Origin of the sequence: Almyronema sp., assembly GCF_052168255.1 — a bacterium.
Taxonomy (GTDB): Bacteria; Cyanobacteriota; Cyanobacteriia; order Phormidesmidales; family Phormidesmidaceae; genus Sphaerothrix; species Sphaerothrix epifaneia.
In genome coordinates this window covers 1-57,671 of the sequence record NZ_JBQLZL010000104.1, presented here as the reverse complement: position 1 = coordinate 57,671, position 57,671 = coordinate 1, and the positions used below count along the sequence as shown (strand labels likewise).

General features: G+C 50.8%; 45 protein-coding genes, 1 tRNA gene and 1 pseudogene. 23 read left to right on the top strand and 24 right to left on the bottom strand.

The genetic code is table 11. The features are described 5' to 3' along the window. The first annotated feature begins 4 nt into the window (after nt 1-4). The 8 genes from purC to ACTS3T_RS21830 all read left to right on the top strand — a co-directional run bounded on the left by purC (nt 5) and on the right by ACTS3T_RS21830 (nt 8,364). On the top strand, nt 5-739 hold the full coding sequence (purC, locus tag ACTS3T_RS21865; RefSeq protein ID WP_377962011.1) for a phosphoribosylaminoimidazolesuccinocarboxamide synthase: 735 nt from the start codon (nt 5-7) through the stop codon (nt 737-739). 134 nt (nt 740-873) lie between these two features. Further along, entirely contained in the window at nt 874-3,201 is a 2,328-nt protein-coding gene (locus tag ACTS3T_RS21860) for a BamA/TamA family outer membrane protein (protein ID WP_462935735.1), read from the top strand. Beyond that, nucleotides 3,201-4,106 carry a UDP-3-O-acyl-N-acetylglucosamine deacetylase gene (gene lpxC / locus ACTS3T_RS21855; RefSeq protein ID WP_377962006.1) on the top strand — a complete coding sequence of 302 codons (906 nt, stop codon included), beginning with the start codon at nt 3,201-3,203 and terminating at the stop codon, nt 4,104-4,106. The genes ACTS3T_RS21860 and lpxC overlap by 1 nt, the downstream gene beginning before the upstream one ends. A 50-nt stretch (nt 4,107-4,156) precedes the next feature. Next, complete coding sequence (gene fabZ / locus ACTS3T_RS21850) at nt 4,157-4,669, top strand: 3-hydroxyacyl-ACP dehydratase FabZ (protein WP_377962003.1); 513 nt, start codon at nt 4,157-4,159, stop codon at nt 4,667-4,669. Nucleotides 4,670-4,738: 69 nt separating this feature from the next. Beyond that, on the top strand, nt 4,739-5,545 hold the full coding sequence (lpxA, locus tag ACTS3T_RS21845; RefSeq protein WP_377962000.1) for an acyl-ACP--UDP-N-acetylglucosamine O-acyltransferase: 807 nt from the start codon (nt 4,739-4,741) through the stop codon (nt 5,543-5,545). 35 nt (nt 5,546-5,580) lie between these two features. Further along, a complete protein-coding gene (gene lpxB, locus ACTS3T_RS21840) occupies nt 5,581-6,801 on the top strand; it encodes a lipid-A-disaccharide synthase (RefSeq protein WP_462935734.1) in 1,221 nt (406 codons plus the stop codon). Between the two features lie 138 nt (nt 6,802-6,939). Continuing rightward, nucleotides 6,940-7,674: a MotA/TolQ/ExbB proton channel family protein gene (locus ACTS3T_RS21835; RefSeq protein WP_377961995.1), complete on the top strand. Its 735-nt coding sequence runs from the start codon at nt 6,940-6,942 to the stop codon at nt 7,672-7,674. A gap of 33 nt (nt 7,675-7,707) precedes the next feature. Next, complete coding sequence (locus ACTS3T_RS21830; protein ID WP_377961992.1) at nt 7,708-8,364, top strand: ExbD/TolR family protein; 657 nt, start codon at nt 7,708-7,710, stop codon at nt 8,362-8,364. Nucleotides 8,365-8,449: 85 nt separating this feature from the next. On the opposite strand, the gene ACTS3T_RS21825 is transcribed toward ACTS3T_RS21830, so the two are convergent. The 6 genes from ACTS3T_RS21825 to ACTS3T_RS21800 all read right to left on the bottom strand — a co-directional run bounded on the left by ACTS3T_RS21825 (nt 8,450) and on the right by ACTS3T_RS21800 (nt 19,176). Further along, complete coding sequence (locus ACTS3T_RS21825; protein ID WP_377962058.1) at nt 8,450-9,592, bottom strand: glycosyltransferase; 1,143 nt, start codon at nt 9,590-9,592, stop codon at nt 8,450-8,452. A gap of 11 nt (nt 9,593-9,603) precedes the next feature. Beyond that, nucleotides 9,604-11,004: a glycosyltransferase family 4 protein gene (locus tag ACTS3T_RS21820; RefSeq protein ID WP_377961989.1), complete on the bottom strand. Its 1,401-nt coding sequence runs from the start codon at nt 11,002-11,004 to the stop codon at nt 9,604-9,606. Nucleotides 11,005-11,016: 12 nt separating this feature from the next. Further along, the gene (locus tag ACTS3T_RS21815; protein ID WP_377961986.1) at nt 11,017-12,150 is read right to left on the bottom strand and encodes a glycosyltransferase family 4 protein; all 1,134 of its coding nucleotides are present in this window, start codon (nt 12,148-12,150) and stop codon (nt 11,017-11,019) included. Between the two features lie 190 nt (nt 12,151-12,340). Next, nucleotides 12,341-15,013 carry a hybrid sensor histidine kinase/response regulator gene (locus ACTS3T_RS21810; protein WP_377961983.1) on the bottom strand — a complete coding sequence of 891 codons (2,673 nt, stop codon included), beginning with the start codon at nt 15,011-15,013 and terminating at the stop codon, nt 12,341-12,343. Nucleotides 15,014-15,255: 242 nt separating this feature from the next. Then, nucleotides 15,256-18,138 carry an isoleucine--tRNA ligase gene (ileS, locus tag ACTS3T_RS21805; protein WP_377961980.1) on the bottom strand — a complete coding sequence of 961 codons (2,883 nt, stop codon included), beginning with the start codon at nt 18,136-18,138 and terminating at the stop codon, nt 15,256-15,258. A 198-nt stretch (nt 18,139-18,336) separates the two neighbouring features. Continuing rightward, on the bottom strand, nt 18,337-19,176 hold the full coding sequence (locus ACTS3T_RS21800) for a Ycf66 family protein (protein WP_377961977.1): 840 nt from the start codon (nt 19,174-19,176) through the stop codon (nt 18,337-18,339). Between the two features lie 85 nt (nt 19,177-19,261). On the opposite strand from ACTS3T_RS21800, the gene ACTS3T_RS21795 reads away from it, so the two are divergent. Next, nucleotides 19,262-19,867 (top strand): glutathione S-transferase family protein, encoded by a 606-nt coding sequence (locus tag ACTS3T_RS21795; RefSeq protein ID WP_377961975.1) that lies wholly within the window; start codon nt 19,262-19,264, stop codon nt 19,865-19,867. A 160-nt stretch (nt 19,868-20,027) separates the two neighbouring features. Here the strand turns inward: ACTS3T_RS21795 and ACTS3T_RS21790 are convergent, their stop codons facing one another. Beyond that, complete coding sequence (locus tag ACTS3T_RS21790; protein ID WP_377961972.1) at nt 20,028-21,212, bottom strand: RtcB family protein; 1,185 nt, start codon at nt 21,210-21,212, stop codon at nt 20,028-20,030. 5 nt (nt 21,213-21,217) lie between these two features. Beyond that, a complete protein-coding gene (locus ACTS3T_RS21785; RefSeq protein WP_377961969.1) occupies nt 21,218-21,496 on the bottom strand; it encodes an HNH endonuclease in 279 nt (92 codons plus the stop codon). A gap of 270 nt (nt 21,497-21,766) precedes the next feature. On the opposite strand from ACTS3T_RS21785, the gene ACTS3T_RS21780 reads away from it, so the two are divergent. Next, the gene (locus ACTS3T_RS21780) at nt 21,767-22,162 is read left to right on the top strand and encodes a hypothetical protein (RefSeq protein WP_377961966.1); all 396 of its coding nucleotides are present in this window, start codon (nt 21,767-21,769) and stop codon (nt 22,160-22,162) included. Nucleotides 22,163-22,301: 139 nt separating this feature from the next. Here the strand turns inward: ACTS3T_RS21780 and ACTS3T_RS21775 are convergent, their stop codons facing one another. Both ACTS3T_RS21775 and topA read right to left on the bottom strand, forming a co-directional pair. Then, nucleotides 22,302-22,967, bottom strand: a complete 666-nt coding sequence (locus ACTS3T_RS21775) for a glutathione S-transferase family protein (protein WP_377961963.1) — start codon at nt 22,965-22,967, stop codon at nt 22,302-22,304. A 12-nt stretch (nt 22,968-22,979) separates the two neighbouring features. After that, nucleotides 22,980-25,694, bottom strand: a complete 2,715-nt coding sequence (topA, locus tag ACTS3T_RS21770; RefSeq protein ID WP_377961960.1) for a type I DNA topoisomerase — start codon at nt 25,692-25,694, stop codon at nt 22,980-22,982. Nucleotides 25,695-26,310: 616 nt separating this feature from the next. On the opposite strand from topA, the gene ACTS3T_RS21765 reads away from it, so the two are divergent. Together ACTS3T_RS21765 and ACTS3T_RS21760 are read left to right on the top strand one after the other, a co-directional pair. Then, nucleotides 26,311-27,912 carry an NAD(P)H-quinone oxidoreductase subunit N gene (locus tag ACTS3T_RS21765; protein WP_377961957.1) on the top strand — a complete coding sequence of 534 codons (1,602 nt, stop codon included), beginning with the start codon at nt 26,311-26,313 and terminating at the stop codon, nt 27,910-27,912. Between the two features lie 70 nt (nt 27,913-27,982). Beyond that, nucleotides 27,983-29,329: a cobyrinate a,c-diamide synthase gene (locus tag ACTS3T_RS21760; protein ID WP_377961954.1), complete on the top strand. Its 1,347-nt coding sequence runs from the start codon at nt 27,983-27,985 to the stop codon at nt 29,327-29,329. Between the two features lie 19 nt (nt 29,330-29,348). On the opposite strand, the gene ACTS3T_RS21755 is transcribed toward ACTS3T_RS21760, so the two are convergent. The 5 genes from ACTS3T_RS21755 to ACTS3T_RS21735 all read right to left on the bottom strand — a co-directional run bounded on the left by ACTS3T_RS21755 (nt 29,349) and on the right by ACTS3T_RS21735 (nt 38,314). Then, entirely contained in the window at nt 29,349-29,948 is a 600-nt protein-coding gene (locus ACTS3T_RS21755; RefSeq protein ID WP_377962055.1) for a Crp/Fnr family transcriptional regulator, read from the bottom strand. Nucleotides 29,949-30,292: 344 nt separating this feature from the next. Beyond that, entirely contained in the window at nt 30,293-33,985 is a 3,693-nt protein-coding gene (locus ACTS3T_RS21750; RefSeq protein WP_377961951.1) for a CAAX protease, read from the bottom strand. A gap of 67 nt (nt 33,986-34,052) precedes the next feature. Next, entirely contained in the window at nt 34,053-35,567 is a 1,515-nt protein-coding gene (gene glpK / locus ACTS3T_RS21745) for a glycerol kinase GlpK (protein WP_377961948.1), read from the bottom strand. Nucleotides 35,568-35,736: 169 nt separating this feature from the next. Continuing rightward, nucleotides 35,737-37,197 (bottom strand): lipopolysaccharide biosynthesis protein, encoded by a 1,461-nt coding sequence (locus ACTS3T_RS21740; protein WP_377961945.1) that lies wholly within the window; start codon nt 37,195-37,197, stop codon nt 35,737-35,739. A gap of 247 nt (nt 37,198-37,444) precedes the next feature. Beyond that, nucleotides 37,445-38,314, bottom strand: a complete 870-nt coding sequence (locus tag ACTS3T_RS21735; protein ID WP_462935733.1) for a hypothetical protein — start codon at nt 38,312-38,314, stop codon at nt 37,445-37,447. 264 nt (nt 38,315-38,578) lie between these two features. Here ACTS3T_RS21735 and ACTS3T_RS21730 point away from each other — a divergent pair, with 264 nt between their 5' ends. The 5 genes from ACTS3T_RS21730 to ACTS3T_RS21710 all read left to right on the top strand — a co-directional run bounded on the left by ACTS3T_RS21730 (nt 38,579) and on the right by ACTS3T_RS21710 (nt 44,131). After that, nucleotides 38,579-39,892 carry a GGDEF domain-containing protein gene (locus ACTS3T_RS21730; protein ID WP_377961940.1) on the top strand — a complete coding sequence of 438 codons (1,314 nt, stop codon included), beginning with the start codon at nt 38,579-38,581 and terminating at the stop codon, nt 39,890-39,892. 71 nt (nt 39,893-39,963) lie between these two features. After that, on the top strand, nt 39,964-40,263 hold the full coding sequence (locus ACTS3T_RS21725; protein WP_377961937.1) for a glutathione S-transferase: 300 nt from the start codon (nt 39,964-39,966) through the stop codon (nt 40,261-40,263). A 248-nt stretch (nt 40,264-40,511) separates the two neighbouring features. Next, entirely contained in the window at nt 40,512-42,806 is a 2,295-nt protein-coding gene (gene glgB, locus ACTS3T_RS21720) for a 1,4-alpha-glucan branching enzyme (protein WP_377961934.1), read from the top strand. An 875-nt stretch (nt 42,807-43,681) separates the two neighbouring features. Next, complete coding sequence (locus ACTS3T_RS21715) at nt 43,682-43,846, top strand: hypothetical protein (protein ID WP_462935732.1); 165 nt, start codon at nt 43,682-43,684, stop codon at nt 43,844-43,846. Between the two features lie 108 nt (nt 43,847-43,954). Then, nucleotides 43,955-44,131, top strand: coding sequence for a hypothetical protein (locus ACTS3T_RS21710; RefSeq protein WP_462935731.1), 177 nt, complete (start codon nt 43,955-43,957; stop codon nt 44,129-44,131). On the opposite strand, the gene ACTS3T_RS21705 is transcribed toward ACTS3T_RS21710, so the two are convergent. Beyond that, on the bottom strand, nt 44,128-45,144 hold the full coding sequence (locus ACTS3T_RS21705; protein ID WP_462935730.1) for a hypothetical protein: 1,017 nt from the start codon (nt 45,142-45,144) through the stop codon (nt 44,128-44,130). The two genes, ACTS3T_RS21710 and ACTS3T_RS21705, sit on opposite strands and share 4 nt — an antisense overlap. A 606-nt stretch (nt 45,145-45,750) precedes the next feature. Here ACTS3T_RS21705 and ACTS3T_RS21700 point away from each other — a divergent pair. Both ACTS3T_RS21700 and ACTS3T_RS21695 read left to right on the top strand, forming a co-directional pair. Beyond that, nucleotides 45,751-46,215 (top strand): MgtC/SapB family protein, encoded by a 465-nt coding sequence (locus ACTS3T_RS21700; RefSeq protein WP_377962312.1) that lies wholly within the window; start codon nt 45,751-45,753, stop codon nt 46,213-46,215. A gap of 148 nt (nt 46,216-46,363) precedes the next feature. After that, nucleotides 46,364-47,485 (top strand): TRAP transporter substrate-binding protein, encoded by a 1,122-nt coding sequence (locus ACTS3T_RS21695; protein WP_377962314.1) that lies wholly within the window; start codon nt 46,364-46,366, stop codon nt 47,483-47,485. A gap of 94 nt (nt 47,486-47,579) precedes the next feature. On the opposite strand, the gene ACTS3T_RS21690 is transcribed toward ACTS3T_RS21695, so the two are convergent. Together ACTS3T_RS21690 and ACTS3T_RS21685 are read right to left on the bottom strand one after the other, a co-directional pair. After that, a complete protein-coding gene (locus tag ACTS3T_RS21690) occupies nt 47,580-48,281 on the bottom strand; it encodes an aspartate/glutamate racemase family protein (protein ID WP_377962317.1) in 702 nt (233 codons plus the stop codon). Nucleotides 48,282-48,338: 57 nt separating this feature from the next. Then, nucleotides 48,339-48,412: transfer RNA gene (locus tag ACTS3T_RS21685), tRNA-Pro, on the bottom strand. Nucleotides 48,413-48,583: 171 nt separating this feature from the next. Between ACTS3T_RS21685 and ACTS3T_RS21680 the strand changes: the two genes are divergently transcribed. Both ACTS3T_RS21680 and ACTS3T_RS21675 read left to right on the top strand, forming a co-directional pair. Next, the gene (locus ACTS3T_RS21680) at nt 48,584-49,114 is read left to right on the top strand and encodes a hypothetical protein (RefSeq protein ID WP_377962320.1); all 531 of its coding nucleotides are present in this window, start codon (nt 48,584-48,586) and stop codon (nt 49,112-49,114) included. Nucleotides 49,115-49,264: 150 nt separating this feature from the next. After that, complete coding sequence (locus ACTS3T_RS21675) at nt 49,265-50,731, top strand: phosphoglucomutase/phosphomannomutase family protein (RefSeq protein WP_377962323.1); 1,467 nt, start codon at nt 49,265-49,267, stop codon at nt 50,729-50,731. Nucleotides 50,732-50,851: 120 nt separating this feature from the next. Here ACTS3T_RS21675 and ACTS3T_RS21670 read toward each other — a convergent pair whose 3' ends face one another. The 4 genes from ACTS3T_RS21670 to ACTS3T_RS21655 all read right to left on the bottom strand — a co-directional run bounded on the left by ACTS3T_RS21670 (nt 50,852) and on the right by ACTS3T_RS21655 (nt 54,205). Continuing rightward, a complete protein-coding gene (locus ACTS3T_RS21670; RefSeq protein WP_377962326.1) occupies nt 50,852-51,478 on the bottom strand; it encodes an HPF/RaiA family ribosome-associated protein in 627 nt (208 codons plus the stop codon). Nucleotides 51,479-51,536: 58 nt separating this feature from the next. Beyond that, nucleotides 51,537-52,622 (bottom strand): DJ-1/PfpI/YhbO family deglycase/protease, encoded by a 1,086-nt coding sequence (locus ACTS3T_RS21665; RefSeq protein ID WP_377962329.1) that lies wholly within the window; start codon nt 52,620-52,622, stop codon nt 51,537-51,539. Between the two features lie 676 nt (nt 52,623-53,298). After that, on the bottom strand, nt 53,299-53,826 hold the full coding sequence (locus tag ACTS3T_RS21660) for an orange carotenoid protein N-terminal domain-containing protein (RefSeq protein ID WP_377962332.1): 528 nt from the start codon (nt 53,824-53,826) through the stop codon (nt 53,299-53,301). 124 nt (nt 53,827-53,950) lie between these two features. Beyond that, the gene (locus tag ACTS3T_RS21655) at nt 53,951-54,205 is read right to left on the bottom strand and encodes a hypothetical protein (RefSeq protein WP_377962335.1); all 255 of its coding nucleotides are present in this window, start codon (nt 54,203-54,205) and stop codon (nt 53,951-53,953) included. 311 nt (nt 54,206-54,516) lie between these two features. Between ACTS3T_RS21655 and ACTS3T_RS21650 the strand changes: the two genes are divergently transcribed. Then, the gene (locus tag ACTS3T_RS21650) at nt 54,517-55,917 is read left to right on the top strand and encodes a hypothetical protein (RefSeq protein WP_462935729.1); all 1,401 of its coding nucleotides are present in this window, start codon (nt 54,517-54,519) and stop codon (nt 55,915-55,917) included. A 45-nt stretch (nt 55,918-55,962) separates the two neighbouring features. Continuing rightward, nucleotides 55,963-56,336: pseudogene (locus ACTS3T_RS21645) on the top strand (Uma2 family endonuclease); the annotation flags it as partial. 4 nt (nt 56,337-56,340) lie between these two features. On the opposite strand, the gene ACTS3T_RS21640 reads toward ACTS3T_RS21645, so the two are convergent. Both ACTS3T_RS21640 and ACTS3T_RS21635 read right to left on the bottom strand, forming a co-directional pair. Continuing rightward, nucleotides 56,341-56,820 (bottom strand): DUF29 domain-containing protein, encoded by a 480-nt coding sequence (locus ACTS3T_RS21640; protein WP_462935728.1) that lies wholly within the window; start codon nt 56,818-56,820, stop codon nt 56,341-56,343. A 54-nt stretch (nt 56,821-56,874) separates the two neighbouring features. Next, nucleotides 56,875-57,671 (bottom strand): hypothetical protein (locus ACTS3T_RS21635; RefSeq protein WP_462935727.1); only part of this gene is annotated, 797 nt, incomplete at its 5' end.

Genomic DNA, 57,671 nt, shown 5'->3' with positions numbered 1-57,671 from the left:
CGCTATGAAAACGACTCAAAAGCTCTATGAGGGCAAAGCCAAAATCCTCTACGCCACTGAGGATCCTCAAGTGCTAATTGCTCACTTCAAAGACGATGCCACTGCCTTTAATGCCCAAAAGCGAGGCACTATTGTCGATAAAGGTCGCATCAACTGTGCGATTTCAACCCATCTCTTTCAGCTCTTAGAAGCCAACGGCCTTGCGACTCACTGGATTGATACCCCTAGCGATCGCGAAATGCAGGTTAAGGCTGTAAAGATTTTGCCGCTAGAAGTGGTCGTCAGGAACATTGCGGCTGGCAGTCTCTGTCGAGAAACCGGTATTGCTTTGGGTACCCCTCTACAGCCCCCGCTGGTGGAGTTCTATTACAAAAATGACGACCTCGGCGATCCGCTATTGACCCCCGATCGCCTGCGGTTGCTCAACGTTGCTACTCCAGAGCAGATTCATCAGCTAACGCAGTTAGCCCAGCAGGTGAACCACATCTTGCAAGATTTCTTTGAGCAATGTGATATTACCCTGGTGGATTTCAAGCTGGAGTTTGGTCTTGATCAACAGCAAACCTTGTTGCTAGCGGACGAAATCAGCCCTGATACCTGTCGTCTCTGGAATCAAGCAGAGGCAGACACCAGTCGCCGCATCCTTGATAAGGATCGCTTTCGCAAAGACTTAGGCGAGGTTGAAACGGCTTATCAGACAGTGCTAGCCAGAGTAGTGGCACAGTCATCTAAGTTTTAGCTTCAGAGAGTAGGGTAAAATTTGTCCGATTGCTGAGTTTTTTTTAGTTACGTCAAGATTGGTGTTGCTCTCCCCTCTTTGCCCTCAAACGGGAGAGTCGCGGTGTGTGGAGTTTTTTGAGTCGAGTAATTGAAATGCGCCTATCTCCAGCCCTTTTAGCGGTTTTCACGGTTTCAACAGCGGTTGGTTTGAGCGATCGCGTTCAAGCTCAAGTGCTGCAGCAGCCGAATACTAAGCTCTCACCCGCAGAGCTTGTTGCAGCCGATTTTGCTTCGCCTGCGGTTTCCCAGCCTGCAGTTTTAGGTCAGCCTGCGTTAGCGCCTCGCTTCAGTCAGCCAAAGTCGGCGATCGCTCAGGCTCCAGCCGACCCGCCCGCCGATGAATCGCCTGTCAACATTGAAGATTTAGCTGAGCCTGACTCGCCTGAACTAGACCCAGGCAGCCCTGAGGAACCTTCCCCTGAGATAGACTCACCCGCGATCGAAAACGACGTCACTGACGAACTGCCAGCCGATGCCGTTCCGGCTCAAACCGATACGCCTGACTTACCCGATACTGAGGAAACCACCGACGAGCTACCGCCTGAAACCGATCTGCCGATCCCGCCTGAAACCAATCAACCTGCCCCACCCCCTAGCGAAGAGCAAGCCGCCCCGGAACCGCGCGTGCTCGTAGCTGAGGTTGCCGTTGAAGGCGAAGATCCCCGCGGAACTCAGGTAGCACTCGATCAGCCGCTGGCAGATGGTGAAACGCTGACAGACAAAGTTTATAACGTCGTGCAGACTCGCGCGGGTCAAACGACCACTCGCACCCAGCTACAGCGCGATATCAACAATATTTTCGCCACAGGCTACTTTGCCGATGTCCAAGCCGTACCAGAAGACACGCCTTTGGGTGTCCGGGTCACCTTTTTAGTACAGCCTAACCCGGTACTCCAAGATGTTCAGGTACGCAACAACCAGGTCTTGCCCGAAACGGTTATTGATGACATCTTTCAAGCGCAGTACGGTCGCATCATCAACCTGCTGGACTTTCAAGACGGCATTCTGCAGCTCAATGAGTGGTATCAGGAAAATGGCTACGTTCTGGCTCAGGTGACAGCCGCCCCTCAAGTTTCACAAGATGGCGTTGTTACCCTGATTGTGGCAGAAGGGGTAATTGAAAATATCGAGGTACGCTTCCTGACGTCTGAAGGCGACACCGTTGACGAAGAAGGCAACCCCATTGACGGCTATACGCGCGACTTTATTATCACCCGTGAATTTCAGACTGAACCGGGTGAGGTCTTTCAGCAGCAAGCGATCCAGCAAGACTTAGAGCGAGTTTTTCGCTTGGGCATTTTTGAAGATGTGCGGTTGTCTCTTGAACCAGGTGATCAAGATCCGCGTCAGGTTGACGTTGTGGTTAACGTCACTGAGCGAAGTACCGGATCGATTGCTGCTGGTTTAGGGTTTAACTTTACCGGGGATCTCTTCGGTACCGTCAGCTACCGTCAAGATAATTTCGGGGGCAACAATCAAAAGCTAGCTGCCGAAGCACAGCTAAGTTTCCGTGACCTGCTTTTTGACATCAGCTTTACCGACCCCTGGATCGCGGGCGATCCCTTCCGGACTTCTTATACAGTCAATGCTTTTGCCCGTCGTGCCACATCTTTGGTCTTTGACAACGGCGAAACCGATGTGGATTTACCCAATGGCGACAACGTCCGCGTAGGTCGCTTAGGCGGTGGTGTTAGCTTTAGCCGACCGCTCAGCAACGGCTGGCGGGCTTCGCTGGGTACTCAGTATCAAAGGGTAACGACTCAAGATGCTGATGGGGATACCGAAGCTTTTGATGCTCTGGGCAATCCGCTGACTATCAGTGACGATGGTAGTGACGATTTGTGGACCGTACAGTTTGGCGTTGTCCGCGATCGCCGTAATGATGCCTTTAACCCCACAGGAGGATCGTTGCTCAGATTAGGTACTGAGCAGTCCATTCCGTTAGGATCCGGCAGCATTTTCTTAAATCGGGTGCGAGCCAGCTACAGCCAATACATTCCTGTTAACTTTTTGCGGTTCAACGAAGGCCCACAAGCGCTGGCCCTTAATATTCAAGGGGGGCATGTTCTGGGCGATTTACCCCCTTACGAAGCCTTTGCCCTGGGTGGCACTAACTCAGTGCGCGGTTATGATGAAGGAGAAGTCGCCAGTGGCCGTAGCTACATTCAAGCCTCAGCCGAGTACCGATTCCCGCTCTTTTCCTTTTTGGGGGGCGCATTGTTTTTGGACTATGCCAGCGATTTAGGCAGTGGAGATGCGGTTCCGGGAGCACCAGGGCCAGTGCGGGATAAGCCAGGGGATGGCTTTGGTTATGGCGCGGGTGTACGAATTCAGACCCCCTTTGGCCCTATCCGCGTAGACTACGGTTTCAATGACCAAGGAGATAGCCGCTTGCACTTTGGCATTGGAGAACGTTTCTAATGAACCTACCGACAAGTCAGCAAGTATCTACCCCACCAACTTTAAGTCACTGCCAACATACTTTGGCAACTGCCTTTGAGAAAGCGGGGGTAGGGCTGCATTCTGGGCAATTAACGCAGGTACGGGTAATGCCCGCGCCGCCCCAAACAGGTCGTTATTTTGTCCGGACGGATTTGTCTGAGGTTAAAATTCCGGCAGTCGTAGCGGCGGTTTGTCAAACCACCCTGTCTACCGAACTGGCTCAAGCGGCTGCCACAGTGCGCACAGTAGAGCATTTGCTAGCCGCCTTAGCTGGCATGGGAATTGACAACGCCCGCATTGAAGTCGATGGCCCAGAATTGCCGCTGCTAGATGGCTCTGCCCAAGAGTGGGTAACGGCGATCGCCGCCGCCGGGATCGCGGCTCAAGCTGAGCCTAGCCTGCCGCGATCGCTGCTGACCCCCGTACAGGTGCAGCAAGGGGATGCGTTTGTGAGTGCGCTGCCAGCCCCGGTACCGCGCTTCACCTATGGCATTGACTTTGAACTCAGCGCAATTGGCAATCAGTGGCATAGCTGGTCACCGACTACCGATGATTTTGCTGAAGCGATCGCCCCCGCCCGCACCTTTGGCTTAGCTCACCAAATTGAATATCTCCGTACCCAGGGTTTGATCAAAGGCGGTAGTCTGGAAAATGCCTTAGTGTGCGATCGCTCAGGTTGGCTTAACCCACCCCTGCGCTTTGAAAACGAACCCGTCCGGCACAAATTGCTTGACTTGCTCGGCGATCTCAGTTTGCTAGGTTTCTGGCCAAATGCTCACATAGTTGCCTACAAAGCCAGCCACCAACTGCACGTACAGCTAGCCGCAAAACTTTCATCTCAATGTGTGACTAGCAAGGATGCCGCTCAAATGGGAGAATCTTAAAAGTTCTTAGGGAACTTTGTCCCCATATTTTGCTCTGTTGAAGTCAACCAATGTCTATCTTGACTAACGCAAACGCTACGAACCACGCGACCTCAACTGAAGTACCTGCGACTGTTGAGGAAGCCGCTGCTCAAAAGACTTTTATGTTGGAGGAGATTCAAAAACTGCTCCCCCATCGCTATCCTTTTGCCTTAGTCGATCGCATTATTGACTATGTTCCGGGTAAGCGTGCCATCGGTATCAAAAACGTTACCTTCAACGAACCCCACTTCCAGGGCCACTTTCCCGGTCGCCCCATTATGCCAGGGGTTTTAATTGTTGAAGCTATGGCGCAAGTTGGGGGAATTGTTCTAACCCAAATGCCAGGGGTAACGGGTTTGTGCATGTTTGCAGGCATTGATAAGGTGCGCTTTCGGCGTCCGGTTGTGCCGGGTGATCAGCTGGTTATGACGGTAGAGCTACTGTCGGTTAAGCGTATGCGCTTCGGCAAGATGCAGGCTAAAGCAGAAGTAGACGGACAGCTTGTTGCCGGAGGAGAACTGATGTTTTCCGTGGTGGATTAGTGACATGTTTGGCTGTCATCAATCGATCTCACAGGTGCATCTGATGCTCTGGCTGCCGGAGGCGTTCCTTTGACTACATTAATTCATCCTACTGCTGTCATTCATCCCGGCGCTCAGATCCATCCCAGCGTCAAGGTTGGCCCCTATGCTGTGATTGGCGAAAAAGTCTCAGTTGGCCCAGAAACTGTGATTGGTTCCCATGTGATTTTGGCAGGGCACACCGAGGTGGGGGCCCGTAATCAAATTTTTCCCGGTGCGGCCATTGGCCTAGAACCTCAAGATCTGAAATATGACGGCTCATTGAGCCTGGTCAAAATTGGTGACAATAACTCGATTCGAGAATATGTCACGATTAACCGCCCCACCCGCTTCGGTGAAGAAACCCGCCTCGGCAACAACAATCTGCTGATGGCCTATGCCCACGTCGCTCACAACTGCTGGATTGAAGATCAGGTAATTATTGCCAATTCGGTAGCGCTTGCAGGTCATATTCATATTGAATCCAATGCTCGTTTGAGTGGACTGGTAGGGGTTCACCAGTTTGTGCATATCGGTCAGCATTCGATGATTGGTGGCATGAGCCGGATCGATCGCGACGTTCCCCCCTTTACGATTGTTGAAGGCAATCCGTCACGGGTGCGGGCACTCAATCAGATTGGCCTTCAGCGAGCCGGACTGGCTCAAATCGATCAAGGCCAGCGCTACCGGGAACTTAAACAGGCGTTTCGTCTGATTTATCGCTCCAGGCTACCGTTAAACGAAGCGTTAGATCAGCTAGACGACCTCAGCCACAATGACTATGTGCGGCATTTACAGCAGTTTTTACGCGACTCTCAACAGCCTGAGCGGCGAGGCCCCATTCCAGGGAACAAGTAGGGCCGTCGCTATTTTCTGTTAGCGTTAACGAGGTGATGAGGGTGAAAACGCCAACCCAGCCGCTGTCGGCCTTGGAGCAGCCACTAAAGCTGAGAATTTTTATCAGTACGGGGGAAGTCTCAGGAGATTTGCAAGGAGCTTTGCTGATCCACGCTTTGCAGCGTCAGGCTGCTAGCCGGGGCTACGCCCTAGAGATTGTTGCTACCGGGGGCGATCGCATGGCTCAAGCAGGCGCAACGCTGTTGGGGAACACCAGTGCTATTGGTGCGGTTGGCATTTTAGAATCGCTGCCCTATTTGGTGCCGACCTTGCGGTTACAGGGACGGGTCAAGCAATATTTGCGCAACCACCCCCCTGATTTGGCTGTTCTAATTGACTACATGGGGCCAAATCTGGCTATTGGTAGCTACCTGAGGCAAACTTTTTCGCGGCTACCGCTGGTTTATTATATTGCGCCCCAGCAGTGGGTTTGGGGTGCTTTTTTAGAACGTGACACCCGCCGAATTTTAGACGTAAGCGATCGCCTCCTGGCCATTTTTCCGGAAGAAGCTAAGTTTTATCAGCGCTACGGCGGAGCCGTGACCTGGGTTGGCCATCCCCTCATCGATCGCATTCCCCATCCGCCCGATCGGCAACAGGCAAGAGCCAAACTAGGCTTAGCCGCAGACGCAACCGTTGTTACGCTCTTACCCGCTTCGCGGCAGCAAGAACTGCGCTACCTGCTCCCTGTGATATTAAAGGCGGCTCAGCAAATTCAGGCTCAGCTCCCGGCTGTGCAGTTTTTAATTCCAGCTTCTTTGCCGCAGTTTCAACAAACAATTCAACAAGCGATCGCCCACTATCAGCTATCTAACGCTAGCTTAACGGCTGATAGCCAAACGGCGATCGCAGCGGCTGATCTAGCAATTACAAAATCGGGAACTGTCAATTTAGAAATTGCGTTAATGAACGTACCGCAGGTAGTGTGCTATCGGCTCAATCCGGTGACGGCCTGGGTAGCCCAGCATCTATTAAATTTTTCCGCTCCCTTTATTTCTCCGGTTAATTTGGTAGAAATGCGCTCCGTCGTGCCGGAATTTCTCCAGTGGCAGGCCACCCCCGCCGCCCTAGCCACAGCGGCGCTGACTCTGTTGCTCAATGAAGATAAACAGCAGCAGATGCTGGCAAACTACCAGAGTATTCGCCAGACTCTAGGAGAACCTGGTGTTTGCGATCGCGCCGCCGCCGCTATTTTTGAGGTTCTTTTGGCAGCTTAGAGGCGATCGCGACAAACTAAGCGATACCATGAATGCGCAACGTTTTTAGAATTGCCATACTTTGTCTTACGCAGGGTGAATAGATTAAGTGACGTCATCTATGCCTATACTGAGGCGATATGGTGTTAGGAGGCCATTGTGAATATCGCTGAGATTTTTGCTCAGGGCGGCATTGCTATGTGGCCGCTGCTGTTTCTGTCAATTTTGGCTCTAGGCACAATCATTGAGCGAATTTGGTTTTGGTCAAAGATTTTAACCCGCGAACGCGAGGTCGCAGGTCGAGTGCTAGAAGCCGCCCGCCGCGAATGGGCGGCAGCCACCCATATTGCCCAACGGGCGGGTAATTTGCCGATGGGGCGCTTTCTTTATGCCGCTCTCAAGCTGCTCAACCCCGATCCAGAAGTTTTTCGGCTAGCGCTAGAAACTTCAGCTAACGAAGAGTTAGCGGTAATGCGGCGAGGCGAAAAGGTTTTAGAAGCGGTCATTGCCCTAGCTCCCCTTTTGGGCTTGCTCGGTACTGTTGTCGGTTTGATTAATTCGTTAGGCTCAATTCGCCTGAGCGACTTAGGCGGAGATGCAACGGCAGAAACCGCTTTAGGCATTGGGCAAGCGCTGATCAGCACAGCCGCAGGTCTGATTATCGCCATTGTTAGTCTGGCTTTCTTTCGGCTGTTTCAGGGCTTTGTGCTGGGTCAGGCAAAAGTTTTCCGCCAATCAGGCAGTGAACTAGAACTGCTTTATCGCCAAGCATACGCTGCCACAGACGGTAAACCCAATTCTCTCAGTCCGCCCCTTAATACTGAACTACCGCCCCCACCTCCGCCCGCTAAACCGCCTAAAGCGGAAAAACGCCCCCCCGCTGACAACTTTTAAGCCCCATCTAAACGCGACCCCAAGCGGTGACCTATGAAGCTTGACCTTGACACGGCGAACAACGAAGAAGTTCGGATTGAAATTATTCCGCTGATTGATGTCATTTTTTGTATTTTGACGTTCTTTATTTTGGCGGCAGTTGGTCTAACCCGGCAGCAGGCCATCAGCCTAGACTTGCCAGCCGCTCAAACCGGGACACCGCTGCCAGCCCAAGGACTCAGTGCAGATGATCTAGAACGGCTTTATGTCAGCGTTGATGGTAACGGCCAGGTTTATGTAGATCAGCAACCTGTTAGCCTCAATCTGCTTTATGACATTTTGGTGCAGCATCAAGCAGCGTCTCCGCAGGGGCTGATTGTGCTATACGCGGCTCGAAGTGCCCGCTATGCAGATGTGATCCAGGTGCTTGATCTGCTGCGCTCTGTCGGAGGCGATCGCGTCGCTTTAGCCACGCTGCCTGCCGGACTGGATCAGCTTCAGCCAGAGCCTAACGATTTGAATAATCTAGACGATTTGCTTAACAACGGTAATTTAGATGACTTGCTCAATAACAATGGCACTCCCCAGGCACCTTTAGAACCGCTGCCCACACCTGGGTTTAATACTCCTTCGCAAGTACCCACAACGCCCCTACCGACCGAACCCCTACCGCAAACGCCTGACGGTGGGACAGGTGAAGAAACACCCTAAAGCGCTCATGCTGGGAGAGTGGCAGGTAGTTATAACCATTGGCTAGTCGGCCAAAAGCCGCTGCCCAAAAGCTTTCCTTCTGCCCTCAGCCTGTTGCCTTTAGCGATCGCTCTGATTTCTGCGCTAATACAGCTTCATAGATTTGTTCTAAGGCACGCGTTTGGCGATAACGGTTGAAGTTGTTTTCCATATGCGATCGCCCTTGCTGGCTGAAATGCTGCCACAGGTCTTGCGCTTGCAGAAGCTTAAGCAGATAGTCAGCTAGCCCTTGCCAGTCATGCTCTTTGACTAAAAAGCCTGTCTCGCCATGAATGACTGCTTCTGGAATACCCGCATGGTAAGTGCTGACGACGGGTAACTGCATGGCCTGCGCTTCTAGCACCACGTTAGGCAAACCCTCAGAATCGCCCGCAGGCGTTGTAACGCTGGGGGCTGCCAAAACCTGTGCCCGGTTCATCCATTCCCGCACGACGGGCTGAGGCTGAACGCCTAAAAAGCGATAACGCTGTAGGTGTTGGCTTGCCAAGTTTTCTAGCGAAGCTCTCAGCGGCCCGTCACCAATGAGAACTAGCTCAGCGTCAGCTTTGGTTGCCTGGACTTTTGCCATCGCCCGAATCAAATCGTCACAACCTTTTTTGGCAGCTAGTCGGCCAACAAACAGCACGACCGCTTCTCGCGGTCGGCTAGCGTCTGGGTTAAACTGCGAAATGTCAACGCCGTGATAGTGAGCGCGAACTCTATCTGCCGGAAACCCTTGCTCTAAAAGTTTGTCACGAATAAACTTTGAAACCGTCAGAAATAGCTGAGCGCTTTGCTTCAGGCGATCGCGCCGCTGATAATAAAGCCAGTGGTTAAGCGAATCAAAGCGGGCTTGCTTGGCATCTACGGTGGCATCAGCCCCCCGATAATGAACGATAAGGGGAACCCCTAGCGATCGCATCAGCGGCAGCAGCAAGACACCACTCAAACCAAACTGCGCGTGAACCAAAGCTGGCTGAATCTGACGTACCTGTTGATAAAAGGCGGCGTCTCTGCCAGTCAGCTTAAAGAGCAGTTCTCGCAGCTTTCCGGCCTGAGTGCCCGCGTTGATCACCAGCGTTCTTTCTGTTGGCAGGTCTAACCCCGGCACCCGGCGCGACCCGGCATAGTAGGCTGTAAACGCTTCTAAACTCTCCGCCTGCGCCCGCACAAAAGTTTGAGAAGGGGGCAGCAGCAGGCTGCTAAACATCAAAACGTTTCTCACGCAGATACCTCGTCATGATTAGAATTTGGGCTTAAGCTTGGCCGCGCCGTCGGTAGCTCAGCGGCTGCGGTTGGGGGCAAATCAGTAGGGTTAGCCGTGGCAAGAGGGGGTGTTTCTTGCGTTAAAGCATTACCTGCATCAGGCTCCAGAGCTACAGAGGCTAACGGCTGAGAATCCTTGACCAACTGCTGATAAAGCTGAGTAAATTGCTGCCCTTTACTAGCCCAGCTAAAAACGCTCTGAATCCGCTGACGACTGGCCTGACTCATCTGCTGCCACAGCGTTTTGTCTTGCGCTAAACAGTCCATCGCCGCTGCTAGGTCTTGAATCACCTGAGCAGGCTGCTGTGCGGCTACTTTAAAGCCCGTGGCTGCTGTCACCTGAAGCGCAGGCCCCCCTTGATCTAAGCAAATCACCGGACGTCCTGCGGCCATAGCCTCAGCGCAAACCAGCGCCCCTGAATCATGCAGGCTGGGATGCACCAATACAGAGCAGTCGGCTAGCTTTTGCAACGTTTCTGAGCGAGAAAGCTTACCCCAAAATTTGACGCGATCGCTAATCCCTAAGGCAGCGGCAAGTTGCTTCAGGCGATCGCGCTCTGGGCCGTCTCCCACAATCCAGTAGGTGACGTCGGGCGGCAGGTCAGCCTGCGCAAAGGCTTGTAGACCCAGATGAAACCCTTTCCAGTGCAGTAATCGCCCCATACTGAGGAAGCGAGGCTGCGGCGGTAGCGGCAGGTCAGCCAGAGCAGATAGCTCGGCGGTAGAGAGTCCCAACTGAGAAAACACCTCAACCCGCTGTGCCCCCAACCGCCGCAGGCATCGGGCTGTATCAGCCGTGGTGGCATAGGCAATAGCGCTTCGACGCGCCGTTAGCCGCAAAAAAGGATCCAGTTCACTCAAACGGTGGATTGCTTCACGCAGCAGCTCGTAGGCTAAGCCGCGTTTGCCCAGCGCTGACCAAAAACCGCGAGGGGTAGCTTCGCCCCCCCCAACGGGACCCCACACAAAGGGAAGCGGTAGCAGACTTAAAAAGCTAGGGCTCCAGTAGCGTACATAGGTGACATGATGAACTAGGTCAAAGTTGTTTTTGGCTTGCAGGCGACGCCCCAGCCGATAAGCAGCTATCTGCCAGAGATAATAGTGCAAATGCACCAGCTTTTGACCGTGGTTGAGCTTTTGCAGCCACAGGGGTAAGTCACAGTAAATAACCTGTAAGTTGCTGATGGGATTGGCCGCCAACTCAGCGGCGATCGCTGGCTGGTTGTTGGCTCGCGTTAGCACCCAAACCTGGTGAACCTTGGCCAATTCTTGCACCAAATGCCAGCCAATACCCGGCTCCGATCCTTCTTGGGGGCGGCAGGCGTAAGCGGAGACTAAAATTTTAAAGCCAGTCACAAGCAGATTCTCCTAGTGCGCAGTTGCAAACGCCGCCACATCCACCAAAAAGTCTGCTGCTGCGGCTGGCGTGTATTGCGCCATGACAGTAATCGACTGTTGGCCCATGACCTCAACTCGCTCAGGCTGATCTATAAACTGCCGCATCCGATCGGCAAACTCTTCGGCATTACGTGGGTCAAACCGATAGCCATTCTGCCCCTCTTGGATAAGCTCGACCGCACCCGCCAGGGTAGAACACAGCACGGGTTTGCCAAGTACCATCGCTTCTAGCACCACCATGCCCCAGGTGTCTTCCAAGGTAGGCAGCACAAAAACATCTGCCTGGTTGAAATAGCTACCAAGCTGATCGTAATCGACGCGGCCCAACCACTGTACTTGCTGATTCAGCTGATGCTCAGTGCAGAAAGCTTGAAGCGCTTCGCACTGATCGCCATCTCCCACAATCCAAACGCTGTAGTCTCGGTATCCCTGGGCGGCTAGCTGGACGCAGGCTTGCAAGAGCAACTGGACACCTTTACGCGGCTTGACGCTACCCACGAAGATAAAACAAGGTCGCTGGCGCGGAGCTGCGATCGCGGTTGTGCCTGACTCGGCTAAAGCATCTGCTGCGGGTACTTCGTAGGGCTGCACAAACACTTCGTCTTCGGGCGCTTGCAACAGCTTTACTAAATAGTCTCGCCCTGCCTGACTGTTGCTAATGCAGGCGTCTGCCCATCGCACCATCTGCTGTCGCAGCCATAGCCGCGCCGGAGAATTGCGGTAATCTACCCCCGGAGAACTGCCTTCGTAGGCAATGACGACTTTCCAACGGCCAACAGGCTTGGCTAACAACGCCAAGAGCGTCCACATGCCAAAAGAGTTAGAAAAAATCACCTGCGGCTTAAACTGCAGCAGGCGATTGATGATATTGAGGGGCAAAAACGTAAAGTTAGAGCCGTAGCTGGTTTTAGACTTAAGGAGTGGAATAATTTTGCGCTCACCCACAACCTCAACAGCAAAACTATCTTCTAGTCCCGGAGCATAGCCTCGCCAGTTGGCGGCAAACGCCTTCATTTCGGGCACACGCTGAGCAAGTTGACTCAACATAGGGTGCCAGTAATAAAAGGCAGAAGTGAGTAACCAAGCAATGCGGAGACTGCTCATAAAACTTTATCCTGATAGCGGTGGGGGCAAAGCGCTTCTATAGCATCACGTTTATTCTTTCATCGGCTTTAAGGCGCAACAAGGCAGGCTACGCAGAAATCGCTAAAGCTTTAAGAATACCCTTGAGTTTTTAATCCTCGACGAAGTCAGGCATCAAGACAAAGTGGCTCAACGTCAAGAAAACCCGATCTCAGATCTGGCAGCGTTTTTGCAAATCAACTTTTACTTGCTGATATTCTCGCAGAACTTGATCTACGATCGCCTGAACTTGGCTCTCGCTGACGCTAGTGGTGACGTTGAGTTGTTCGAGTTCTTGACAGAGCGCCGCCAAGCCTACAGCCCCTAACGAGGCACTGCTTGACTTAAGGGTGTGGGCATTATAAGCCACTTGCTCTATATCGCCCGCTGCCACGGCAGCGCTTAGCGCTGCAATTAGCTCATCGCCACTGGTGACATAGAGATCAACTAGCTCACTCAAAACCGCTTGAGCCTGTTGCGGGCCATCGGGTAGCCCTAAAATTTCTAAACAGGCTTGCAGCGCCTGCTCATCGATACCCTGAGGCGCAGGCAAAACAACCACCGGAAGCGGCTGCGGGTTAGCTTCAGTAAGTAGGGGGCTGCACTGCTCTAATGCCTCGACTAAAGCCGGAATATTGATAGGCTTGCTGACATAGTCGTTCATACCAGCGCTGAGACATTTTTCGCGATCGCCCTGCATGGCATTTGCTGTCATTGCAATAATGCGAGGACGCTGTGCCAGGGTAAAGCGCTGACAAATGATTTGCGTGGCTTCAAGGCCGTCCATCTCTGGCATGTGGACATCCATCAACACCACATCATAAGTCTGCCGCTGCAGCGCTTCTAGCACTTCTAGACCATTGCCGACGATATCTGCCCGATAGCCCAATTTAGCCAATATTTGCAAAACCAGTTGTTGGTTTACCCGATTGTCTTCTGCAATCAAAATTCGCAGTGGCAACCGCTGAGCCATTGAAGCATCAAGCTGTAGCGGTTGAGTGGATGGCGAATGCCTGATGGCTCTACCCGTGAAGGCTCGAACAATGGCATCATGAAGCTGCGACTGTTTCACAGGCTTGTTGAGCTGAGCCACAAACAAACGGGCGGCAACGTCGCGATTTTCGACTAGAGGATAACCAATAGAAGTCAGCATGATTAGGGGCAGCGTTTGGCCCTGAGGCGCTTCGCGCAGCATCTTGGCTAGGGTCAACCCATCAATTCCAGGCATCTGCATGTCTAAAATGCCAATGTCAAAGGGGCCAGCATGAGCAACTAAGCCCATAGCTTCGTAGCCGGACTGGGCAGTCGTCGCCACCATCTGCCAAGACTGAACCTGCATGGCTAAAATTTGACGGTTGGTTTCATTGTCATCAACAATCAAAACCCGTTTACCTGTTAGATCTGCTGAGCTAATCAGAGACATCGACGGTGGAACGGGCACAGCCGGAGCCACTAAAGTGAAGTAAAAGGTAGAGCCGCGATCGACTTCGCTATCTACCCAGATTCGCCCCCCCATCATTTCGCAAAGCCGTTTGCTAATAGCTAGCCCCAGCCCGGTACCACCGTAGCGGCGCGTGGTTGAAGAGTCTACCTGGCTAAAGCTTTGAAACAAACGATGCTGCTTGTCGGGTGGAATGCCGACTCCTGTATCTCTAACCGCAAAACACAGTTCGTATAACGGTTTGGGGCCAGGTGTCGGTGTTAGCAGTTTGGCGGTAACTTTGACCGTTACTTCTCCTTGATGTGTAAACTTAACGGCGTTGCTCAGCAAATTAACCAGAATTTGTCTCAGTCGCGTTACGTCGCCTTCAATCGCCTTGGGAACTTGAGGCTCGACCAAGTAGGCTAACTCAATTTTTTTTTCAGCCGCTTTGGAGGCAATGAGATCAAGGGCGTCTTCGATACAGCTTGTGGGGGTAAAGGGCTGATTTTCTAGGTCTAGCTTGCCCGCTTCAATCTTAGAGAAGTCGAGAATGTCATTAATCAGCATCAGCAAAGCATCGCCGCTTTTGCGGATGGTTTCGGTAAATTCTCGCTGTTGGGGATTGAGTGGTGTGTCTAGTAACAGCCCGGTCATGCCGATGACGCCGTTCATCGGAGTGCGAATTTCATGACTCATGATTGCTAAAAATTCGTCTTTAGCGATCGCTGCTGCCTCAGCCGCCTGATAATTTTGCTTCAAAATGCGATCGCCGCGATAAACGATCAGGTACAGCACAATATAAAGGCCACCCAGGATGCTGCTGATGCCCCACAAAAGCTGTTGTTGAGCCTGCTGAACCTCGCCAAAGAGAGGCGTGACATCGGTATAGAGTTCAAAAACCCCTACAACGGGGCTGTTGAGTCCTTCGGGGCGAATAGGGATGTAGCTCGAAACCAGTTGACGATTGCTGATATTGCCTTGAATAGCGGCAAACTGTTCTTTATGGTCAAATAGGGTCACCGCTTCCCCCGTCAGGGCACGCCGTACACCAACTGAGTTAGACCGGACTTCGCCGATTTGAGACTCATCGGTAGAAAAAACTGTGCGACCCTGCCGATCAAAAATTTTGATTTTGACGACTGATAGACCTTCTGTTTGTTGCAGGAGAACTTGGCGAATTTGCTGAATTTCGTCAGCTTGTTGCAGTTGTGACTGGCTCAGTTGCCCTGTGTTCGTGAGAAAGTTGCTGTAGAGGGGCCAAGCTGTGTTGGCAAAAGATTGGGCTAAGGCGATATTTTTCTCTTCGCTAAACTGAACCAACCGCTGAATTGCACTGCGCCGAGTAAAGCTGTTTAAAGCAATGACGGTCAAAAGAAACGCTAGCAAACTTGTAAGCGAAAAGTAGCGAAGTAATCTAAACACCTTGCTCTCCAGCCGGATGAGAACTAGCCAAGACTCCTCTCTTTACCCCTGGATCAAGAAATGACAAACCAAACTATAGCGTGCCCATAGGCTGTGCAAAAAGTGCAAGGCTATTTAGTTAGGAATCTTGATGTCAATTTACGGCTAACCTAACTGACTAACGAATGTCAATTATTTTCCCTAATCGATAAAGTTCGGTTGGGGTCGCTTACGCCTTGGCTGTCGGCGTTTATCACTGCTTGCTAAAACTGATCGGCGATCGCTGCTACACAGCGTTCACACAGCGTTGGATGCGCGGTTGATTCACCAACATCAGTTGAGTAATTCCAGCAGCGATCGCACTTTTCGCCCACCGCTTCAATCACGCCTACGCCCCAAGCATCCGATTCGCTCTTGAACTCAAGCCCTTGCAGGCGATCGCTGGTTTCTAGCAGTTCGACCTGCGACACCAAAAAGAGATAGCGCAGTTCATCTACATGAGGGCTACCACCTGCTACCGCGTTAGCTGGGTTCATCGCCGCCAATTGCGATCGCAGCGTAGCATCAGTGACAGCGAGTAGCACCTTAGCTTCTAGAGAAGAACCAATCTTTTTCGCAGCGCGTGCTTGCTCAAGTACCTTGTTGACTTCTTGACGCACCGAGCGAAGTTCTTGCCACTTACTGGCTAGTTCGGGGGCTTGCCACTGAGGCTCTAACTGAACCCAGCCTGATTCAAACACCGATTCATAGCCAGTGGCGTAGGGAATGTTTTGCCAGATATCTTCAGCCATGTGCGACAACACAGGGGCGATCGCTTTGGCCAAGTTTTCCATCGCGATCGCCAAGACCGTTTGGCAACTGCGGCGGCGCAACGAGTCGGCAGCGCTGATATACAGCCGATCTTTGGCAATATCTAAGTAGAAGTTAGATAGATCGACCACGCAGAAATTTTGTACTGTCTGAAAGAAATGGAAAAACTGATAGGTTTCAAACGCCTCGGTGATGTTGCCAAACACTTCGGTGATTAAGTGCAGCGCGTAGCGATCGAGTTCTGGCAACTGCTCATAGGGCACCGCATCTTTAGCGGGGTCAAAGTCATAGAGGTTACCTAGCAAAAATCGAGCCGTGTTGCGAATCTTGCGGTAAATATCGGCTACCTGCTTGAGGATGGTGGGGCCAATCGAGATATCGGAGGAGTAATCGACCGCCGACACCCAAAGTCGCAAAACATCGGCTCCATAAGCCGGATCTTTTTTCTGGTTTTTGCCGCCTTCAATAATCACAGCCGGATCGACCGTGTTTCCCAAAGACTTACTCATTTTGCGGCCTTGCTCATCTAGCACGTAACCGTGAGTCAAAACCGTATGATAAGGGGCACAGCCGTGAGTCGCCACGCTGGTTAGCAAGCTCGACTGAAACCAGCCCCGGTGCTGATCGGATCCTTCCAGGTAAACATCTACCGGATATTTCAGCTCAGGCCGCTTTTCCGCTACCGCTGCCCACGAAGACCCGGAATCAAACCACACATCCATTGTATCCATGCCTTTGCGGTAAGTATGGCCGTTGTGGCGATAAGCCTCAGGCAACAATTCCTCAGTAGATAGTTCCCACCAGGCATCCGAACCCTTTTCGGCAATGATGGCCTGCACATGCGCTAGGGTTGCTTGATTCAGCAGCGGTTCGCCCGTCGCTTCGTCATAAAAGACTGGAATTGGCATACCCCAACTGCGCTGTCGTGAGATACACCAGTCTGAGCGATCGCTCACCATAGCCGTAATCCGGTTTTCTCCTTGGGCAGGCACCCACTCAACGTCGGCGATCGCCTTGAGCGCCTCCTCTCGAAACCCCTCAACCGAAGCAAACCACTGCTCAGTAGCCCGAAAAATGGTTGGTTTCTTCGTCCGCCAGTCGTAGGGATATTTGTGGACGTAGGCTTCTTCTTTGAGCAAAGCATTGGCGGCCTGCAAAGCGGCGATAATGGCTCCGTTGGCATCTTTAAGCACATCTAAGCCCTCAAACGGCCCCGCCTCAGCCGTAAAAATGCCGCGTTCATCTACCGGACACAAAATCGGCAACCCATATTGCTGACCTACCTTAAAGTCTTCTTGGCCGTGCCCTGGTGCCGTATGCACCAAACCTGTGCCAGACTCGGTGGTGACGTAGTCTCCTCCTACCAAAATAGGACTTTCGCGCTCAAATAAAGGATGGTGGTAAGTAGACCCCGCTAGCGCCTCTCCCCGGAGCGTTTGCTTGACAGTTAGCTGGGTATCTAGCACGCCAGCCATCCGCTCTACCAAATCTTTGGCCACGATTAGGTAGCGATAGGGTTCACCCGCAGCCACTTCAACCACCGCGTAGGTTAACGCTGGATTGACCGCTACTGCCAGGTTGGCCGGAATAGTCCAGGGGGTCGTTGTCCAGATAGCCACCCCTAATGCATCTAAATAAGGCGATAAAGCGGGTGTTGCAGCCTCAGAGAGACTCACCATTTGGAAAGCCGCATAAATGCTGCGCGAGGTGTGCCCTTCAGGATATTCCAGTTCTGCTTCAGCTAGAGCCGTTTGAGAAGAAGGACTCCAGTGAACAGCTTTTAAACCTCGATAGATATAGCCTTTGAGCGCCATTTTGCCAAAGACACCCACCTGAGCTGCTTCGTACTCCGGGTTGAGGGTCATATAGGGGTGATCCCAGTCGCCCCAAACGCCATAGCGCTTAAACCCGGATCGCTGTTCTTCAATCGTTTTGAGGGCGAAGGCTTTGGCCTTTTTGCGCAGTTTAATCGGCGTCAGGTGCTTACGCGCCTCAGGATCCATATTTTGCAGGACTTTTAGCTCAATCGGTAGGCCGTGGCAGTCCCAACCGGGAACATAGCGCACCTTACGACCTTGCAGCAGTTGATATTTGTTGATGATGTCTTTGAGCGTTTTGTTAAGCGCATGCCCCATATGCAAACTGCCATTGGCATAGGGTGGCCCGTCGTGCAAAACAAAAACTTCTCCGGGATTATGCTCCGAGAGCTTTTGATAAATGTTGTGATCTTCCCAGAACTGCTGAATTTCGGGTTCACGCTGGGTGGCATTGGCCCGCATGTTAAAGCTTGTCTGCGGAAGTAGGATGGTGTCTTTGTAGCTCTTAGACTCTGTCACAGCTGCCCGTTAATTTAGTTAAAGTCCTGCTCCCAGCCATTATCAGCTACAAGCCTATCGGCTTCAAGTAACTAGCTGTCAAGAGCTGGATAGATTAACCAATATAGCTTGCAAATCTGCAGCTGCTCAGGACTAAGGCTAAGTTTTGGGCTGAATACCCCGCCGTGCTACGGCTGATCTAGCGATTGCCCTATTGGCTCACTCAATAATCTCAGCGTCGATGATGTCTGCGGTAGGGGGCTGGGGCTTTTGAGGGGGCGCGGTTGATTTTGATTTGGGTGGCCGGGGAATTGACGGTGGCCGGGGCGGTAGTTCGATCATCGTCTGCTTAGGTTTGGGTTTACGCGTCAGAAGTTCGCCGAGCCAGTCTTTGAGGGTAGTGAGTTTGTTGGCAGCATTTGGGGTGGCAGGGACGGGGCGACGGGGCGACGGGGAGGGTGGAGTAGGTGGGGTGGCTACGGCAGCAGAGCTAGGCGGCGCAGAGGGGGGAGTTGGCGGGCGCAGAAAAGGGTTGGCGTTAGGCGGCGCAGGTGGGGGGGGAGGGGACGATTGGGGGTTTTCGGCGGCGTATTCGTAGTCGGTACGGCGGGGTTTGGTAATGCGGGGAAAAGGCGACGAAACGCTGGTAGCAGCAGCGATTCCCTTTTGCAGTGTTGCTTTAATAGCGCTTAGGCGTGAGCCGATGCCCTTTAGCCCCGAACCCTGCTGGATCTGCCGTTGTAGCTGTGACAAAGCCTGCTGAGTTTGCTGCTGCACGTCACTGGCTGAAACGGGCGTTTGCAGTTCAACCGGGGTACGCGATCGCCGTAGACTTAAAGTTTGCCAGCCCAGCCAGACAATTAATGACACACTCGCCATTTGACCCAGCATCAAGGCTCCACTCACGCGGCCAGCGCAAAACCACAGCACCAAGCCGTAGAACATGCCTACACCGCTCCAGAGAAAATCATTTTTGCGGTGAACTTCAGGGTAGAAAAAAGCTGCCATATAAAGGGCAAAGCTACCTAGGCCAACGATAAGTGCCAGCAGATGTGCCATTGAGATTACGCCTCCCTGCGAGTCTGCGATCGCTTGTCTACTATTGTGCTAAAGATTGTTTGAATCAAGCCGATGAATTCCAGCTATGTATAAACTCTACGATTTTTTGCCTTCGGGTAATGGTTACAAAGTACGGCTCTTGCTAACCCAGCTAGACATTCCGTTTGAGCGCATCGAAGTCAATATCCTGAATCAAGAAACCCGCACACCCGACTTTTTAGCCAAAAACCCAAATGGTCGAGTGCCAACCTTAGAACTGGAGCCAGGGCAGTTTTTAGCTGAATCTAACGCCATTCTCTATTACCTCAGCCAAGAAACCGACTTTTTTCCCCGCGATCGCTGGCAGGCTGCTCAGGTGATGCAATGGCTATTTTTTGAGCAGTATAGCCATGAACCCTATATCGCCACCTCCCGGTATTGGATTACCTGCTTGGGTCAGCCCGAAAACTATCAGACCCAGTTAGCCCAAAAGCAACCAGGCGGATACGCAGCTTTACAAGTCATGGAACAGCACTTAGCTGAGCATGATTACTTTGTCGGCGATCGCTACACGATTGCCGACATCGCCCTTTTTGCCTACACCCACGTTGCCCCCGAAGGCAATTTTGACCTAGGACGCTTTGCCGCCATCCGCGATTGGATTCAGCGGATTCAGGCTCAACCCCGTCATATCCCCATTACCCAAGCCTAATAGCTCAAAATTTTGGCAAGCCACGAAGCACAGAGGCAGAGCCGCAGAAACCCTGACTGCCCCTGATCCCCTATCTCCCTATCTCCCCTTCCCCTCTTCCCCTCTTCCCCCCTATCTCCCCTTCCCCCCTTCCCCCTATCTCCCTCACCGTCTCCCAAAACTAACCTTTAACGCACACCACTTGCTTCAAGGTAGCGACAACCTCTACCAAATCAGCCTGATTCGCCATGACCGTTTCAATCGGCTTGTAAGCTGCTGGAATTTCGTCGATCACGCCTTTGTCTTTGCGGCACTCTACCCCTTGCGTTTGCTGAATCAAGTCGTCTAAGGTAAAGCGATCTTTGGCTTTGGTGCGCGACATTAAGCGTCCGGCTCCGTGGCTGCAAGAGCAATAGCTATGAGCCTCCCCTTTACCTTTGACGATGAAAGACTTAGCTCCCATAGAACCAGGGATGATGCCATAGTCTTGCGATCGCGATCGCACGGCTCCTTTACGAGTGACGTAGACCGCTTCGCCAAAATGCGTTTCTTTTTCAGCGTAGTTGTGGTGACAATTGACTCGCATGAGGGTTTTGCTAGGTTTGCCGCCTGCTAAATGCTGTTCTACAATCCGCTGAAAGCGATGCATCATCACTTCGCGGTTGAAGCGGGCATAGTCTTGTGCCCATTGCAGATCGTGCCAGTAGCGCTCAAATTCTTCAGTGCCCGCGACAAAATAGGCTAAGTCGGGATCGGGCAGTTTTTCCTGGGCTAGGCGAGCCAGCTCTTTGGCCGTTTTAATGTGATTTTGAGCCAGCATATTGCCAATGTTTCGTGAACCGGAGTGCAGCATGAGCCACACCTGCTCGGTTTCATCTAGGCACAGTTCAATAAAATGGTTGCCGCCGCCAAGCGAACCCATCTGTCGCAGCGCTTTGTCTTCTAAACGCTGCACGCCTGCATGGAGATGCCTAAAGTCGCGCCAGCCTTGCCAGTTGTAAACAGGCTTGTCTACGGTTTTGTTGTCGTTAAAGCCTGTGGGAATCGCTGCTTCAATCTCTTTGCGAATGTGCTTAAGTTTTTTGTCATCAAGCTGGCGGGCGGTAAAAGGGGTTTGTACCGCACACATGCCACAGCCAATATCAACGCCAACCGCTGCCGGAATAATGGCGTCTTGGGTGGCGATGACTGAACCGACCAGCGCCCCTTTCCCCAAATGCACGTCGGGCATAAGGGCGACATGCTTAAACACAAACGGCAGCGAAGCTACATTTTTCGCCATTTGCGTTTCTTGTGGCCCTAACGGATGGTTAGCCCAGGATAAAACGGGTTTAGGGGTAGACAGGGAAAGTTGCTGATAGGGCATGACGCTTATCGTCCTCGGTATGCTTTTATCCGTTTGTTGGCATCTTGCTTACGTATCCAGATAAGAAACCGAGCCATTTGGGGATGAGAGGCTAGCTTCTCTAATGTATTCAATTCACGCGCTAGGTAAGCATTTTCGAACAAAACATGAATTTGTTTATGGCAAGCTGCACAGATCTCCACGGTGGGGCCAGGATCTTGCTTTTTACGTTTGCTGTGCTGGCGAGGCGTGAGGTGATGCAGGGTCAGGCGATCGCAAGCGCGATCGCAAAGTTGGCATCTCATCGATTGGGGGTTCTCTCTTGCGAGATAGTCTTTAGGCTGATCTTGACGCAAATTGAAATCTCTCCGGGGGTTGTCGCGATCGCAATCACAACCCGTTTAAAGCAGCAATACCCGTCCAAAATTGAGTAAATCCTTGCCCTGTAAAGCTTTCGCCTTTACAGATAAAGTCTTTCTTCTGTCAGAAGTTATTTTGTCAGTGAATTTTTACACTAGCAAAGTCGAGTTGTTTCTTAACTCACAGTTTAAGTTGAAAATTTAGAGGAACTCACTATGAAAGGATTACTCAAAACGGTGCAGTCGTTGTCTTTAACCCGGTTACTGGCGGTTGCTCTAGTAGGGATGATGACTTTGTTAGCTTTGCCAACGGCTAGTTTGGCAGATACGCTTTCGGCGGGGACGCTCGTTGCCGATCGCGAACTTAACCTCATCTATCCTGACTCTGATGGCGAAAAAACTAAGTACGACATTGGCAACGTTAGTCAAGAAGAACTCAAGCGTCAGGCAACGCAGATTCCGGCTGAACCCCAAGCAGTGATTGATCGATCTAATCCCAACGCCAATATTTTAGAGAAGATCGGTGAAGCTTTTGGAGAAGCAGGCGACTTCATTGGCGACGAAGCGGATCGTGGGCCTAACCGGGCTGGCGATGCTGTCACCCCTCGGTAAGCTCAAAGCCAGTCTATAAACCCAAAAAGTAATCAACTTTGGTTTTAAATCCCAGGCTAGCCTGGGATTTTTGCTGAGCCAGCGCCAAGCCAAAGCCAAACCACAAAATGCCAAAGCCTAAAGGTCTGATCACCCCGCTTTATGACTGATCGCGTCGATCCATAAGCTGGCGCATACGTTCTCTGAAGGCAGCTAGCGCTTCAGCCGTGGGTTGCGTCGTTTGCCAAGCAGGGCGCTGCACCAGGCGATCGCACCAGGCTTGCAAATTAGGATAGTTTTCAAGCGGTATTTCAAGCTGAGCAAACCAGGGAACCACCGTACCCAGCACAATATCACCCAAGCTCAGATGGTCAACGCCAAAAAAGACGTGATTATCCAATATTTGAGCCAAAAACCGTAGCACACCGTCTGCTTGCTGCTTCGCTTTGGCGATCGCTTCAGCGTCGGGTTCACCAAAACCCATCATTTTGCGGGTTAGCGGCGTCAGCGCTGGCAGTAACTCGTTGAGGGTAACCATCTGTACCATCCGAACGCGAGCGATCGCTTGAGGCGCGCAAGGCATGAGCGGTGGTGACGGATACATCGCTTCCAGGTAGTCCAAAATGGCAAAAGACTCAATCACCTTAAAGTCTTCATCCACCAAAACCGGAATGTGATGAAAGGGATTAAGCGCCAAAAACGCTGGCTTGAACTGGTCGCCGCCGAGATCAACCTCAACAAGATCAAACTGCAACCCTTTTTCCAGCAAGGTTACCCAAACCCGACGAGAATTAATCGAAAGGGGAGTATGGTAAAGCGTCAGCATCAGGATGCCTCCCTAAGAAGCTTTTTTCTCTGCCGATGAAGAATCGTCAGTAGTTTTTTTGCGCGTTGTGCGTTTTTTGGCCGTGGTGCCAGTTGTCTTTTTAGCAGCCGTCTTCTTGGTTGTGGTTTTACGAGTGGTCGTCTTTTTAGCGGTTGATTTGCTAGACTTGCGACTGGTCTTTTTGGTGGCCTGTTTAGCCTCTAGCAGCTCTAGCGCCAGCTCTAAGGTGATATCGTCGGGTTTTTTGCCTTCTGGTAGTGAGGCGTTAGTCGTCCCGTGTTTCACATAGAAGCCATAAGGGCCATCGTAAATATTGACGGGTTTTTCGTCTTCAGGATGGTTGCCCAATTGCTTGAGGGGTTCTGCCGCCTTCCGCCGTCCCCGCCGACTTTTAGGCTCTGCCAGCAAAGCTAAGGCTCGCTCTAGCGTAATTTCCAGGACGTTGTCTTCTTTTTTGAGCGAACGATAATCTTTCCCTTCTTTGCCCTGGTCATGGACGACATAAGGCCCATAAGGCCCAATACTGGCCTTGATTTTGGCTCCCGTATCGGGATGGGTTCCCAACAGACGCGGCAGCGATAGCAACCCTACCGCCATTTCCAAAGTAACCGCCTCCATGGGCGTGCCTTTAGGAACAGAAGCCCGCTTGGGTTTGGGATTTTCTTCTGTTTTTTCTCCCATTTGCACATACGGCCCGTAAGTGCCAATGAGCAGATAAATGGGTTCACCCGTGTCGGGGTGCAGTCCGATTTTGTCGGGGCCTTCTGTTTTTTGCTTGAGCAGCGTTTCAACTTGCTCCGCATCAAGATCCGCAGGGGTAACGTCTTGAGGAATCGAAGCTTTGACTGAACCTTCTTCGCTGTCAGCTTCTAAATAAGGCCCGTAGCGACCAATGCGGACTTTGGCGGCTAGGTTTTCTAAGTCAATTGTTCTAGCCGTATCTGGATCAATCTGGCTTTGGCGCTGTTGCACTTGCTGCTCTAGCCCCTGATCCCCCAAATAAAACTCGCTTAGGTAGGGCAGCCACTCGACATCACCCACCGAAATTTCGTCTAAGGTTTGCTCCATGCGGGCGGTGAACCCTAGATCGACGAGATCCGGGAAATGCTTCTCTAGCAAATCGGTGACGGCAAAGGCTGTAAAAGTGGGGATCAAGCTGTTGCTGGTGAGCTGAGCATAGCCGCGATCGACAATCGTACCGATGATGCTGGCATAGGTGCTTGGGCGACCAATTCCTTCACTTTCCAGCGTTTTCACCAGCGAAGCTTCGGTAAAGCGAGCCGGAGGCTGAGTTTCGTGACCAATGGCGTCTAAGGTGTTGCAGGTAGGCGCATCGCCTACTTTGAGCGTCGGTAACGTGACTTCTTGATCTTCAATAGCCGCGTCTGGATCATCCGAACCTTCTACATACGCGCGAAAGAAACCAGGAAAATCAATTCGCTTGCCAGTCGCCCGAAAGTTGGCGTCGTCTACCTCAATTTGAACCGTAATATGGGTTTGGCGAGCTTCAGCCATTTGGGTGGCGACAGTTCGTTTCCAAATCAGGTCGTAGAGAGCCAGCTCTTTTTCTCGCAGCCCAGTTTCTTGCGGCGTGCGAAAGGTGCTTCCAGCCGGACGAATGGCTTCGTGCGCTTCTTGAGCATTTTTGCTCTTGTTGGCATACTGGCGAGGTTTGGGGCTGAGATAATCTTGGCCGTAGCGAGATTTGACACAGCTACGCGCCGCAGCGATCGCCTGTTGCGACAAATGCACCGAATCGGTTCGCATGTAGGTGATGTAGCCTTTTTCATACAGGCTTTGAGCGACCCGCATGGTGTCACGGGCTGACATCCGTAGCTTGCGGTTAGACTCTTGCTGCAGCGTAGACGTGGTAAAGGGTGGCGAGGGTTTGCGGCTAGAGGGTCGCTCCTCAATATTTGTAACCGTCCAAATGCCTGCTTCGAGGCGGCTTTGCAACGCTCTAGCTTGCTCTTCGTTGAGCAAAACAACGTTCCGACCGGTTGCGATTTGTCCGGTGTTTTCGTCAAAATCACTGCCGTTAGCTAGACGCGTTCCAGCTAGAGCATAGAGCTTGGCTTCAAAGTCGCTGTTTTGGTGGCTCAGCGTTGCTTTGAGATCCCAATAAGAACCGCGCCGGAACGCACGGCGATCGCGTTCACGAGTAACCAGCAGCCTCACGGCAACAGACTGCACTCGCCCCGCCGACAACCCCCAGGCAATCTTCTCCCACAGCAAGGGCGAGAGCGTATAACCCACCAGCCGATCTAAAATTCGCCGGGTTTCTTGGGCTCGCACTAGCTGGTCGTTGATGTCGCGGCAATTTTCTAGAGCCGATTGAATGGCTTCTTCCGTAATTTCATGAAAGACCATGCGCTTAGTTGGCACTTTTGGCTTTAAAAGCTGTAGCAAGTGCCAGCTAATGCTTTCTCCCTCGCGGTCTTCGTCGGTCGCCAGTACCAGTTCGTCAGCTTGTTTAAGGGCATCTTTAAGGGCTTTGACAACTTTTTTCTTATCTTTGGGTACCACGTATAGCGGTTCAAAGTTGGCGTCAGTGTTGACCCCAAGCTGCGCCCATTTTTCACCTTTGACAGCAGTTGGAATTTCACTAGCGGACTTGGGCAAATCTCGAACATGCCCCATCGACGCTTCGACACGGTATCCAGAGGGTAGATAGTTGCGGATTGTTTTCGCTTTGGTGGGCGACTCAACAATGACGAGAGTTGACATAGGGCTGCGAACGTCTCAGGCCGTTGAAACTTCTTTTAATAATAGATAGAAAAAATCTAGCAGGGGCTAGAACCTCTTCCGGGAAAAGCTGGCTAATCGTTTTGGCGAATCATCAGCCACCGGGGGCTGGGTGCTTTGCCGCAATATTCCCAAATCCATATTGCGCTACTGCGCAGGTTAAAGACAAATTAAACATTTTTTAAGCCTTTATAGACTACGCGATCGCTTGTGCTATCAACAGACCTTTGCGGTTAGCTTATTGGTTAGGGGCTTCACAGGTAGAAGCGGCGATTCCGAAAATAGCGCCTTTTTCTCAGGCTAGCCGAGGAGGGGAAAAGTGGGTCAGTCAGCTGTGATGCCTTTTTATAGGCTTATATCGAAAATGACAAGTTCGTCTAGGCGGTTTGCCGAACTTTTAAGCTGAGAAGGTTGCTGCAAAAGGGTTAGCGATATTGCTGTGCTTAGTTAAAGAGATGTTACATTGCTAAGGGAACTTAGCGATCGCCGCTTTAGGCACCTATCTCTCTAGAGGGAAGTGGCAGCGCCGTTCTACACTGGATGATACAAATTTAACCTAAACTACTCCCTAAGCTGACTGTTCGAGGTATTCAAGCTCATGGATGTGACTAATCTTGCCGCGCAGCTTAATGCCGGGGCAATCTTACCGGAGGGTGTCGTGATTGCGACGCTGCTGGTCATTCTGGTGGGTGACCTCATTGTGGGTCGCTCTTCGTCTCGGTGGACTCCTTATGTGGCAATTGTCGGGCTTTTGGCGGCAGTGGTCGCACTCGTTTTTCAGTGGGACATTCAAAATCCCATTGCCTTCTTGGGTGGCTTCAACGGAGATGCCCTGAGCGTGATTTTTCGCGGCATCATTGTCTTGTCAGCGACAATTACCGTGCCCATGTCGATTCGCTATGTAGAGCAATCGGGCACCTCGCTAGCAGAATTTTTGGTAATTTTGCTAACGGCAACGCTGGGTGGCATGTTTCTTTCAGGAGCCGACGAGTTGGTGACAATTTTTGTCTCGCTCGAAACGCTGAGTATTTCTTCTTACCTGTTGACAGGCTATATGAAGCGCGACCCGCGCTCTAACGAGGCGGCTCTCAAATATTTGCTGATTGGGGCAGCTAGCTCTGCCATCTTTCTGTACGGTGTTTCGCTGCTCTTTGGGCTGTCGGGTGGGCAAACTCGCTTGGGGGCGATCGCCGCTAACATTCTGGCTGATGGCTCGGATGTGCCGATTGGTCTGGTAGTAGCGCTGGTTTTTGTGATTGCGGGCATTGCTTTCAAAATTGCCGCCGTTCCTTTCCATCAATGGACTCCCGATGTCTACGAAGGTTCGCCAACGCCTGTCGTTGCCTTTCTTTCTGTGGGTTCTAAAGCGGCTGGGTTTGCGCTGGCAATTCGCCTGTTGGTTACCGCTTTTCCGCTGGTATCAGAGCAGTGGCACTTTGTCTTTACCGCCTTGGCCATCCTCAGCATGATTTTGGGCAACGTCGTGGCTTTGGCGCAGACCAGCATGAAACGGATGCTGGCCTACTCTTCAATTGCCCAGGCGGGCTTTGTCATGATTGGCTTAATTATTGGCACTGAGGCCGGTTATGCCAGCATGATTTTCTACCTGCTGATTTACCTATTTATGAACCTAGGCGGGTTCACCTGTGTCATTCTCTTTTCTCTGCGCACAGGCACCGATCAAATCAGCGAGTACAGCGGTTTGTATCAAAAAGACCCGCTACTGACGTTTGGCCTCAGCATTTGCTTGCTGTCATTGGGAGGTATTCCGCCGCTAGCAGGCTTTTTTGGTAAGCTTTATATCTTTTGGGCAGGCTGGCAGGCCGGGGCTTATGGACTGGTTTTGGTAGGGTTGATTACCAGCGTGATTTCTATTTACTACTACATCCGCGTGATTAAGATGATGGTGGTAAAAGAGCCGCATGAGATGTCCGAGGTCGTCAAAAACTACCCTGAGGTACGCTGGACGCTGCCTGGAATGCGGCCTTTGCAGGTCAGCCTCATTTTGGCGGTGGTGGCAACTTCTTTAGCCGGAATTTTGTCTAACCCTCTGTTTTCCCTAGCGAATAGCTCAATCGCGCGCACAGCTATTTTGCAATCAACCGCTGTGGTACACCAAGAAACCGCTCCTATTGCTGCGGATAGCGTTAGAACTGAAACCGCTTTGCGACCCAGTCAAGACGCTGTACAAGCCTTATAGGTTTTGTTGGATAGCGCTAGGTTTTTCAGGTGGATGGTTTGTCCACCTGTTTTGCTTTTAGGGATGGTGCATGGGGCTTGTAATTGCAGGAGAACGGAGCGGTGTCGGTAAGACAACCGTAACGCTGGCGCTACTGGCGGCTCTGGATCAGGGAGTCCAGTCTTTCAAGGTGGGGCCAGATTACATCGACCCCATGTTTCATCAGGCGGTCACCGGGCGGCCTTGCTACAATCTCGACCCTGTCCTGACCTCAGCGGCTTATGTACAGCGCTGCTATCAGCGCTACAGCCAAACCGCTCCTTATGCCCTGGTTGAAGGGGTGATGGGGCTATTTGATGGGGCTGGGGGCTATCAGGACTGGGGCAGCACGGCTGACGTTGCTCGTAGCTTACAGCTACCTGTTTTGCTAGTTATTGATGCAAGTCGTTTATCTCACTCGGTTGCGGCTATTGTGCAGGGCTATCGCACGCTAGATGCACGGCTGCAGTTTGCGGGTGTGGTCTTAAATCGAGTGGCTAGCGATCGCCATTTAGATTTACTCAAGGCCGCGATCGCACCGCTAAACGTACCTATTTTGGGGTTTTTGCGCCGCCACCAAAACATCGAACTGCCCAGCCGCCATTTGGGGCTGGTACCAACCGCCGAACTCCCTACCCTGCGGCAAACGCTAGCGCAATTAGCCACTCTGGGCAAAACCTGTTTTGACTGGCCACGATTGACGCCGCTGCTGCGATCGCCTGTGACGACTCAGGTGAGGCTGCCAGAAGCCCAATTTCAGCCTATTCCAGTGCGGCTTGCGGTTGCTCGCGATCGCGCTTTTAGCTTTTACTATGCCGAAAACTTGGCGCTGCTAGAAGCTTTAGGGGCGCAGCTCATCAACTGGAGTCCGTTGAGCGACCCAAAACTCCCTGAGGATAGTCAAGGATTGTATTTAGGCGGGGGATTTCCTGAGTTGTTTGCGGCTGAGCTAGCTGCAAATGGCGCGGCTCTCCTGACGGTTAAAACCGCATTAGCACAGCAACTGCCAGTTTACGCTGAGTGTGGCGGACTGATGTATCTCTGCCAGCAGCTACAAGACTTTGAGCAACGCCCCTGGCCGATGGTGGGCAGTTTGCCAGCAGCGGTGCAAATGTCTGCACGGCTGACCCTGGGCTATCGCCAAGCCACCGTTTGCCAATCGACCCCGCTGTTGGCTGCTGGCACCCAAATCTGGGGGCACGAATTTCACCGTTCAGTCATTCAGCCTGCTCCAGTCGATCCTATCTACAGCCTGCAAGGGCATGGTCTATCAAACCCCGTCTTAGAAGGGTGGCGACACCACCAAATCCATGCCTCCTACCTGCATTTGCACTGGGGCGATCGCCCGGAGATTCCCTACCGCTTTTTGCAAGCCTGTCAGCAGTTTGGCCGCTCCTAGCCCTCCAGCCCAACATCAGCTAGTAAGGTAAGTTGCCATTGAAATAACTAACATCGGATGGATAAGGCTGATCTGCTTCGGCGGCGGCTCCGTTGGCTGTTAACGGGTAGGGTGACTTTAGATCAGTTTGCTTAAAGAGGGGCACAGGGGGCGTATAAGCAGTGGCGCTACGATAGCGATTCAGTTCTTGGTTTTTGCCGTTAAGTTCTTTGTTGAGTTCCCGGATGCGGCGGGAGAGCATGCGAATAATGTTGACCGCAATACCGGGGGTTTCGTCAATGGCTTCATAAAGCTGCTGCTGAGTCAGCATCAGGCACTCGCAAGATTCTAGCGTTGTCACTGAGGCTGAACGCGGTTCCGCATCGAACAGCGACATTTCCCCAAAGCAGGTACCCTGATCGAGTTGAGCCAATTCTTGCTGCTTGAGATGAACACTCACCCGCCCGGAAACGACAATATAAAGCGATCGCCCTTCTTGCCCTTCGGTAAAGATAGTGTAGTTTGGCGGGAAGGACAGCTCATCCATAATGGAGGCGAGGCGAACCAAAAAGTCGTCCCGCAATTCTTTAAAGATGGGGACACCACGAACGAATAGAAGACGATCGACACTGGTTAACATGAAGAGAAAGCGGACACAATGCCAGCGGCAATTTTCAGGATAAACTGGCTCAGGCGGCTGGGTGAACAAGCGGTTAGCCCTAGCTTTCCCGGCTGGGGTGCAGCAGGCAACGAGTTGCTCAGCAGGGTTTACCAAGAGAGTCTGGGGTCATTCATAAACTGATACCCTGACTGAAGTCAAGTTATTGGTTATCAAAAATGTAGAGCCAGCACAGACTCTGAGTGTAAGGCCATCGCGTCTGGCTGTCATCCGCTAAATGCGTAGGAACGCGATCGCCCGCCCCATCGCGATCGCAGGTTTGAGGTCTGGCTTTTTACTGCCAACAGCGGTTGGCTAAAGCCGGGTTAAAAAGTAAACGGCGCAATGGGTTCAATTTCTGGATTGTCGCCGCCCACCTGGTTGGTTCGCAACACCCACAAACAGGCTCCGTGGCGTAAAAACAGCTCGATGACGGTGTCGCTAGCCACACGCGGCAGCATAGTGCGCCAACTGAGCAGCCCTCGCCCCAGCGTTTTGAGCGGATAATCTTCGAGATTGCTGCCCAACATTTCACGGCCATCTTCCCAATCGGCGCGGGCACTGCCTAGCGGTAGCAGTTCCCGCTGCAGGGCTTTACGAATCCCCAATAGCTGCTGATAGCGTTGAGCTTGTTCAGGATGCTGGGCTTGCCAGCGCGACTTTTTCGGAGGGCTAGCCTGAATAAGTTCTTCTAGCTGCTTGATGCTGGCATAAAGCGCCTGATTTGAGTCTTGAGCGCAATTGTTAGCTGGCCCAACATACGTTCCCCCTGTGCCATCGCCAATGCGATAGCGGGCTACCATGGTTTCGAGCTGACGAATTAGATCATCTAGGGCAGTTGGTAGAGAGCCGTTAAAGTCAAAGGGTTCTGTATAGGCTGAGTGTTTGATTAAAATATCGGCCACCGGGCGCGTTCCCAAAAAGCCCCACTGGCGATCGCCCATATAGTGGGTCCAGTGCAGCACTCCGGCAATAATGCCGTGGGTATTGTGGGTATACACCTGGTAATAGCGAATATCAAACTGCGGTTCATCAGCTAGGGGTTCATGAATTACCGTGGCCACCCCGTAAGCAAAGTGACCAAAGTAAATAGGCGCTTTGGCTGCAGGTTCGCGCTGACGCCCGCCAATGCCGCCGTAGGTATGTACTAGCAAGGCGCGATCGCCTACCTGCCAAGCCTGCCGCGCTTGCTGAGCGGTGGCCGTATGGGGGCTAATGAGTACCGATTCTGTCTGGCCTTTTTTGGCAACTAGGTTCTTCCAGGCTTTTTGTTTCACGTAGCGTAGCCCTGCTTTTGTCTGCAACAGGGTGCGGCGAGGCATGAGGCGAAAAAGGTCACGCGGGGCGATCGCCTGCACAACAAACAGCCCTGCGGCGTCGGCTGCTCCATAGATATACCAGCCGTTTTCGTTTTGGGGAGATTGCTCAATTTGAGCGGCGGTCGCGGGCAGCGTGCCGTTTTTGTCGGGAATGACCTGGGGCAATCGCACAATTTCAGTAGGGCCGTCAAATCGCCGAGTGGCTAGTTCAAAGTGAGCCACTCGATAGCGATCGCTGTCCGGTTCGACTGGCTCTATAAACTGCACCAGCCCGTAATAACGCCCGCTAATCTGCACGGGTTCATGGGCGATCGCTAAAACACACCCTTCGACCCCTTCTAAGCCGCTTTCTATCCCCTCTACCTCACTCACCTGTACGGGGTCTGGTAGTGCCACAATCACGTCATTTTCTGGATGCGAGCCAGCTAGCGACTCTAACGGATTAACCTGTCGCCAGTGATTCAGCCGGATCGGATGCACCAGTCCTTGTCGATGGGTATATTCCGCTTCAGCACTAAAGTGGACATCTTGTGTCACCTGGCGAACTCGCGTTTGCACCGCTAACTGCTGGCTCCAGCGCAGCATCACAACTTTACCCACCAGCGAAGTCTGAGCGGCGGCGGCATGATGGACTTCAAACAGCACGCCGTTAATCTGTCGCCGCTGATCGGGACTGGGCAAAATCAGCCGCCCCATCCAGGGGGCAATCGGACGATAAAGCTGGTCGTTGGGGGGCTGGTGCAGAGGATAGTAGCTCCAGTGGTTGAAGTCGGCTTGCTGGTAGCGTTGATAATTGCTTTCTGTTTGGGCGGGCAGGCGATCGGCCACCAGTTGTTCTGAAAACTTGTCTTGCAAAATATTCATCACCAGCGTCAGCGTTCGCTGCAAGTGAGAACGGCTTTCGCCGTGGCGGGGTTCGGGGTCTAACATACCGCCAATCCCTTGATGGCCGACTCCTTTAAGGGCAATCAGGCTGATTTTGCCTTTTCGCTTTGCCCGGTTCCAGTAAGAGAGAAACGAGACTTGCCAGCGGCGAGGAAAAAGCACAACGCCCAGTCGTTCAATCCAATCGCGATCGCCTACCAGGTGATAAAGCTGCTCAACGGCTAAGGCATCCACCCGGCCACTAATCACGCCCCCCAGCGAAATGACTTCAACCGGGGCATTGAGGCTATTGCGTAAAAAAGGGACAACCCCCATCCCCACCTGGCCGCCGCCGCTATAGCCAATCAGCGTAATCGGTACGTTGCCCTCTGCAGGATAGCCCAGGCGCATCAGACTGTCGTAAATGCGCTGAGCCATGCCCCAGTTGTAAACTGGGCCATAGCGCTGATCTGCCGACACCGATACCATCAGCATGTTGCGGAAGCTAACAAAAGCACTCACCCAACTTTCTTGCGGCTGTGAGCCTAGCCCTTCAACCCAACGCCAAAAGAAAGCAAAAGGGCGATCTTGCGTGAGGGGTCGATTAAGCACTGAATAAGACATCAGCCCTTTGACTAGCAGGGTATCTTCTGGCAGTTGTTGGCCTAGTTGTTCGAGAAAGTTGGCGACAAAAGGCTGATAGTCAGCGGTAGATTGTCCGGCTCCGTCTAAATAGATGAGAAAGCGTTTGATGCGATCGCGCGGGGTAGAAAGCGGCGCAATGACTGGGCGCGTTGCCGTCAGCGGATCGCCATACCACCCGGCCCACCAGCCCAGGGCTTCTAGCGGTGCTAGCAAACCACTGATGATAAAAATAATCAGACTAATCCAGGCTAGATCAATAAAAAACTGAATCCAAGCGGCTCCGGCAGTTAAGTAAGCACCGATTAGAAAACGACGCACGGGCGACAGCACAAACGTAATCAGCACGGCAAATAGCGCTAGCCCCAGATATTGCAGCGATCGCCGTAGCGGAAACTGGAACTTAGCCAGACGATGTACGGGGTCGGGCGGGGGGGAGGCAGACTCAGTGGCTACCCAGTCGCTGGGGGCAGGGGCAAACTCTACATCAGCCGCCATCGGCAACGCATTGGCCGCCATGGGGGATGGCCGATTGGGTAAAGCGGCATCGGCTAAAAAGGCTTCTCCCGCTCGTAGCAGGTCAGTAAGCGATCGCCGATCGGTCACCAGCTTCACCCCAGCGGCTAAATTTGCCAGCCAGCGCCCCAAAGCGGCCACGGGCTGCCCGACCGTTTGCTGTAGAAGCTGTAGCACAATCCAGCCAGTGACGACTGTTTCAAAAGCCCTGGCCATGGGCAAATCAGCCACCGCCGAAAAGCCCAGCATCATCGCCAGCAGCGTCCACACCGACAGCAGCCGCAGCAACGGCACCCCAAAGTAGGGCAGCGCTCCCACAAAGCTAAACATCAGCGGCGCATAGCTGTAGGCCAGCACCAGCGCAATCGTCTCTAGCGACAGATTGATTTGCAGCAGCCAGACGCTAGTAATCCAGGTGGTTAACACCCAAAAGCCATAGCCACAGGCAAACAAAATGGCTCCAATCAGCAGGCTAAAGACAAACCGCGCCGGACGGACGCGATTGAGAAAGAGCACCACACTTTCTGCTACTGCCAGCGATAGACCTGCCAGTAACACCACCCCCACCGCCCCCCAAGAGCGCTGAGGAAACTTTTGAATCAGTTGAAACAAATTGGGGTCGAGGGCTAGCACCCCTCTCACCAGTACCCAAAACTGGGCGATCGCAGTCTCTGCCAAACGCTGATCTCCTTCAATGGTGGCCGATAGGTGCAGACTGTGCCCCTATCGTGTCCCTACCTTTATCCTACTCAACCCAGTTCTTGGCTCGGGCAACGGCCTTTTGCCACATATGAAAATTTTCCTGGGCTTGACTGGCTGCGGCTCCTGGCTCAAAGACGCGATTGATTTTGCGATTTTGAATCAGATCATCATAACTGTGCCAATAACCTGCGGCTAAACCCGCGCCAAAGGCAGCTCCTTGGGCGGTTGCATCCAGCACCGCCGGACGCTCAATCGGAATCCCCAGTACATCAGCTTGAAACTGCATCAAAAAGTCATTCTGACAGGCTCCCCCATCCACCTTCAGCAATTTGATGCGGGTACCGCTGTCTTCGTTAACCGCTTCTACGACCTCGTTAACCTGATAGGCGATCGCCTCCAAAACGGCTCGAATCATGTGCTCACGTTGTACCCCGCCCGTAATCCCCAAAAAGGCTCCGCGAGCGGTCATATCCCAGTGAGGGGCACCCAAACCACTCAACGCCGGAACGAAGTAAACGCCGCCGTTGTCGGGTACTTTTTCGGCTGAAGCTTCGGTGTCAGCCGCTGTGGTGATGAGTTTGATGCCATCTCGCAACCACTGAATGCAAGCACCAGCCGTAAACATGCTGCCTTCTAGGGCATAGCCCACCTTTGAGCTGCCGTTGTCTGCTTCTGACCAGGCCACGGTTGAAAGTAGCTGATTTTGCGATCGCGCCACCTCTGAGCCAGTGTGTGCCACCAAAAACGCCCCCGTACCATAGGTACACTTCAGCAGCCCAGGGCGATTACAGCCGTGGGCAAACAAAGCCGCTTGCTGATCGCCAAAGACTGCCATAATCGGAATTTCAGCCCCCAAAATATCAGCATCAGTGTGGCCAAAGTGGCCCAGACTGGGGCGAATTTCGGGCATCAGGTGAGCTGGAATATTAAACAAATCCAGCAGCTTTTCATCCCACTGGCGAGAGGTTAGATTCAGCAACATGGTGCGGCTGGCGTTGCTGTCGTCAGTGGCGTGAACTTTGCGACCCGTGAGGTTCCACAGCACCCAGCTATCGACTGTTCCGGCTAAAACATCGTCAAGGTCAATGGGGGGATCTTGCTGATGGGTTTGCACAGCGTCTAAAAGCCACTGTAGCTTTGTAGCCGAAAAGTAAGCGTCTAGAACCAATCCGGTGCGATCGGCAATTTCTGTCGCCAGCCCCTGATCGCGCAAGTCATTACAGATAGAAGCCGTACGCCGATCTTGCCAAACAATAGCGTTGTGCAAAGGCCGACCGCTGTTTTTGTCCCACAGCAAACAGGTTTCTCGCTGTACCGTTAAGCCAATGGCGGCAATAGCTGCCGGATTGATGCTGGCCTTTTGAATAGCCGCTTGAATAGCCCATTGAATATCGTCCCAGATTTCACGCGGGTCATGCTCTAGCCAGCCTGGTTGAGGGTAGTACTGGGTCAGTTCTTTATAGGCTTGGCCGGCAATGTCACCGTTGCGATCAAACAGAATCGCCCGGTTACCAGTCGTACCGAGATCCAGAGCCAGAATGTACTGAGCGTTTGCCATGAGAAATCTATCTAAAAATTAACAGCGTCTATACCAGCTTGAGGACGCGCAAGCTTGATCACAAGACATGCCTATTGTACTGAGAAGGTTTCTGACGGCTCTGGCGGATTAACGGGAATTAATGGTTCTTATTGGCGGTTTGGGTCAACCAGCCAATTTTGAAGGCTGACTAAGTTTGCTTGGACTTTAGCTTGGGAAGCATAGCCTGAATCAAACCCCAAAACTCTTGAAACAAAGCAGGAGCTAGCAGTCGAATTGCGCCTAAGTAAGTCAGACTGCCCACTCCCACTAAAATTGCTAGCTGTACGGATAAGTTCAAGGCGTTGACCCCCCGTTCAGCCAGTAGAAGTACGACCACCATTACCAAAGTGGCCGAAAACGGTTGCATAAACTGACGCAGATAAGCCCACACAGACGCTTGCATAATCCGGTTGAGCAGGGCTTGCACCAGCGGAAACATAATACAGGCGCGAATTAAATAGGCCCACGCTACGGCAATGATGCCCCAACGCACTGCGATCGCAAAACCAATTAAATTTAGGCTAGCCGCCAGCAAACCAATCCAGACTCGCCAAAACGGCTGCCCCACAGCCAGTAGCACAGCGCTTTTAAACCGAGACACCGAGCGGAAAATGCCCGCTAGCGCCAGAATCTGCAAAACGGGTACCGAAGCCAGCCACTGAGGCCCAAAGAAAATCGGAATAATTTTAGGTGCTAGCACAGCAATGCCCAAAAAGCTGGGAAAAGCCAACAGGCTGGTTAGCCGGGTCACTTTATAAAAAGCGCTACGTAGGCGATCTAAATCGAGCTGCAGCCGGGAAAATGTCGGCAGCGCTACCCGATTACTTGTATCAATCAAAACCTGGGTCATCATGGTAAGGATGCGATAAGCCACGCTGTAATAGCCCAGCGCCGTCGGCCCCAAAAAATAGCCAATGAGTAAATCATCAGCCCGACCATTGATGAACCCTAAAAAGTTAAAGGCAAAAATATTGCTGCCAAAGCGAAACAATTGTTGAAAATGACGCCGAGAAAAGCGCCAGCGAGGACGCCAACTGCTTGAGCGCCACAAAACCACTACGCCTATGGCTTCGGTTGTGAGCTGCTGCGCCACCAAACTCCAAACCCCTGCGCCACCAACGGCCAAAGCGATACCGACGATTCCCCCTATCGCTAAGCCCAACAGCGCCCGCAGAGCAACAAAGCGAAAAGCGAACTGGCGCTCTAGCAACGCTTGCTGCACATCGGCTAGCGACCCTACTAACAGCAGCAGTGAAAACCAGCGCAGAATAGGGGTGAGCAAGGGGCGATCGAAAGCATTGGCCGCTACGGGCGCTAGCAGTAAACCCGCTAGCAGGAGCAGGCTGCTGAACCCCAGCGTTGTCCAAAAGGCTGTGTCAATATGGTCTGGCTCAAGCTCTTGCCGCTGAATCAGCGCTTGCGGAAAGCCCTGATCGGTAAATATCTGGACAAATGCTAAAAAAACATTTGCCAGCGCTACCAGGCCAAAGTCTTCTGGCGTGAGCAGTCGAGCCAATACTAAAAAGATCAGCAACGAGCCTAGCTGACTGCCCCAGTTTTGCAAAGCTGACCACACAGCCCCACTAATGGCTTTTTGGGAAAGACTCAAGAAACACGTTGCTCCACAATTAAGGCTGGCAAATCAGAAGACAAAGCATCCGCTAGCTAAGTTTTAAGCATTTTGCTGCGGGTAGCGTCACCTGGGGACAGGACTATCTGCGACAGATATCGCTAAAGGTAGAAAGCTAAGGGTAGAAGGAAAGTTTTTTGTCAGCAGCTTTAAGCTGTTAAAGTCTTTCAACGCTGGTGGCTACCACTACATTTCTAAGCCCCCCGCAGTTAACCGCATTGAGTGTTTAGGCAGCTCGGCACTGCTGGGCAAAAGTCTGTAAATCAGGCGGCAGATCGAAAAGCTGCATACCGAGGTTTAAGATATCCTGATTTTTCTGGAATGCCTCTCGATACTGGGGTTCATGCTGATAGTGTTGCCAGCGATTCATGACGGACATTTGCTGAGCGCTAGCGTTGAACTGAGTCTGATCAAATGAGCTACCTCCCGCATGAGCAGTCACAACTTCTAGGGCTTCGTCGGTAAAGGTTAAACCAAGCTGAGCGGAAATCTGCTGGCGATAGGATGCGTCGGTAAACCAGCAATTGTAGTTAACCTTAACGGTATCTCCTAAATAGTGAGTGTTGCCTACAAATTCATTGACATATTCGCGCCATAAATCAGGCCAGATTAAATAAGCTTCTGGATGCTGAGATTTGTGCAGATAAGAAGCTGCCCAATTGAAAGGATCACGCAGCAGCAAAACTTGATAGGAAGTGGTGGCAATGATGCCATCTGTTAAAGCCGGTTGGGCGGCGAGGTAGGGCAAGCTTTGGCTTTGAAACAATACCACTGATAGATCTACAGCCGCAGGTAGTGGCTCAAAGTATTCGTGCTGATTGCGATAGGTTGCTATTTGATCGCCTTGATTAATAATCGTAGGTAGCGGACTGGTTCGGATCGTTCGCATCATGCGTGACGCGTTACCGCGCCGCTTAGCTGGACTGTTGTTGACCAGCATATTGCTGGTGCAGTGGCCTAACAGCCAAAACGAAAGGGCATGCAGACCCGATCGCTTTAAGCCAAACAAGTAAACCAGCTTGTTTGTGGTGACTGGATGCTGGCGGGTGCTGAGTTTGAAGATCTGCGAAAGCCAGCGGTGAGATCTTAGGCGCAAAAGCTTTTTGGGCATGGGGGGTGTTAGAGAAAGGCTGTGTGCATGGCTTGAAACGATAGAAACACAAGAAACGCAGGAAAAGGCATTGTACCTAGTCAAAAACTAGACTGGCGGAGCGCTCTGCTCGAAGCAGTTAACCTTTAACCTTCATTATGGCTAAGTTTTTGAGTGAGTTAGCTATATTTGCCCTTGGCTGGGAGAAAAGTTGTTTGAGGCTGAGACAATTTCTAACCTCTCTTTGGGATCTAGGGAAATGGGAAGTTTATGAAATTCATTCGCTCGATTCGATTTAAGCTGGCGATCGCGTTTGTTTTGACCAGTTTTATAGCTGTCTCGCTGGTGGGGGCGATCGCTCACAAACTGCTCATCAAAAGCGTTAGCCAGGTTAATGCTGACGTTGCGTTTGCCGGATTCAAGCAGGATGTAGCGGCTTATATTGAACGGTACGGATCTTGGGAAGCTGCCGCAGAAGCCGAACCTTTTGGCAAATTTGAGCGGCGACGACGAGCGATTGAAGCCCTTAGCGGTCAGCGGCCATTACAAGCAGATGATTGTAGGCCGACAGAGGTTCAACCCCCTATTAGCCTCTTAGAACTAGAGACAGCGGATATTCCCTTTAATGACCGGGTTTTGCCGCCGTTTAAGTTTGTGCTGCTTGACCCTGCAGGCTTTGTTTTGCTAGGGCCTAATAAAGGATCGAGGCGGCCAGCATCTGAGTCGTGGCAAAAGCAAGCTCACCCCATTAAAGTTGCCGATGAAACAGTGGCTTTTGCCATCATGGATCGACGCCCCAACTTTAATGCTTTCGATCGCAGCTATCACAAAGCAATTGATCAAGCTTTGAGAAGTAGCTGGGTCGTAACGAGCGCAGTAGCCTTAGCCATTGGTCTATGGCTAGCCAACGAGTTTAGCAAACCGATTCAACAACTGACTCTGGCCGTGAAGGCGATGAATACGGGCAATTTGAGGCAACAGGTCAAAATTCGCTCAGGTGATGAATTTGGCATTCTTGGTCACGCCTTTAATCAAATGAGTACAGAATTGGCTCAAGCCTACGAAGACCTGGAAAAATCGCATCAGACAATTCGAGAACTCAGCATTCGAGATGAACTCACCCAACTCTACAATCGCCGCTATTTTAACGAGCAGGCTGAGCAGCTAATGGCGCAGGCAAAACGCTATAACGCTCCGCTGAGCGTCATGGTAGGCGATATTGATTACTTCAAACAGATTAACGATACCTTTTCACATCAGGTAGGCGATCGCGTTTTGCAGCAGGTTGCCCGCTTGCTGGTGCAGCAAACCCGTCGGGCTGATGTGGTGGCTCGCTACGGAGGCGAAGAATTTGTGATTGCGTTTCCAGAAACCACGCTGGCACAGGCGATTCAACTCTGCGATCGCCTGCGTTTAAGCATTCAAACCTACCACTGGGCTACCCTACACCCCGACTTAAAGGTCACTATCAGCATGGGGCTAAATGCTGAAACGGCCTTAGGCAGTCTCGAAAAAATGATTTCAGTCGCCGATGCCCAGCTTTACCAGGCCAAGCGCGGCGGTCGCAACCAGCTACGGTACTAAAAGCGCGATCGCGCTGCTGAAACAGCCAGATCGAACAGTGTAAAGTAGAGCTAATTCAATTCAAACGAGACATGACATTGAGACACTGGCTTGGTTATGGAATTAGCAGCCTGAGCCTGCTATTAACAACTGCCGCCCAAGCGCTGCCACCTGCCGAAGAAGTTCCTGAAGAGGTGATGCGCAACGAAATTATTTTTGAAGCGCGATCGCCCCTCAATGGTGAACCGCTCAGCTTGACCGAATATGCTGAACTTCAGGCTGAATTAGCCGCCTGGCCCGAAAACCCTACACTCAACTCCGAACTACGGCAGAATATCTTCTTGCTGCGGCTGCGGCGAGCGGCGCGGACAATTTTGCCCTTTATCCCCTAATTGCGGTTGAATCTAACCATTACCCCCAAAAATCTTCTGAGAGAGAGCCGAAACCACACTAAGTTTTGTTAATCTAATTCGCATATAACCATTTTGAGGACAAAAAGCTATTCAGCTCTTTGCGATCGCGCCTTTTGAAGTCAGCATCGTTTCTGACCTGAGCGCTTCTCAAGTTGCTTGTTACTCCGTGCTGGTTATAGCACCAAGGTCTAAATACAGTTTTATAAATTCCTAATTGGGTCAAATCTATGGCGTTAACCGTTGCCCCCGACCAAATCGATCGGATTGTTTGGAACCAGCACCACGATCCGTTTGAAATTTTGGGGCCTCACATGATTCAGCAAGATGGTAAATCTGTCTGGGCCGTGCGGGCATATCTGCCTCAAGCCGACGAAGTCTGGCTGGTGTTTCCTGAGGCACGTCAAGAACATTCGATGAAGTCTTCTCATCATCCCCATTTCTTTGAGTGCGTTGTGGAAACTGAAGAACTGGCAAACTATCAGTTGCGCTACAAAGAGGGCGAGCATGAGCACTTCATCTACGACCCCTACGCTTTTAGAAGCCGTCAGCTCACCGACTTTGACATTCACCTATTTGCAGAAGGCAATCACCACCGAATTTATGAAAAGTTAGGTGCACATCCGACTGAAATCGACGGCATCGCTGGGGTACACTTTGCCGTTTGGGCACCCAACGCCCGCAACGTTTCAGTTTTAGGCGATTTTAACCACTGGGACGGGCGCAAACACCAGATGCGCCGCGTCGGCAACGGCATTTGGGAGCTGTTCATTCCAGAAGTCAAGGTAGGCACCAGCTATAAATACGAGATCAAAAATCCAGCAGGTCATATCTACGAAAAGTCTGACCCTTACGGCTTTCAGCAAGAAATTCGGCCTAAAACAGCTTCTATCGTCGCTGATTTAGATAGCTACCAGTGGAACGATAGCCATTGGTTAGAACAGCGGCGTCACTCTGATGGTTTAGCCCAGCCAGTCTCAGTGTATGAAGTTCATTTAGGCTCTTGGCTCAATGGCTCTTCTGCCGACCCTAGCCAACGCCCCGACGGTAGCTTAGAGCCAGTCGTCACCGTTGCTGACCTCAAACCAGGTGCTAGATTTTTAACCTACCGGGAACTGGCTGACAAGCTGATTCCCTATGTCAAAGATTTAGGCTTTACCCACATTGAGTTGCTGCCGATTGCAGAGCATCCTTTTGATGGCTCTTGGGGGTATCAGGTCACGGGCTACTACGCAGCGACTTCTCGTTATGGTAGCCCTCAAGATCTAATGTACTTTATCGACCAGTGCCACCAACAAGGCATTGGCGTGATTGTGGATTGGGTACCGGGTCACTTTCCCAAAGATGGCCACGGTTTAGCCTTCTTTGACGGCACTCATCTGTATGAATATGCCGATTCTCGCATTGGTGAGCATAAAGAATGGGGGACGCTGGTTTTTAACTACGGCAGGCACGAAGTTCGTAACTTCTTAGTGGCCAATGCGCTTTTCTGGTTTGATAAGTACCACATCGACGGCATTCGAGTCGATGCGGTGGCCTCAATGCTTTACCGCGACTATCTGCGTGATCCAGGGCAGTGGGTCGCCAATGAGTATGGCGGTCGAGAGCATATTCAAGCTGCCGACTTTCTGCGCCAGACCAACCATGTGGTGTTTAGCTACTATCCCGGTGTATTGTCGATCGCAGAAGAGTCAACTTCTTGGCCGATGGTGTCTTGGCCTACCTATGTGGGTGGGTTAGGCTTTAACCTCAAATGGAACATGGGCTGGATGCACGACATGCTGGACTATTTCCACATGGATCCGTGGTTCCGCCAGTTTCATCAAAACAACGTTACTTTTAGCATTTGGTACGCCTTTAGCGAAAATTTCATGCTGGCGCTTTCGCACGACGAAGTGGTGCATGGTAAAAGCAACATGATTGGCAAAATGCCAGGAGACGACTGGCAAAAAATTGCTAATTTGCGTTGCCTCTATACCTACATGTTTATGCATCCCGGCAAGAAAACGCTGTTTATGGGCATGGAGTTTGCTCAATGGCGCGAATGGAACGTTTGGGGCGATTTGGAATGGCATTTACTGCAATATGAACCCCATCAAAAGCTGAAGCACTTTATGGGGCAGCTCAACCGTTTTTATCGCAGTGAACCTGCTTTATACACACAAGACTTCGCCCAAGAGGGGTTTGAGTGGATTGACTGTAGCGATAATCGCCATAGCGTGGTGTCTTTTATCCGTCGAGCGAAGGACAGTGAAGACTTTATCGTTACGGTTTGCAACTTTACGCCACAGCCTCATAGCCACTATCGCGTTGGCGTTCCTGAGGTTGGCTTTTATCGAGAAATGTTTAACAGCGATTCGCGTGATTTTGGCGGCACCAATATGGGCAATTTGGGCGGCAAATGGACAGATGAGTGGGCTTTTCACAATCGTCCTTACTCGCTCGATCTAACGCTACCGCCACTAGGGGTCGTTGTTCTCAAGCTAGATCGCGATAAAACTCAAGCGGCGCAAACACCCCAATAACAGCGCTTACTCTGTCATGAGGTTAACCTCATGACAGAGATGCCTTATCCTAGCGCCAGGTAGCTGCCGATGGCCCAAATAGCGGTTAACAAAATAGTTGTTTTTAGCACAGCTACCAGGGTGACTTCAACAAACTCAAAGGCTTGATGGGTCGTCATGGCGATCGCCTCCTTAAAAGTTTATGCTTGATGCGTAGAGCATAAGCGATCCTTATCTCTAAGATATCGAACCTAGTAGCAACAGACAGGGGTGGATCTCCCTATTGCTGGGCTGTGGCGTTTTTACTAAGGTTACTCGGTAGACTTGGAGTTTAAGGATTTGCTTATCAATCTGCCGATATTAGCTTTGGTTGTTTTTATCGCTATCACAAGCAGCCTGATCACAAGTCACTTCAAAGTCAGGCTGTTTTGCAAAGCTTTTGAGACAATAGGCAATTTGGACAACAGCTTTTTCAAGTGGTTAGACCAAGTACCATAAGCTTTGTTTGCTGCCGTCTGTCTAGAAGCTTAGCGATCGCTGCAACTGAGCGCTTTTGGCGGCGTTTTTATGTTGGTGTCGATTGCTGGCTGGGGTGATGCGCTCGAAGATGGTGGCTAGCTACTTAGATTGTGTGGGGCTTACCGCAAGCGATCGAGGCTAGAAGGTTTTTGAAAACTAAGAACTCTCAAGGTTTAGCTTTCCTCTTGCAGAATCCGGATTAACCATAAGAGCGATTGAGTACTTTTTCGCCGCTTTTTGTGCAGACTGAAATTGCTAATATAGCTCATATGTACTAATGGCACCCCTATTGAGAAAATTCGATTTGCCTTCTTTCCTGAGCAGGTGGATCTAGAACCGTATGAGGATTTGTGGTTAATTAGAGCAGAAATACCAGTATGGGGGCTTTTAATCAGCTAAAAAAAGCTTTGGAAGAACAACAAAAACGTGGATGTGAGACGACTGATACAGTAAAAGAATTTGTTAAGGGATACGAGGAGCAATTGAACACTGAAAAGCAATTGCTCAAAGATCGGCAGAGACAAGAGCGTGAAGATAGGTAAAAGCGATCGCGCTGACAAATTATTGCTGAAATTTCATGGAAATTTTCCGGCTGATGGAATTCACTTACGTATAGCTAAGTGTCGGTCAAAGCAGTGTAATGATCGCTTATGTCTCCCTACACTCAGTTTGATGAAGAAATCAAACAGTTGATATGTCAGGGGTGCAGTCAAAATCAAGTCTTACAGCAATTAACAGTTCGCTATCCACAACTAGTCAAGCAAGCCGCTGAAATTCTCAAACGTATTCAGGCCATTGAACGCGAAATGAGAAAGAAAAAGCGTTAGCTACTAGCTTCAATCAAAGGTAATCGACTAATCAAATAGTCTAAACAAGCCTTAATTGCATGAACTGTCTCGTCAGTAAGCTCTGATGAGACAGTTTCTTTAATTGCTTGAAAAGCCGTTTCGTAGTGTTCTATTTCAAGTTCAAAAGGAATATCAGGAAAATCAAGAATATCGTAAGTTCCCCAGTATAGACAAAAACTAATTTGTTCTAAAAATTGCTTAATTGAAAACTGAAAATCGTCAGCTTTTTGTTCAGAAACTTGAAGGCTAGGGAATTGTCTCAAAACTGTCTTACGCGCGTATTTAGATAGCGATTCTTGATTTCGAGTTATCCACTCTGCACCTAAGCGGCTCTCTGCGAGCGTGCTGATGAAATTTTGAAGGGTTTGGGCTTCTGCTTGCTGACACTCAATCTCCATTGAGGATCGATCAATTTGGGGATTTTCTGTAAAATTTGCGCCAGATAGCCTTAGATCTTCGAGTTGCTTTCGCAGGTTTGCAATTGTGTATTCAATTAAGCGATCGCCTTGTTTTTCAATCTTTTTAAGTAAATTTTTGAGTCCAGCATAGGGGGCTAAATCCTGTCTTAACTGTGCAAAATCCGGCTGATTTACTTCTGTAAGGTATCCAGCATCATAAATCTCTTGGATAATTCTTAACCGAGTATTGATTGCCTCTACTGCAGCTAAATCAAGAATAAAATCCTCAAGATCTAGCTCATTGGTGATGTCTGCTTCTTGCTTAGTAAAGTTTTGAATTGAAGTCGCAAGATCGGGCTGAAGCAACTTAAGTTCTTGAACCAGTTCTCGGACAATCAGACCAATTTGTTCAGGCGTAGCTCCATCGCCAATCTGAATACCGCTCCCGTCACTAATGTTGATGTTAAATTTGCCCGACTGCTTCACATCTTGATGCACATGGCGCTGTAGCAGTTGGCTCAGTTGTTGAATATCGTTTTCGGTGAATGACTTCGCACGAAGCCATTCAACAATGTCACCCTGATTCTCAAGCATCAGCAGTTACTATCCAAAACCTGAGAGTTGACACGAGCATAACTCAGGTTTTGGACTTGAGCCTACCTTTGCGAAAGCTGAGATAAAAATTTTCAAATTTTTTGCTGAGGTAGTCATCCTGAAACCTCATAAAAGCTCACTTTTGTTCAAAGCGTTTAATCAACATTTTTTACGACAATGGCATAGATAACCTGTCAGTAAGTTGCTGTCAGTATTTGTGAGATAGAGGCTGGCGGTTGATAAAACTTTATTCGGCCTGTACTGCTGCCCACACAAACGTTTTAGGCTACCTACCAATCGTTCCTCCGCGGTTAAACCTTTCAGCAGAGCTTAAGCCAACAAACGCTTGCAATAGCTAGGCATCTACAAAAATGAGACATGGTTGCAGGTGTAGATGCTGCCATTAGTCTGATTAGCCATCCCAAAAGGTTAAGACTCAGATGCTGCTCGTCTGCTCTAGTATCTGAGTAAGTAGAGCAGTATCCTAAATCAATAACGGGGGACTCTTAACCCCGTCTTAATCTTGAAGAGACACTTAGCCTGTGTCTTGCTCAGCAAAGCGATTAACGATTGAAAGGTCTGTTGCGCTGCTAAGGGGAGGTTATTTTGAACTCAGGTACTCAACTGCTGCTGCCCCTCGCGCCGCCCGATCTGTTAATTCGATTAGGGTTGGCTCTGCTATTTGGCGCAGTTATTGGCTGGGAGCGAGAAAGTCGCGATAAACCTGCGGGGCTTCGAACTCACATGCTTGTAAGCTTTGGTTCCGCTTTGTTTGTACTCAGCAGCATTCAAACAGGTGCCGTTGAGCAAAGCGCTGACGTCCTGAGCCGGGTTATTCAAGGAGTAGCCTCAGGAGTGGGTTTTTTGGGCGCGGGCGAAATTGTGCAGCAGTCTCGGAGTGAAAGCGATCGCATTCGCATTCGCGGCCTGACCTCAGCCGCCGCAATTTGGACCTCGGCAGCCTTAGGTGTAGTAGCCGCTTGTGGTTTGTGGCAAATTGGCCTGATTGCTTGCATTGTAACGGTCGCCATTTTGCTAGTATTTCGCCTTTTAGAAAAGTCAGTCAGCTAGAAAGCGGTTGTTCACGGGCGTCTGTATCAGGCAACGCAAATACGTCCAAAGCTGTATAGTAGGCTACTGCTTAACGTGGTGTGAGCGGCGGAGGGTAGTCTCTGCTGTCTCGCCGATTGTCCACTAATCGGGATAAGAGAGTATACCTATGAAACGAAGGAAGTTTGTCAGCGGAGCCGCTTTCGGCGTTGCCACAACAGCGACGGTTGCCGCTTGCGGACAACAAAGCAGCAGTCAATCTACCGCTAGCGGCCCTGCCGTCCAGGTAGACGAAAGCCGCAGCGTAGAATGGCGCTTAGCTTCTAGCTATACCCCTAGCCTAGATACGGTTTATGGCGGCAGTGAGGCGTTTGTAGAGCGGGTAAGTGAACTCACCGACGGCAGGTTTGAAATTACCATTTCAGCGGCAGGTGAGCTGGTGCCAGGGCTGGAAGTGCTTGACGCGGTGCAGCAAGGTACTGTGCAGGCAGGCCACACCAACTCTTACTATTACCGGGGTAAAAACGAAGCCCTTGCTTTTGATACGGCAGTTCCTTTTGGCCTGAATTACCGTCAGCAAACAGCTTGGCTTTATGAAGGGGGGGGACTGGAGCTAATTCATGAGCTACTGTCTGACTTTAATATTATTAGCTTCCCAGGTGGCAACTCTGGCACCCAGATGGGGGGCTGGTGGAAGCGAGAAATTAGCACGCCTGCGGATTTGCAAGGTATTAATATGCGAATTCCAGGCTTGGGCGGCGTTGTGATGGAGCGGCTAGGCGTCAATGTGCAAAACCTGGCGGGGGGCGAAATTTTTCAAGCGCTACAGTTAGGCACAATTGATGCGGCTGAGTGGGTTGGCCCCTATGATGATGAAAAATTGGGGCTGTATCAGGCTGCCTCTATTTATTACTATCCGGGTTGGTGGGAGCCAGCGTCACAATATTCGTTTTACTTCAACCTCGATGCCTGGAACGACTTACCCAGCAACTATCAGCAGGCTTTGAGAACGGCTGCGGCTGAAGCCCATGCCGACATTATGGCTCGCTATGATGCTCGTAACCCCAGTGCTTTAGCCAGCTTGTTAGATCAAGGGGTGGAGCTAAAGCGCTTTTCAAATGAAATTATGGAAGCGGCGCGTACGGCTTCGTTTGAGCTATATGAAGAACTGGCGGCAGCAGATGCGAGCTACAACAAAATTTATGCGGCTTGGCAAGAATTTAGAGAAAACTCTAACCGCTGGTTTGCCACTTCTGAACTGGGCTTTTCAGATTTTTCGGTTAACAGTTAGCGCTGAGGCTTAGCCTGCTGCTCAGCCGTGGCTGATGCGAGTGCCCAGTTTGGCTGATGGTCGAATTGGGCACTTGCCTTTGAGGCGTTGCAATCTACACCTCAGGGGCGATCGCTTTCGCCACAGCCGCCTCTGCATGAATACGGGTTGTCGGAAACAGCGGCACTGCAACATCGCCTATCTGGACTAGCAGTTCAATCTCGGTGCAGCCCAAAATAATTCCTTCGGCTCCTGCCTGAATCAGCTGGTTCATAATTTCAATGTATTGCGATCGCGAAGCTGGGCTAACGTGGCCTAAGCACAATTCTTCGTAAATGACGCGGTGAACCGTTTCTCGCGCTGCCATTGGCGGTACTAGAACCGCTAACCCGTGGTTTTCTACCAGCCGCCCGCGATAAAAAGCCTGCTCCATTGTAAAGCGAGTCCCCAACAGACCGACTTTGGCGATTCCTGCCGCTTTAACGCGATCAGCCGTCGCATCCGCAATATGAAGCAAAGGAATATGAATTTGCGCTTGCACGTCGTCTGCTAGCTTGTGCATCGTGTTGGTGCAGAGCAAAAGAAAATCAGCCCCCGCTTTTTCAACCTTTTGGGCAGCATCAATCATGAGATCGGCGGCAGCTTGCCAGTGCCCCTGATGTTGCAAGGCTTCTATTTCGGCAAAGTCAACCGAGTACATGACACTTTTGGCTGAATGCAGCCCTCCTAGTTTGGCTTGAGTCGCTGTATTAATGATGCGGTAATACTCGATTGAAGATTCCCAACTCATGCCTCCGATTAGGCCAATTGTTTTCACTGGAATACCTCAACCTGCCAGCACTGCTTGTTGCCAACAACTGCCTTGAGTCAAAAATCGGGATGACAGGATTCGAACCTGCGGCCCCTTCGTCCCGAACGAAGTGCGCTACCAAACTGCGCTACATCCCGCCATACCCGACCAATGTATCACAAGTTGAGGAACTCTGGGCAGAGGCTATTCTAAGCGATCGCCCTTTACCAGACGATTTGATTAGTGACACAGACGATCGGTCATTTATGCGTAAAACAGTCGATCCTGAGTGTAGGAGAAAATCGTCAACAATCAGGGAATTTACTGTCGTGCATAGTCAAACTGCTTCTCAATACTTGAGTTCCCGTCCCTGCTATTCTGTCTCGCCACATCGTCGATGTCGGCGCTATAGATCAGAATACGGGTGTCGTCAGGTTCAGCCTGATTTTCAGCAACTTCGACAGTTTGAGCCAGTCGGCGATCGCTTTCAAAAATTGGGCATTGCCCTAAAAGGAGCGATCGCGCTTCAGCCGTCTAATCCTAAATATCTCAATCCGCAAATGCACCCAGTGCTAATGCCGCTGCAAGATCAAGGGGAAATTCGTATTTTGCTGCATCGGCCTTTTTCACAGGTCAAAATCTGTGTGCGTAGCCGGGGCGAAGTTACCCTAACCGCCTTAGATCATCGCGGCCAGTGCATTACCCAGGGCTGCACCCGTGAAGCTATTCAAACTGCATCATCGTCAGCGCAATTTGTGCCTACCGTTTGGCTGAGCGTTGCCGCCAATCAACTCGCCAGCCTGGTGTTGAGCGCAAAAGTGCCCTTTGTAATTGAAGCTATTCAGTTGACTGGCTCATGAATTATGCCGGTCGCGTTGGCACCGTCTAAGTAAAAGACTGAGCAAAATGAATTCTTTATAGATTTCCCTCGGAAAACTGGTAGGGACTACAAGCAAGTCGCTAAACTCTTGAAAGCAGTTCAAGGTTTTTCCTAACTAAAAGGTATTGTTATGGCGGTTGCTCTCTCTCCGGCCTCGTTTATTGGCAAGCCAATCCAATTTGGCACCGACGGCTGGCGCGGTATGATGGCTGCAGATTTTACATTTGAGCGAGTGGTGCAGGTTGCTCAAGTTGCCGCTCAGGTGCTTAAGCAGCGCTACGGAGAGATGACAGGCAGCAACACGGTGATTGTAGGGCATGATCGTCGTTTTCTTTCGCCTGAGTTTGCCCGCGCCGCCGCCGAAGCGATCGCGCAAGTTGGCTTTGAGGTGATGCTGAGCGAAACCTATGCCCCAACGCCTGCTTTTAGCTGGGCAGCCAAAACTGAAAATGCTTTGGGCGCTATTGTCATTACCGCTAGCCACAACCCAGCGATTTATTCAGGCTTAAAAATTAAAGGCGCTTTTGGCGGCTCAGTCCCGCCGGAAATTACTAAAGAGGTAGAAGCCCAGCTAAATACGACAATACCTGCGGCTGAAACCCCCGGAACGCTGTCAACGTTTGACCCGTGGCCGAGCTACTGCCAGGGCTTACGCGCCAAAGTCAACGTTGAACCCATTCGAGCAGCGATCGCCAGCGGTAAGCTCACCGTTTTTGCTGATGTCATGCATGGTGCAGCCGCCACTGGCCTAGAGCGATTGCTAGAAATGCCTATCGATGAGCTAAATGGCAACGCCGATCCGTTGTTTGGCGGGGGGTCACCTGAACCGTTGCCTAAGTATCTGGTCAAAACAATGGAAACAATCAGAGCCTATCAGCCCAGCGTTACCGACGGGCTGACTGTTGGCTTGGTGTTTGATGGCGACAGCGATCGGATTGCGGCTATAGACGGTCAGGGTCACTTTCTCAGTTCTCAAATCTTGATTCCAATTTTGATCGATCACCTGGCTACCCGTCAGGGGCTAAAAGGTGAAGTGATCAAAACCATCAGCGGCTCTAACCTGATTCCAGCCATAGCGGCAATGCACAACCTGCCCTTGCACGAAACGGCCATTGGGTACAAATACATTGCCGACCGCATGCAAGCCCAGCAGGCTTTAATTGGTGGTGAAGAGTCGGGGGGCGTTGGCTATGGTCATCACATTCCCGAACGAGATGCGCTGATGTCGGCTCTCTATGTTTTAGAAGCGGTGGTAATGTCGGGGCTAGACCTAAGCGACTATTACAGCCAACTCCAAGCAGCGACTGGCTATCAGTCAGAATACGATCGCATTGACCTGCCCCTTGCCAGCATGGACGTACGGGCGCGTTTGCTGAACGAACTTCAAACTAACTTGCCTCAAACCATTGCCGGAAAAGCCGTTAAAGACTGCCTCACAATTGACGGCTACAAATTCACCTTAGAAGACGATAGCTGGCTACTGGTACGCTTTAGCGGCACAGAACCCGTCTTGCGGCTCTATTCCGAAGCCAGCAGCTTAGCAGAGGTTCACCGCCACCTAACCTGGGCCAAAGAATGGGCAGAAGCGATTAACTAAACCCAAGTATGGGGGGACTCAATAGCCCCTCGCCCCTAGCTGTAGCCACCCCGGTTAAGACACCGCAATCGCTGAAAGTCGCTGACAGAAAAGCTTTGCTTCTGCCTTTGACGACAGATTTTATTGCCAGCCCAGCGGTGGTGTGGCAGCCGTGTCTTCAGCCTGGTCGCCTTTGCCAGCGCGTTCTCCTGGCTTGTCAACAACCTGTAACGTGCTGGCTTGCGGCCCTGATTCCCCTTCACTGATCAAGAAGCGGACACCTGTACCTACGGTGAGGCGATCGAAGTCGTCGTGCAAAACGCTATTTTTGTGAAAGTAAACCTCTTGGCCAGAAAAGGTCTTCAAAAAGCCGTAGCCCTCGCTGGCAAATAGCTGGGTAATGATACCTCCGGCTGACTGGTCAGGATGTTGCTTAACCTTTTGCTGCTGGCGATCGACTAGTTCAGTTAGCTGGCGCTGAGCTGCTTCAAACGCATCTCGGATGAGAGCCTCAGGCGGTTTGTATTGAGTACCTTGGTCAGGGCTTTTGTCTACCGCTAGCTCATGACCCGGTGGAACCGTTAGGTTAATTCTGACTCGGTAAGGCGAACCCGCACTGGGATGCTCATGGGTTTGCTCAACGGCAACGTGGCAGCTAATAATGTGGTCGCAAACCCTTTCTAGCTTGCTGACTTTTTCGCGAATCAAAGACTCTAGGGCGTTTGTTTTATCGACCCCGCGATAGACAATTTCCAATGGAACTTGCATAGAACTTCCTCGTACAATTTTTTCAGGGGTTGTCTGCGCTAATCGTCTTGCTCAGACCTCAGCTAGCAGCGACCGTAGTAGGAGACGGAGGCTGAACTTGTGCACCTGCTCGCGCTCGATAGAAATCAGCAAAGCGCTGCTCGTGCCGAGATAGGTTATCTTCAATCTGGCTAAAAATTTCAACTGTGGTGGGGTCAGTGAGTTGAGCAGCCAAGTGGAGCGCATCAACCACGCCTGTTTGAATGTCGCCCAAGGCGCGTCGCGTAATTGCCATATTGTCGCTGGCTTGCAACCAGTTTTGTAAAGTAGCAAAGGCTTCGCTGCCGACCGCTTGCCAGGTTACTTTTTCGTCGAAGGCACTGAGACGCTGCTCTAGCAGGGCAAGGTGCTGGCGTTTTGTGGTCATCACCGCTTGTAAAATTACCCGCAGTTCAGTGTCGCTAACCTTTTCCAAATATTTTTCAAAGGCAGACAGGGTATAGCGTTCGCCTACGGTAGCAGCATTTAAGGCGTTGACAATGTCTTGACGACTGGAACCACCCCATTTTTCAGCGAGTTGCCACCAGCTATCATTTTGGCCACCCAGTTCTGGCAGGGCTTCGCCGCTGAGGTCTAGCCTTAGGGCGCTGAGCAACATGGTGGTGAACAGGGGCAAGTCGCCCGGTTGACGAGCGGTGATTAGATTGCCGTCAACCACGACTGGCTCATCAATATAGGTCGCCCCTGCATTTTGCATATCTTTGCGAATTGAGCGGTAGCCAGTTGCTTGCTTGCCCTGAAGCTGATCTGCCTCGATTAAAACCTGCGGGCCGTGGCAAACCGCTGCAACGATTTTGTCTTGGGCGATCGCGTTCATAACCAGGCGAACAGCATTTGGGTTAAGCCGGATCTGATCGGGTGCGCCTCCTCCCGGAATTAGAATGGCGTCAAAGTCTTCAGAGCGAACTTCTGTAGCGGTGGCATTGGGTCGAAGGGTGACTTGGCCACGCTTGCCCGTGTATTCGTCGTTCATCCGAGATCCTAAAACGACGGTTTCGACCCCCGCTTGCTTTAGTGCTGTGTAGGGTACCTGAAATTCAGCGTCTTCAAACTGGTTTTCAATTAGGATAGCAACCCGTTTATTTCCAGAAACTTGAGTAGCCATAAAACCCCCTATTGTGTCTATCGGTTAACTGAGTTTGAGTTGAGTCTGTTTGGAGTCGTAATGGTTTCTTATACTGTTTTCTAGCTGTCAATAAATATTCTTGTGCTTATGGTCTTATAATTTTGCGATCGCCTTAAGTTAAAAACAAGTCGTCTTAGCCATTTATTCACTTTTTTAGTTTTTCTCTTCTCCAAAAAGCAGTTTGAGCGTGATCAAAAAAGTTGAAACTTTAACCAGTTTTTAACTAATTTTTTCAAAAAGCCTTTGATTATTTTGGTGATTGACTTAGCCAGACCTAAGGAAGGTGTTGAAAAGCCAATGGCTGCAATTTTAGGCAATCAGCGATCCCCATAGCTGCTAAAAAGAGGGAAATCGGTACGGAAGTTTCCCTTGTTAAGGAGATCCAAACCGTTTTGCCACGCCGCAGATACCTTTTCAAACAGCTTCTGGCTTCAAATTTTGCTAGTTGCTATTAATCATCACTGCTTTTCTGTTAGCCAGCTTTGACTAGCTCCCTTCAGTCAAGTGCGAACAAAAAAACGATTTGCCAACAGCTTTATGTTAACGAAAAGGATAAAGCTCAACTTCGCCCTGGCGACAGATTTATCAAAACCCAAAACAGCGAAGCTTAAAAATTAGCTTCGCTGCTGCTGGCTAAATGCCGCTTCACTGCTTTTTATAGGCTAGGTGTTTTGCCCGTTTCAGCTTGAGAAGGAATTTCTTGTACTTCGCTGTAGCCCATATTGCTAGCGGCTTCTCGCAGTACCGAAATTTGTGATTCAAACTCTAAATTTTCAATTTGCTTTAGCGCCTGATTAATAGCCTTACTCGGCTCATAATCTTCTGGCATATCGACAACGCGATCGCCCATGGCATCTGCCCAAATATACCAGACCAGCAGCTGATTGTTAGCCGTCAAGCCACCGTAAGCGCGAGACGATTCTGAGTCTTTGCCTTCAACAATTTCTCGCATGATGACAAGTTGGGCGTCATCATCTAGTTCAAAGTAACCAGATGCCAGCGTATCTACTAGCTCAGGTTGGGCTGCGTTCGGTGCTGCGGGAGTGACCGAATCGCCCATCTTTTCATAGACATAGTAAAGCAGAGCCAGCTTCTCATCGGTGCCTAGTTGGGTATAGGCTTGATAAACTTGCTTTGCCTCATCCGAAAGCACATTAGACTGAGCACTATTAGCAGAAACCATAAATAATTTTCTCCAAGTCTTAGAATTTGCGTTATGTTTAACGACTTGCTTTAGACGTAACAGATTTGGGGATCAGCTAACTCCCACCCAAAGTTATAGATTTTGCGTTTATCGTCTGCGTTGGTTATAAATCGGCTGGAGTTTCGGGAGCAACTTCAATGCCGCCTTGACGCTTGACGCGCTGCTGCTCGGTGACTAAATCTTCTAGCTGGTTGAGTTCTACACCCATGTCCTGACAAGCCTGCTTTAGGGTGCTCATAAAGCGTTCCGTATCTTCGCCAAAGCCACACTGTTTGGCTGCGATCGCCAGCCCTTGCTTAGCATTTGACTTGGCGCAATCGATCAAAATAACGCCTTCTAGCGGTTTTTCGGAAGCCATGTTGATCTAATATCGAATGTTTGCTAACGGCTGATTGCTCACAGGTAGTTAGTAGAATAAGCTGCTTTTTTACCAGCTACCTAAGTTGAATCTTTAGCGATCGCGCTCAAAGATGCATCTGTCTAGGGAGCGACTTTAGCCAGCTAAAATATGTTCTGTCCAACCGCAGCGGGATGTTCTCAGCACCGCGATCGCCTTTGATGAAAGCAATGTTAGAACTCAAAAGAACTTGTTGGACGACTGCTAAAGCAACAGCGTTCTAATGAGCGGGCGATTCATCGCCAGGAATAGCAGATCAGAGGTGAAGGGGTATGAGAATTTTGTCGCAATCTCAGGAGAATTTTTTTTGGCAAAAGCTAATGGCGATCGTGATGGTAGCCAACTTGCTCTTGGTATTTTTTAATATCACTTATATTCCTCTGAGAGATTTATATTTGCAGTATTTACCGGGAGTGGTTCAACAATATGACCCGGTTAAAGGAATTGAACCAAACGAACTCACCGAAAACTATTTGCAAACAGTGACGCAGTTAGAGGCCGCGATCGCTGCTCAAGGGCCAACAGCAGCAAACAGTCTAGCTATTTTGGAGCAACTACAAAAACAAAGTTTAGCCATCGTCGATGAAAATCCGTTTTTATTGGCCGATAAATCAGCAACCTTTGCCCGCCTCAAACGCAGACTGCGATCTTTTGTGGGCATTAGCTCTAACCGAGAAGCATTTTTAACTTTTTGGAGTCCGCCTTTTTTAGCTGCAAACAGTTGGCCTACTATCCAAACCTTTTTTAACCAAAAGCTGCGTCCGTTAATTGCGTCTAACTATTTTCGTGAAACCAATGAAATTGGGCAATTTGTAGATAATTTTTGGCGCATTGATATTTATTTTATTGGTTTTTTTGCACTTGAGTTTGGTATTCGCACGCTGGTTATTAGCCGCCAAACGGCTGGGATTTCTTGGTTAGATGCGATCGCTCGGCGCTGGTACGAATTGCCGCTATTTTTACCTTTTTGGCGCTGGCTGAGGCTGATACCAGCAGCGGTTCGAATTCATCGTTCTCGCTTGCTAAATTTAGAACGGCTGCTAGGGCAAATGACCCATGAACCAGCCGCTTATCTGGCTGAGCGGGTTTCTCGCTTTGCTTTGGTTCGTTTGGTAAATCAAGCCAAAGAAGCGGTCAATGCAGGTGAAATTGCGGCGCTAGATCACGCTGGTAATAACTACGTGCAGGTTGGCGATCCAAATAAATTAGATCAGCTCACCGATCGCTTATTGCGTTTAGTCATTTATCAGGTAATGCCCACTATCAAACCTGATTTAGAAGCGTTGTTGCGCCATAGCTTGCAAAGGGCGCTAAAAGCGTCTGAACTCTATGAAGGTTTGCAGCAAATTCCAGGCATACAAGCAATTCCTCAAGATATGATAGCGCCAATTTCGGATTATCTGGCTCAGGCCAGTTGCGATGTTTTGGCCACATCTTATGCCGATGTGGAAGGTCGTTTGTTGGTCGATCAGCTTAGCCATGATTTTCGTCAGGCGCTTGGGCAAGAACTCACGCAAGGCGGCACCCAAACAGAACTGCAAAAGCTATTAAGTGATCTTTTAGAAGAAATGAAGCTCAACTATATTCAAAAGGCTAAACAGCAAAACCCAGAAGATATTCTTGAAGAAGTGGATCAGCTCGATGAGCAAGCCCCAGTGACGAACTATAGCTAAAGGCCGAGAGCAAAACAAAAGCTCTCTAAACGCCTTATTCTTTTTATGATTCAGAGCAAGCAACGGTTCCAGAGCTTTGAAGAGTATCTGTCATATGAGGATGGAACAGAGAAGCTATACAAGCTTTTCAATAAAGAACCAGGGGAGGTGCCCCCCGAATCTGGTTGGCATGTTGAGATTGCCATCTGCTGTTCGCTGCTTTACTGTTTATCGTGGGTCATCGCCGCATCAGAGGACACGGTCTAGAACTGGAAGTGCGAGGAGAGCCGAGGAACCGCTATCCAGATTTGACCGTGATTCGAGAAGAACATATTGAGCAATTGCGACAGCGCAATACGATTCGGCTGTCGATAGCACCGCCAGTTCTGGTTGTGGAAATCGTCAGTCCGGGCGAGGTGCAGCAGAGCCGAGACTATATGCAAATTAAGATGATTGTTCTTCAGCAGGTAGCCATTGATCATTTTCTAGAAGCTGCTCAACAGAGTAAGCGCAAGTTTCTGGAAACGAGGAGAGCGCTAGCCCTGTTTCATCTGCAGCAAGGCGTTTAGCATTTCTGTATGCTGTTGGCAGGGTGTCGTTCAAATAGTTTTTGAGGCTGGGGCTATCGGCTAGCAAATCCTGAATTCTGAGGCGTTGTTCGGTGATGGTGGCTTTCCAACTGTTGCTGCGCTGAGTTGGTTGAAACTGCCACTTGAGCAAATGCATGATCAGGATTTCTAGCCGACTTTTGAGGGCACGGCGATCGCTTTTACCCAAGTTTTCGATCTCCTCGGCCAGATTTTCAATGTCTAGAGCTGCCCAGTTTTGCTGACGTAGGGCGGCAGCCATTTGCTGAGTCCAAGCATAGAAGTCTTGGTCGTAGGGGGTGGGAGGACTGAGGATGGAGCGATCGCTTAATGTCATTATGATTTGCCCACTCAGACAAATAGCCATGTTATTCAGTATATCTTTATCTACTCAGGCAGTCTCACTGTTCAGAAGTTGTTGAATCACTGTTCGTATGGGCTGCCAAGCAACCTCCCCCTTAAAGTAATCAAAAAAGTTTGCAGGCTTGTTATAGAAATACAACTTCTGCTGACTCAACTCAAAAGCAACAGGGATTTCGTACCACAAAATATCGACGCGATGATCAATCGGGTTTGTAGTTTGAATAATTTTTCTAGTTTCGCTATCTAACTGATCGACCAAGGCAATTGCAAAACATAGATGCGTCGGTATTCTGAAATTGTAGAAAGCTTGCCCTGCTGCTTTAGCATTCACTGCTTTCTTTGCCCACCGTAGACATTCACCTGAAAAACTCTGCAAGATAGGCATTCCTAGCGAAGCAAATTCAGAAAAGAGAAAGAAAGCTTCTCCTCGTAAAGTCAGTGGTCCAAAGGGTAATTCAAAATCTGAAATTCTAGCCGCATAGTTAAACTGCTTTTTACTGCTTATTACGTTTGACTTAATATCTAAGCAGCCCTGCTGTTGAAGGCGATTTAGCACTGCTTGAAGATATTGGTCAAGCGTTTGGCGATCGCGACATAATTTTTCCGTAGACTGACCTAGTGCAGCCTGAATAGTTTGTGCATCTGCTCCACGAATATAGATAACTGTGTTATGGTTTCCAATTATATTTTCGCTACCCGATACAATTGACGACTGCCTAACATCACCCCCCACGCCCACAGCCCCCTGTCCTTCCACCAATACAAGGCGGCCTGATTGCACCGCTGCCGCGATCGCTTGAATATCTGCCTGCTTTGAACCTCCAG

Bases quoted from the DNA above. Each gene is read 5' to 3' on its own strand.
- ACTS3T_RS21800 (WP_377961977.1), bottom strand. From the start codon at position 19,176: ATGGCACATCTGCTGGCACTTATCGTTGGCCTAGGTAGCTTTGCCCTT.
- ACTS3T_RS21640 (WP_462935728.1), bottom strand. From the start codon at position 56,820: ATGACATTAAGCGATCGCTCCATCCTCAGTCCTCCCACCCCCTACGAC.
- ACTS3T_RS21695 (WP_377962314.1), top strand. From the start codon at position 46,364: ATGAAACGAAGGAAGTTTGTCAGCGGAGCCGCTTTCGGCGTTGCCACA.
- ACTS3T_RS21730 (WP_377961940.1), top strand. From the start codon at position 38,579: ATGAAATTCATTCGCTCGATTCGATTTAAGCTGGCGATCGCGTTTGTT.
- purC (WP_377962011.1), top strand. From the start codon at position 5: ATGAAAACGACTCAAAAGCTCTATGAGGGCAAAGCCAAAATCCTCTAC.
- fabZ (WP_377962003.1), top strand. From the start codon at position 4,157: ATGTCTATCTTGACTAACGCAAACGCTACGAACCACGCGACCTCAACT.
- ACTS3T_RS21830 (WP_377961992.1), top strand. From the start codon at position 7,708: ATGAAGCTTGACCTTGACACGGCGAACAACGAAGAAGTTCGGATTGAA.
- ACTS3T_RS21755 (WP_377962055.1), bottom strand. From the start codon at position 29,948: ATGTTAACCAGTGTCGATCGTCTTCTATTCGTTCGTGGTGTCCCCATC.
- ACTS3T_RS21655 (WP_377962335.1), bottom strand. From the start codon at position 54,205: ATGGCTTCCGAAAAACCGCTAGAAGGCGTTATTTTGATCGATTGCGCC.
- ACTS3T_RS21665 (WP_377962329.1), bottom strand. From the start codon at position 52,622: ATGGCTACTCAAGTTTCTGGAAATAAACGGGTTGCTATCCTAATTGAA.
- glpK (WP_377961948.1), bottom strand. From the start codon at position 35,567: ATGGCAAACGCTCAGTACATTCTGGCTCTGGATCTCGGTACGACTGGT.
- ACTS3T_RS21785 (WP_377961969.1), bottom strand. From the start codon at position 21,496: ATGAGATGCCAACTTTGCGATCGCGCTTGCGATCGCCTGACCCTGCAT.
- lpxB (WP_462935734.1), top strand. From the start codon at position 5,581: ATGAGGGTGAAAACGCCAACCCAGCCGCTGTCGGCCTTGGAGCAGCCA.
- ACTS3T_RS21725 (WP_377961937.1), top strand. From the start codon at position 39,964: ATGACATTGAGACACTGGCTTGGTTATGGAATTAGCAGCCTGAGCCTG.
- topA (WP_377961960.1), bottom strand. From the start codon at position 25,694: ATGTCAACTCTCGTCATTGTTGAGTCGCCCACCAAAGCGAAAACAATC.
- ACTS3T_RS21760 (WP_377961954.1), top strand. From the start codon at position 27,983: ATGGGGCTTGTAATTGCAGGAGAACGGAGCGGTGTCGGTAAGACAACC.
- ACTS3T_RS21815 (WP_377961986.1), bottom strand. From the start codon at position 12,150: ATGAGCAGTCTCCGCATTGCTTGGTTACTCACTTCTGCCTTTTATTAC.
- ACTS3T_RS21780 (WP_377961966.1), top strand. From the start codon at position 21,767: ATGAAAGGATTACTCAAAACGGTGCAGTCGTTGTCTTTAACCCGGTTA.
- ACTS3T_RS21860 (WP_462935735.1), top strand. From the start codon at position 874: ATGCGCCTATCTCCAGCCCTTTTAGCGGTTTTCACGGTTTCAACAGCG.
- ACTS3T_RS21650 (WP_462935729.1), top strand. From the start codon at position 54,517: ATGAGAATTTTGTCGCAATCTCAGGAGAATTTTTTTTGGCAAAAGCTA.
- ACTS3T_RS21775 (WP_377961963.1), bottom strand. From the start codon at position 22,967: ATGCTGACGCTTTACCATACTCCCCTTTCGATTAATTCTCGTCGGGTT.
- ACTS3T_RS21670 (WP_377962326.1), bottom strand. From the start codon at position 51,478: ATGCAAGTTCCATTGGAAATTGTCTATCGCGGGGTCGATAAAACAAAC.
- ACTS3T_RS21675 (WP_377962323.1), top strand. From the start codon at position 49,265: ATGGCGGTTGCTCTCTCTCCGGCCTCGTTTATTGGCAAGCCAATCCAA.
- ACTS3T_RS21790 (WP_377961972.1), bottom strand. From the start codon at position 21,212: ATGCCCTATCAGCAACTTTCCCTGTCTACCCCTAAACCCGTTTTATCC.
- ACTS3T_RS21660 (WP_377962332.1), bottom strand. From the start codon at position 53,826: ATGGTTTCTGCTAATAGTGCTCAGTCTAATGTGCTTTCGGATGAGGCA.
- ACTS3T_RS21705 (WP_462935730.1), bottom strand. From the start codon at position 45,144: ATGCTTGAGAATCAGGGTGACATTGTTGAATGGCTTCGTGCGAAGTCA.
- ACTS3T_RS21825 (WP_377962058.1), bottom strand. From the start codon at position 9,592: ATGTTTAGCAGCCTGCTGCTGCCCCCTTCTCAAACTTTTGTGCGGGCG.
- lpxC (WP_377962006.1), top strand. From the start codon at position 3,201: ATGAACCTACCGACAAGTCAGCAAGTATCTACCCCACCAACTTTAAGT.
- ACTS3T_RS21765 (WP_377961957.1), top strand. From the start codon at position 26,311: ATGGATGTGACTAATCTTGCCGCGCAGCTTAATGCCGGGGCAATCTTA.
- ACTS3T_RS21795 (WP_377961975.1), top strand. From the start codon at position 19,262: ATGTATAAACTCTACGATTTTTTGCCTTCGGGTAATGGTTACAAAGTA.
- ACTS3T_RS21715 (WP_462935732.1), top strand. From the start codon at position 43,682: ATGGGGGCTTTTAATCAGCTAAAAAAAGCTTTGGAAGAACAACAAAAA.
- glgB (WP_377961934.1), top strand. From the start codon at position 40,512: ATGGCGTTAACCGTTGCCCCCGACCAAATCGATCGGATTGTTTGGAAC.
- ACTS3T_RS21710 (WP_462935731.1), top strand. From the start codon at position 43,955: ATGTCTCCCTACACTCAGTTTGATGAAGAAATCAAACAGTTGATATGT.